49 protein-coding genes and 2 pseudogenes (1 of these 51 running past the window's edge) are annotated in these 57,113 nt (G+C 71.2%); 30 read left to right on the plus strand and 21 right to left on the minus strand.

The annotated features are described in order from the left end of the window. The coding region (locus ADL01_RS25340) for a HAMP domain-containing protein (protein WP_159049629.1) at positions 1–777 on the minus strand (777 nt) is incomplete at its 3' end. A gap of 373 nt (positions 778–1,150) precedes the next feature. On the opposite strand from ADL01_RS25340, the gene ADL01_RS25345 reads away from it, so the two are divergent. Continuing rightward, a complete protein-coding gene (locus ADL01_RS25345; RefSeq protein WP_053744323.1) occupies positions 1,151–3,109 on the plus strand; it encodes a glycoside hydrolase family 5 protein in 1,959 nt (652 codons plus the stop codon). Positions 3,110–3,248: 139 nt separating this feature from the next. On the opposite strand, the gene ADL01_RS25350 is transcribed toward ADL01_RS25345, so the two are convergent. Continuing rightward, positions 3,249–4,466 carry an acyl-CoA dehydrogenase family protein gene (locus tag ADL01_RS25350; RefSeq protein WP_053744324.1) on the minus strand — a complete coding sequence of 406 codons (1,218 nt, stop codon included), beginning with the start codon at positions 4,464–4,466 and terminating at the stop codon, positions 3,249–3,251. 153 nt (positions 4,467–4,619) lie between these two features. Here ADL01_RS25350 and ADL01_RS25355 point away from each other — a divergent pair, with 153 nt between their 5' ends. The 6 genes from ADL01_RS25355 (at position 4,620) to ADL01_RS25380 (ending at position 11,450) form a co-directional block, all read left to right on the plus strand. Next, entirely contained in the window at positions 4,620–5,408 is a 789-nt protein-coding gene (locus ADL01_RS25355; RefSeq protein WP_053744325.1) for an enoyl-CoA hydratase/isomerase family protein, read from the plus strand. A gap of 71 nt (positions 5,409–5,479) precedes the next feature. Further along, positions 5,480–6,112, plus strand: a complete 633-nt coding sequence (locus ADL01_RS25360) for a hypothetical protein (RefSeq protein WP_234354785.1) — start codon at positions 5,480–5,482, stop codon at positions 6,110–6,112. Next, a complete protein-coding gene (locus ADL01_RS25365) occupies positions 6,109–8,706 on the plus strand; it encodes a putative PEP-binding protein (RefSeq protein ID WP_053744327.1) in 2,598 nt (865 codons plus the stop codon). The genes ADL01_RS25360 and ADL01_RS25365 overlap by 4 nt, the downstream gene beginning before the upstream one ends. Beyond that, positions 8,703–9,821 carry an acyl-CoA dehydrogenase family protein gene (locus ADL01_RS25370; protein ID WP_053744328.1) on the plus strand — a complete coding sequence of 373 codons (1,119 nt, stop codon included), beginning with the start codon at positions 8,703–8,705 and terminating at the stop codon, positions 9,819–9,821. Before ADL01_RS25365 ends, ADL01_RS25370 begins: the two co-directional genes overlap by 4 nt. Positions 9,822–9,846: 25 nt before the next feature. Further along, on the plus strand, positions 9,847–10,299 hold the full coding sequence (locus tag ADL01_RS25375; RefSeq protein WP_053744329.1) for a Zn-ribbon domain-containing OB-fold protein: 453 nt from the start codon (positions 9,847–9,849) through the stop codon (positions 10,297–10,299). Continuing rightward, a complete protein-coding gene (locus tag ADL01_RS25380) occupies positions 10,296–11,450 on the plus strand; it encodes a thiolase family protein (protein ID WP_053744330.1) in 1,155 nt (384 codons plus the stop codon). Before ADL01_RS25375 ends, ADL01_RS25380 begins: the two co-directional genes overlap by 4 nt. Before the next feature lie 330 nt (positions 11,451–11,780). Here ADL01_RS25380 and ADL01_RS25385 read toward each other — a convergent pair whose 3' ends face one another. Beyond that, positions 11,781–12,467 carry a TetR/AcrR family transcriptional regulator gene (locus ADL01_RS25385; RefSeq protein WP_053744331.1) on the minus strand — a complete coding sequence of 229 codons (687 nt, stop codon included), beginning with the start codon at positions 12,465–12,467 and terminating at the stop codon, positions 11,781–11,783. Positions 12,468–12,607: 140 nt separating this feature from the next. On the opposite strand from ADL01_RS25385, the gene ADL01_RS25390 reads away from it, so the two are divergent. Further along, positions 12,608–13,228, plus strand: a complete 621-nt coding sequence (locus ADL01_RS25390; RefSeq protein WP_053744332.1) for a TetR/AcrR family transcriptional regulator — start codon at positions 12,608–12,610, stop codon at positions 13,226–13,228. A 26-nt stretch (positions 13,229–13,254) separates the two neighbouring features. Here the strand turns inward: ADL01_RS25390 and ADL01_RS25395 are convergent, their stop codons facing one another. The 5 genes from ADL01_RS25395 to ADL01_RS46595 all read right to left on the minus strand — a co-directional run bounded on the left by ADL01_RS25395 (position 13,255) and on the right by ADL01_RS46595 (position 17,586). Then, a complete protein-coding gene (locus tag ADL01_RS25395; RefSeq protein WP_063783585.1) occupies positions 13,255–14,934 on the minus strand; it encodes a 2-oxo acid dehydrogenase subunit E2 in 1,680 nt (559 codons plus the stop codon). Continuing rightward, positions 14,931–15,956: an alpha-ketoacid dehydrogenase subunit beta gene (locus ADL01_RS25400; RefSeq protein ID WP_053744333.1), complete on the minus strand. Its 1,026-nt coding sequence runs from the start codon at positions 15,954–15,956 to the stop codon at positions 14,931–14,933. The genes ADL01_RS25395 and ADL01_RS25400 overlap by 4 nt, the downstream gene beginning before the upstream one ends. A gap of 14 nt (positions 15,957–15,970) precedes the next feature. Beyond that, entirely contained in the window at positions 15,971–17,035 is a 1,065-nt protein-coding gene (locus ADL01_RS25405) for a thiamine pyrophosphate-dependent dehydrogenase E1 component subunit alpha (protein ID WP_234354786.1), read from the minus strand. Positions 17,036–17,131: 96 nt separating this feature from the next. Then, positions 17,132–17,338, minus strand: coding sequence for a hypothetical protein (locus ADL01_RS46590; RefSeq protein ID WP_234354787.1), 207 nt, complete (start codon positions 17,336–17,338; stop codon positions 17,132–17,134). A 56-nt stretch (positions 17,339–17,394) separates the two neighbouring features. Next, a complete protein-coding gene (locus ADL01_RS46595) occupies positions 17,395–17,586 on the minus strand; it encodes a hypothetical protein (RefSeq protein ID WP_234354788.1) in 192 nt (63 codons plus the stop codon). 154 nt (positions 17,587–17,740) lie between these two features. Here ADL01_RS46595 and ADL01_RS25415 point away from each other — a divergent pair, with 154 nt between their 5' ends. The 4 genes from ADL01_RS25415 (at position 17,741) to ADL01_RS25430 (ending at position 22,062) form a co-directional block, all read left to right on the plus strand. Further along, positions 17,741–19,057 carry an aromatic ring-hydroxylating oxygenase subunit alpha gene (locus ADL01_RS25415; RefSeq protein ID WP_053744334.1) on the plus strand — a complete coding sequence of 439 codons (1,317 nt, stop codon included), beginning with the start codon at positions 17,741–17,743 and terminating at the stop codon, positions 19,055–19,057. Between the two features lie 29 nt (positions 19,058–19,086). Continuing rightward, positions 19,087–19,878, plus strand: coding sequence for an SDR family NAD(P)-dependent oxidoreductase (locus ADL01_RS25420; protein ID WP_053744335.1), 792 nt, complete (start codon positions 19,087–19,089; stop codon positions 19,876–19,878). A 52-nt stretch (positions 19,879–19,930) separates the two neighbouring features. Beyond that, entirely contained in the window at positions 19,931–21,667 is a 1,737-nt protein-coding gene (locus tag ADL01_RS25425; protein ID WP_053744336.1) for a PEP-utilizing enzyme, read from the plus strand. Between the two features lie 80 nt (positions 21,668–21,747). After that, the gene (locus ADL01_RS25430) at positions 21,748–22,062 is read left to right on the plus strand and encodes a putative quinol monooxygenase (protein ID WP_053744431.1); all 315 of its coding nucleotides are present in this window, start codon (positions 21,748–21,750) and stop codon (positions 22,060–22,062) included. 63 nt (positions 22,063–22,125) lie between these two features. Here ADL01_RS25430 and ADL01_RS25435 read toward each other — a convergent pair whose 3' ends face one another. Genes ADL01_RS25435 through ADL01_RS25450 form a run of 4 tightly spaced genes read right to left on the minus strand, consistent with a single transcriptional unit; the run spans position 22,126 to position 25,103 of the window. Continuing rightward, a complete protein-coding gene (locus ADL01_RS25435; protein ID WP_107090992.1) occupies positions 22,126–23,163 on the minus strand; it encodes an NADP-dependent oxidoreductase in 1,038 nt (345 codons plus the stop codon). Continuing rightward, complete coding sequence (locus ADL01_RS25440; protein ID WP_053744337.1) at positions 23,160–23,375, minus strand: hypothetical protein; 216 nt, start codon at positions 23,373–23,375, stop codon at positions 23,160–23,162. The genes ADL01_RS25435 and ADL01_RS25440 overlap by 4 nt, the downstream gene beginning before the upstream one ends. Positions 23,376–23,382: 7 nt before the next feature. Next, complete coding sequence (locus ADL01_RS25445; RefSeq protein ID WP_234354789.1) at positions 23,383–23,709, minus strand: 2Fe-2S iron-sulfur cluster-binding protein; 327 nt, start codon at positions 23,707–23,709, stop codon at positions 23,383–23,385. After that, the gene (locus tag ADL01_RS25450; RefSeq protein WP_053744339.1) at positions 23,694–25,103 is read right to left on the minus strand and encodes an aromatic ring-hydroxylating oxygenase subunit alpha; all 1,410 of its coding nucleotides are present in this window, start codon (positions 25,101–25,103) and stop codon (positions 23,694–23,696) included. The genes ADL01_RS25445 and ADL01_RS25450 overlap by 16 nt, the downstream gene beginning before the upstream one ends. 374 nt (positions 25,104–25,477) lie before the next feature. Between ADL01_RS25450 and ADL01_RS25455 the strand changes: the two genes are divergently transcribed. The 4 genes and pseudogenes from ADL01_RS25455 to ADL01_RS43980 all read left to right on the plus strand — a co-directional run. After that, positions 25,478–26,620: a substrate-binding domain-containing protein gene (locus ADL01_RS25455; RefSeq protein WP_053744340.1), complete on the plus strand. Its 1,143-nt coding sequence runs from the start codon at positions 25,478–25,480 to the stop codon at positions 26,618–26,620. Beyond that, the gene (locus ADL01_RS25460; protein WP_053744341.1) at positions 26,617–28,155 is read left to right on the plus strand and encodes a sugar ABC transporter ATP-binding protein; all 1,539 of its coding nucleotides are present in this window, start codon (positions 26,617–26,619) and stop codon (positions 28,153–28,155) included. The genes ADL01_RS25455 and ADL01_RS25460 overlap by 4 nt, the downstream gene beginning before the upstream one ends. 27 nt (positions 28,156–28,182) lie before the next feature. Then, on the plus strand, positions 28,183–29,298 hold the full coding sequence (locus ADL01_RS25465; RefSeq protein ID WP_053744342.1) for an ABC transporter permease: 1,116 nt from the start codon (positions 28,183–28,185) through the stop codon (positions 29,296–29,298). 2 nt (positions 29,299–29,300) lie between these two features. Next, positions 29,301–29,432: pseudogene (locus ADL01_RS43980) on the plus strand (NAD(P)-dependent alcohol dehydrogenase); the annotation flags it as partial. Between the two features lie 216 nt (positions 29,433–29,648). On the opposite strand, the gene ADL01_RS25470 reads toward ADL01_RS43980, so the two are convergent. Genes ADL01_RS25470 through ADL01_RS25480 form a run of 3 tightly spaced genes read right to left on the minus strand, consistent with a single transcriptional unit; the run spans position 29,649 to position 32,509 of the window. Beyond that, the gene (locus ADL01_RS25470; protein ID WP_053744343.1) at positions 29,649–30,476 is read right to left on the minus strand and encodes a ThuA domain-containing protein; all 828 of its coding nucleotides are present in this window, start codon (positions 30,474–30,476) and stop codon (positions 29,649–29,651) included. Positions 30,477–30,479: 3 nt separating this feature from the next. Then, a complete protein-coding gene (locus ADL01_RS25475; RefSeq protein ID WP_053744344.1) occupies positions 30,480–31,244 on the minus strand; it encodes an SDR family NAD(P)-dependent oxidoreductase in 765 nt (254 codons plus the stop codon). Positions 31,245–31,273: 29 nt separating this feature from the next. Continuing rightward, positions 31,274–32,509, minus strand: coding sequence for an acyl-CoA dehydrogenase family protein (locus ADL01_RS25480; RefSeq protein WP_053744345.1), 1,236 nt, complete (start codon positions 32,507–32,509; stop codon positions 31,274–31,276). A gap of 192 nt (positions 32,510–32,701) precedes the next feature. Between ADL01_RS25480 and ADL01_RS25485 the strand changes: the two genes are divergently transcribed. From ADL01_RS25485 to ADL01_RS46600, 6 genes and pseudogenes are all read left to right on the plus strand, one after another. Further along, a complete protein-coding gene (locus ADL01_RS25485; RefSeq protein ID WP_053744346.1) occupies positions 32,702–34,240 on the plus strand; it encodes an AMP-binding protein in 1,539 nt (512 codons plus the stop codon). Positions 34,241–34,315: 75 nt separating this feature from the next. Continuing rightward, complete coding sequence (locus ADL01_RS25490) at positions 34,316–34,921, plus strand: histidine phosphatase family protein (protein WP_053744347.1); 606 nt, start codon at positions 34,316–34,318, stop codon at positions 34,919–34,921. A gap of 104 nt (positions 34,922–35,025) precedes the next feature. Then, a complete protein-coding gene (locus tag ADL01_RS25495; protein ID WP_053744348.1) occupies positions 35,026–36,216 on the plus strand; it encodes an acetyl-CoA C-acyltransferase in 1,191 nt (396 codons plus the stop codon). Between the two features lie 19 nt (positions 36,217–36,235). Next, positions 36,236–37,240 (plus strand): PDR/VanB family oxidoreductase, encoded by a 1,005-nt coding sequence (locus tag ADL01_RS25500; protein ID WP_053744349.1) that lies wholly within the window; start codon positions 36,236–36,238, stop codon positions 37,238–37,240. A gap of 108 nt (positions 37,241–37,348) precedes the next feature. Next, positions 37,349–39,055 carry an acyltransferase gene (locus tag ADL01_RS25505; RefSeq protein ID WP_053744433.1) on the plus strand — a complete coding sequence of 569 codons (1,707 nt, stop codon included), beginning with the start codon at positions 37,349–37,351 and terminating at the stop codon, positions 39,053–39,055. A 187-nt stretch (positions 39,056–39,242) separates the two neighbouring features. Then, positions 39,243–39,377: pseudogene (locus tag ADL01_RS46600) on the plus strand (metal ABC transporter permease); the annotation flags it as partial. A gap of 102 nt (positions 39,378–39,479) precedes the next feature. Here ADL01_RS46600 and ADL01_RS25510 read toward each other — a convergent pair. Then, positions 39,480–40,094, minus strand: a complete 615-nt coding sequence (locus ADL01_RS25510) for a hypothetical protein (RefSeq protein ID WP_053744350.1) — start codon at positions 40,092–40,094, stop codon at positions 39,480–39,482. Between the two features lie 240 nt (positions 40,095–40,334). On the opposite strand from ADL01_RS25510, the gene ADL01_RS25515 reads away from it, so the two are divergent. Then, positions 40,335–43,526: a glycoside hydrolase gene (locus ADL01_RS25515; RefSeq protein WP_234354791.1), complete on the plus strand. Its 3,192-nt coding sequence runs from the start codon at positions 40,335–40,337 to the stop codon at positions 43,524–43,526. Here the strand turns inward: ADL01_RS25515 and ADL01_RS46605 are convergent. The 5 genes from ADL01_RS46605 to ADL01_RS25535 all read right to left on the minus strand — a co-directional run bounded on the left by ADL01_RS46605 (position 43,507) and on the right by ADL01_RS25535 (position 47,400). Further along, positions 43,507–43,842: a hypothetical protein gene (locus ADL01_RS46605; protein ID WP_053744351.1), complete on the minus strand. Its 336-nt coding sequence runs from the start codon at positions 43,840–43,842 to the stop codon at positions 43,507–43,509. The genes ADL01_RS25515 and ADL01_RS46605 overlap by 20 nt on opposite strands. Before the next feature lie 158 nt (positions 43,843–44,000). After that, positions 44,001–45,116: a PP2C family protein-serine/threonine phosphatase gene (locus ADL01_RS25525; protein WP_053744352.1), complete on the minus strand. Its 1,116-nt coding sequence runs from the start codon at positions 45,114–45,116 to the stop codon at positions 44,001–44,003. 172 nt (positions 45,117–45,288) lie between these two features. After that, the gene (locus tag ADL01_RS25530) at positions 45,289–46,047 is read right to left on the minus strand and encodes an IclR family transcriptional regulator (protein ID WP_053744353.1); all 759 of its coding nucleotides are present in this window, start codon (positions 46,045–46,047) and stop codon (positions 45,289–45,291) included. Beyond that, a complete protein-coding gene (locus ADL01_RS44885) occupies positions 46,020–46,250 on the minus strand; it encodes a hypothetical protein (protein ID WP_159049630.1) in 231 nt (76 codons plus the stop codon). Before ADL01_RS44885 ends, ADL01_RS25530 begins: the two co-directional genes overlap by 28 nt. Positions 46,251–46,410: 160 nt before the next feature. Next, positions 46,411–47,400: a LacI family DNA-binding transcriptional regulator gene (locus tag ADL01_RS25535; RefSeq protein ID WP_053744354.1), complete on the minus strand. Its 990-nt coding sequence runs from the start codon at positions 47,398–47,400 to the stop codon at positions 46,411–46,413. 300 nt (positions 47,401–47,700) lie between these two features. Here ADL01_RS25535 and ADL01_RS25540 point away from each other — a divergent pair, with 300 nt between their 5' ends. The 7 genes from ADL01_RS25540 to ADL01_RS25570 all read left to right on the plus strand — a co-directional run. After that, entirely contained in the window at positions 47,701–48,627 is a 927-nt protein-coding gene (locus tag ADL01_RS25540; RefSeq protein ID WP_053744355.1) for a carbohydrate ABC transporter permease, read from the plus strand. Between the two features lie 3 nt (positions 48,628–48,630). Then, complete coding sequence (locus ADL01_RS25545; RefSeq protein WP_053744356.1) at positions 48,631–49,578, plus strand: carbohydrate ABC transporter permease; 948 nt, start codon at positions 48,631–48,633, stop codon at positions 49,576–49,578. An 86-nt stretch (positions 49,579–49,664) separates the two neighbouring features. Beyond that, positions 49,665–51,005 (plus strand): ABC transporter substrate-binding protein, encoded by a 1,341-nt coding sequence (locus ADL01_RS25550; protein WP_053744357.1) that lies wholly within the window; start codon positions 49,665–49,667, stop codon positions 51,003–51,005. Positions 51,006–51,088: 83 nt separating this feature from the next. Next, positions 51,089–53,134 (plus strand): beta-galactosidase, encoded by a 2,046-nt coding sequence (locus ADL01_RS25555; protein ID WP_053744358.1) that lies wholly within the window; start codon positions 51,089–51,091, stop codon positions 53,132–53,134. A gap of 143 nt (positions 53,135–53,277) precedes the next feature. Then, positions 53,278–55,329: an RICIN domain-containing protein gene (locus ADL01_RS25560; protein ID WP_053744359.1), complete on the plus strand. Its 2,052-nt coding sequence runs from the start codon at positions 53,278–53,280 to the stop codon at positions 55,327–55,329. Between the two features lie 151 nt (positions 55,330–55,480). Beyond that, positions 55,481–55,840, plus strand: a complete 360-nt coding sequence (locus tag ADL01_RS25565; protein WP_053744435.1) for a DUF779 domain-containing protein — start codon at positions 55,481–55,483, stop codon at positions 55,838–55,840. A gap of 87 nt (positions 55,841–55,927) precedes the next feature. After that, positions 55,928–57,113 carry the 5' portion of a phosphodiester glycosidase family protein gene (locus tag ADL01_RS25570; RefSeq protein WP_078960754.1) on the plus strand. It continues 50 nt past the right edge of the window, so only the first 1,186 of its 1,236 coding nucleotides appear in the window; its start codon is at positions 55,928–55,930; its stop codon lies off the right edge, out of view.

A 57,113-nucleotide genomic window follows, 5' to 3' on the forward strand; every position in this document is an offset into this window, starting at 1 on the left:
GGTGCCGACCTCGCGGGCGACCCGGGTGACCTCGTCGGCGAAGCCGGACAACTGATCCACCATCGTGTTGATGGTGTTCTTCAGCTCCAGAATCTCCCCCCGGGCATCCACAGTGATCTTCTGGGAGAGGTCGCCCTGAGCCACCGCCGTGGTCACCTGAGCGACGTTGCGGACCTGGGAAGTGAGGTTGCCCGCCATGAAGTTGACCGAGTCGGTCAGATCGCGCCAGACACCGCCGACGCCGGGCACCTGGGCCTGTCCGCCGAGCCGCCCCTCACTCCCGACCTCGCGGGCCACCCGGGTGACCTCGGCGGCGAACGACGACAGCTGGTCGACCATCGTGTTGACGGTCTCCTTCAGCTGCAGGATCTCGCCCCGCGCGGGGACGTCGATCTTCTGCGACAGGTCGCCCTTGGCGACGGCGGTCGCCACCTGCGCGATGTCGCGCACCTGAGTGGTCAGGTTGCCCGCCATCGCGTTGACCGAATCGGTCAGGTCGGCCCAGGTGCCCGAGACCCCCGGCACCTCCGCCTGCCCGCCGAGCGTGCCCTCGGTACCCACCTCGCGCGCCACCCGGGTGACTTCGGAGGTGAACACGGACAACTGGTCCACCATGCCGTTGAAGACCGTCGCGATGTCGCCGAGCAGACCCTCACCGTCGGACGGCAGCCGGGTGCCGAAGTCGCCGTCCCGTACAGCGGTCAGTCCGGCCAGGAGTTGCCGCAGCTCCTGGTCGCCCGGGGCCCGGTCGACGGCCTCGGTCGTCCTGCTGTTCATGCGCACCCTCGTTCCGCTCCCCAAGAGCCCTCACCCCGAGGACTCGGAACCCGCGCCAGGCCCGTGAAAGGCCTTCACACCGACCGCGTTTCCGCAGTTCACGGATCGGCCGGATGAGAAAATCCGGTGAAGATTAACGCAGTTGCCGTCGGACAGCCAAAGCCTGACGCGAAGCTTTCGGCCGCCACGAAAAGACCCGCACCAGGGGGATTAGACGGGCTGACGCGGGGCACTCAACAAGGTTTCACTCCACCTCCAGGGGCGCCTCCCGGGCCGCGTCGCGGGCCGCCCTCGGCAGCCATGCAGGCCTGGACCAATGCCGAACGATCCCTCATGATGACGTATGCATGACAATGCGAATGCGCGTCTCAGGATGGTGACCGTGCGCGGAGTCCTCGTCAGGTCCAGGGCCGCACTGGCCGCCGTACTCCTCGTCGTGGCCCTGTCGCCCGTCGCGGAGGCGGCAGCCGGAGGACAGGCCACCCCCGAAGCCGCCGCCGAGGCCGGTGCCCCATCCGGGATCGCCGCGACCGAGGCGGACTGGAAGCCGCCGCTCAGCACGCGGGGACGGTGGATCGTCGACGCGGACGGCGACCGCTTCAAGCTGCGGTCCGGCAACTGGCACGGCGCCAGCGGCACCTGGAACGGCTCGGGAAGCCCGGACACGGACGCCGACCACCACGCCGGGGAGAACTCCGGCAGGATCCCGCTCGGCCTCGACCGAGCCCCCATGGCCGAGATCATCGCCGGTTTCCAGGAGCTCGGGATCAACAGCGTCCGGCTGCCCTTCTCCAACGAGATGATCCACGACAGTCGCCCCGTCACGGACGAGTCCGTCGCCGCCAACCCGTCCCTGCGTGGCCAAAAACCGCTCCAGGTGTACGACGCCGTGGTGCGGGAACTCACCGCCGTCGGGCTCGCGGTGATCCTGAACAACCACACCGGCACCACCCGCTGGTGCTGCGCGGTCGACGGCAACGAACGCTGGAACACGAGCCGGTCCACCGCGGCCTGGGAGAACGACTGGCTCTTCATGGCCCGCCGCTACCGGGACAACCAGCGCGTCGTCGGCGCCGACCTCTACAACGAGGTGCGCCGCAACGTCCTCGACGACCCCAACTGGGGTCTGGGCGACGACCACGACTGGTTCGCCGCCTCGCAGCACTTGGGTGACCGCATCCTGACGGAGGCCGACCCCGATCTCCTGATCATCGTCGAGGGCATCAACTGGACCGGCGTCCCCGTCGACGGTCTCACCCATGAACGCCCCACCCTGGAGCCCGTACGCCGTCTGTCGCACACCCTCGTCGACTCCGGCAAGCTCGTGTACTCCGCCCACTTCTACGACTACACAGGCCCGCACCACAGCGGTGCCACCGGAACCGGTGAGACCTCCGACGCCCGCTACCGTGATTTCAGCCCCGCCGAACTGATCGACGTACTGAACCGGCAGGCCTTCTTCGTCACCGCCGAGCAGGACCGGCACTTCACCGCTCCCCTGTGGATCAGCGAGTTCGGGATCGGAGGCCGCGACGAGACGGGCGTGAAGCAGCGCGCCTGGTTCGAGAACTTCGTCAGCCAACTGATCCGTACCGACGCCGACTTCGCGTACTGGCCGCTCGTGGGATGGCACGAGAACCGCAGAGGCAACGGCTGGGCCCTGCTCCACTGGGACTCGTCGGGTCACCGCATGGGCCTCTACGACGGCGACGACTGGCGGGCCGCCGCCTGGACCCGGCTCATCGGGGCGCCCGGCCGCACCGGTCGGATCGCGCCCGTGACCGACTGGTCGATGCTCAGCCCGGACCACGGCGACTTCGTCGCCTCGCGGCGCATGCGCGCGCTCCCCGACTGGGACTCCGGTGCCCGCAAGGCCGCGTGTCCCGACGGGCAGCGCCTGGTCGGCCTCAGCCACACGGGCAACCGGGGCCTGTGCTCCGACGTGACCACCGGCCCGCTGCGGGACCCGGCCGGCGGGCACGAGGTGGTGACGGACGAGCGCCACGTCGGGCCGGGCGGCGACTGGGCGTCCGGATACACCAAACTCCAGTGTCCCGACGGTTACTTCCTCACCGGTTACAGCGTCCGTGGCGCCGCCGTCTCGGCCGCCCTGTGCGCGGCCGCTCCGGCGGGCAGGCTCGGCACGGGCGGCCGTACGGTCTGGTTCGACCGGGGTGACAACAGGGGCGCGGCCCCCAGCGGCGGCGACTTCGCGGACGGCCGCCACAAGGGCCAGTGCGCGGACGACGAGTACGCGGCCGGGATCGCGTACACCGGCCGAGTGGGCTCGGCACGGACTCCGGACGCGCTGTACTGCCGGAAACCGAGCTGACGGACAGGCATCCCCAGGGCTTTCCCGTCGTGGTGGGCGCGCCCGGCCGTTCTCGGTGCGGCTCGCCTCAAGGTGTGTGTCCTGTCGGTCAGTTGTCGGTGCGCGCCGGGGCGGAGCGGTTCCCGCTTCGACCGCGTCATCAGCTGTCGACGGCGCCCGTCCGGGGCTGTCGGTAGGGCCGTACCGCGCGGCGCGCGATGGCGAAACGGTGGGTCTCCGACGGGCCGTCGTAGATCCGGAAGGGCCGGACCTCCCGGTACAGGCGGGCCAGCGGGGCGTCGGCGGTCGAGATACCGAGGGCTCCGCAGATCTGCACGGCCCGGTCGACCACCCGGTTCACCGCCTCCGCCACGAAGGTCTTGGACACGGAGGTGAGCTGTGAGGCGGCGGCGGAGCCGGTGTCCAACTCCCAGGCGGTACGCAGGATCAGGGCGCGGCTCGCCTCGATGTCGATCTCGGAGTCGGCCAGCATCTGCTGGACCATGCCGAGGTCACCCAGCGCCGAGCCGAACGCCATCCGGCTCCCCGCCCGCTCAAGCGCCACGTCCTGGGCTCGGCGCGCCGCGCCCAGCCAGCGCATGCAGTGGGTCATCCGGGCGGGACCGAGCCGGATCTGGGCGCCCTCGAAACCGTGGTCCACCACGCCGAGCAGCTGCTCCTCCCCCACCACGCACTCCTCGAAGACGATCTCGCTGTGCCCGGCGAAGAGCGACTCGTCGAGGGTCTCGATGTTGCGGACGATGCGCATACCGGGATTGCCGGCGTCGACCAGGAACATGGTGGCGCCGCCCGGGTCGCCGGGGCTGCCGGAGGTGCGGGCCATGACGATGGCGAAGCCGGCTCCGTCGGCGCCGGTGATGAACCACTTGTGGCCGTCGATACGCCAGCCTCCGGGCACCCGTGTCGCGGTGGTGCGCAGGGAGCGGGGGTCGGCGCCCGCTCCCGGTGCCGGTTCGGTCATGGCGAAGCAGGAACGGGTGTCGCCCGCGGCCAGCGGACGCAGGTACTTCTGTTGCTGTTCCTCGGTGGCCAACTTCTCCAGCAGGTGCATGTTGCCCTCGTCCGGGGCCGCGCAGTTCAGCGCCAGCGGTCCGAGCAGCGAGTAGCCCGCCGCTTCGAACACCACCGCCTGTCCGCGCAGGTCCAGCCCGTGTCCGCCCCACCGCGTCGGTACGTGCGGAGCGAACACGCCCGCCTCACGGGCGGCTTTCTGCAGGGTCCGGCGAAGGTCCTCGGGTGCGTCGTGCACGGACCCGCCGCACTCACGCTCGGCCGGTATGACCACCTCGCGCACGAACTCGGCCGTCGACGCGGCGAGTTGGGCGACAGTCGGATCGACATCGAACTGGATGGGCACGGGGCCTCCCGCCGACGGGCGTACGGGCATCGGCTCCCGTCGCGTTCTAGAAACTGTATAGCGTCTTTAGTATCTTGCCGGGAAGCACCTGGAACGGAAAGCGCCCGGCGCGGGGAGTCACCCGACGGCGGGAAGACGACGGGAAAAGCACCCATGAGCCTCCCCCTGAGCACCGACCCGGTCCGGATCGTCCGCCACCCCGACGGAGTCGTCGAGCTGAGGCTGGACGACCCTGGGCGGGGCAACGCCCTGGACCTGACCACGGCCGAGGCACTGCGGGACAGAGCCTTCGAGGTGGCCGCGGACCCGGGCGGAGCGGTGCTGCTGCGGGCACCGGGTGGCAGCTTCTGCGTGGGCGGTGACCTGCGCTCATTCACCGGCCGTGGCGCGCAGACCGGCGCCTATGTGCACGCCGTGGCGAGCGCCGCGCACACCGCGATACAGGCCCTGTACGAGCTGCCGGTCCCGCTGGTGACCGCGGTGAGCGGCGCCGCCGCCGGCGGCGGGATCGGGCTCGCACTCGTGGGTGACATCGTTCTGGCGGCGCGCTCGGCGCGCTTCCGGCTGGCGTACACGGCGATCGGGCTCACGCCGGACTGCGGGGCCTCGTGGTTCCTGCCGCGCCTGGTGGGCCCCCGTCGGGCGGCCGATCTGATCCTGACCAACCGGGTCCTGACCGGGGACGATGCCGAACGATGGGGCTTGGTCTCCCGGTGTGTGGACGACGGGGAACTGGATGAAACGGCACACCGTACGGCGACCGGCCTGGCCGCCGGCGCCACTGACGCGCTGCGCGCCGCGAAGGGTCTGCTGCGCGCGGGCGCCGGTGACGATCTGCGCCGCCACCTCGCTGAGGAGGCCCGCTCGATCGCCGCCCTGGCGGACGGCCGGGAGGCCCAGGACCGCATGGCGTCGTTCCTCGCTCCGAAAAGTGTTTCTTGAGTCCCTCTTCACTAACATGCCCCTCCGGGCGTAACCTCCGGGCAACACAGGACCGAGCAAAAGGTGTGGCGATGCAATCTGCTGCCGTGGACCTTCCGGACACGTTCGACGAGCCCCTCACCGAAGCCGTCGTCGATCTCGTGCTGCGGGGTATGTGGCGCGGCCGGCCGGAGTCCGAGCACCGTCCACTGGTCGACGCCGGACTGGCGATGGTCAAGGGGCCCGTGGTGCTGCCGACCGAGCGGGCCAAGGCCGCCGCCGCGCAACTTCTGCGGGTTCCCGCAGGTGGTGAGCAGGAAGAGCGGATCACCGGGGCATACGAGGCGTTCCTGCCGGTCAACCGGAAGATCCGCGATGTGTGCACGGCATGGCAGTGCCGCCCCGACGGCACCGCCAACGACCACTCCGACGACGTCTACGACGCCGGAGTGCGCGAGTCGCTGGAAGACGTGCACGAGGCCATCCAGCCCGTCCTGCGCAGACTGGACCTGGTACTCGCGGGCAGCGGACGGTATCTGACGGCCCTGGAGGAAGCCCTCGACCGTTTCGACGACGGCGCGCCGGCCTGGCTGGCCTCGCCGCTGTGCGACTCATACCACACCGTCTGGATGCGGCTGCACCAGGAGCTGCTGCTCGTCCTGGGCATCAGCCGGGCCGAGGACGAGGCCCGCGAAGAGGAACTGGTCACCAGGAGCCGGGGTTGAGCGTCACCGACCGCGAGGCGGGCCCTCGCGCACACTCAGAGGCGGCCTCCGAGGCGGCCTTTGCGGCCCCCAGCCGGATCCTCGTGCCCTACGGGCAGGGACGGATCCGGGGCCTCGACGCCGAGGAGCTGGGCGCGCACGGCGCGGCGATGGACCGGCTGGTGGCCCTCGGACTGCCGGTCGTGCCGGGGCTCACCGTGCCCGCCGGCGCCGCCGCGTCGCTGTGCGGGACCGACACCGCCGAGGCCGCCGTACAACTGGTCGAACAACTCTCGGGGCGGCACATCGGCGACCCGGCCCGGCCGCTGCTGCTGCGGCTGTCGGCGAGCGCGCCCACCGAGATCGCCGGACTGCCGCCCGACCTGGCCTGCCTCGGCGTCACCCCCGCCGGTGCCGGCGACCTGTGCGCCGTCATCGGGCGCGCGGACGCGCTGTACGACGTGTGGGGCACCACCGTCCGCATGATCGCCGAGTACGCCCTCGACGTACCCGGGGCAGTGCTCGACGACGCCCTCCTGGACACGCCCGGACCGCGGGAACGGGTGGCGGCGCTGCTGTCCCTGGTGGCGGAGCACGGCTCCCGGCCCTTCCCCGACGACCCGGCGCAGCAGCTCGCGCTGGCCGCCCGCGCCCTCCTCGCCCGGTGGGACTCGCCGCGTGCGAGAAGGTCCCGCCGGTCCCAGCGGCTGCCCGCCGAACTGGCCGTCGCCCTGCATGTACAGGCCCTGCGCATCGGCCCGGCGGACCACTCGGGCCACGGCACGGCCGTCAGCCGCGATCCCGAGACCGGGCGCCTCGCTCCGCAGGGCGCCTTCTTCCGAGGGGTGCGCCGCAGCGCCCCGCCGCCGCACACCGGGGAACCCCTGGACCGGCTCGCGGGCGGCACCGCACTCCTTGAGCACTCCCTGCTCACCCTGGAGCGCCATCTACGCGCCCCGGTGTCGGTCGACTTCGAGGTGCGCGACGACGAGATCTCCCTGCTCGCCGCCTCGGCGCAGCTCCGGCCGCCACTGCGGGCCTCGGTGTGCCTGGCCGCGGACCTGGCCCGGGACGGGGCGATCGGCCACCACGAGGCCGTACGCCGGATCACGCCCGCGCAGGTACAGGAACTCCTGCACCCCCAACTGCGGTTGACCGGCGGTGAGGAGCTCCTGGTGAAGGGGCTGCCGGCGTCGCCGGGAGCCGCGACCGGCGCGGTCGTCCTGACCAGTGAACGTGCTCTCGAACTGGCCGCGGACGGTACACGGGTCGTGCTCGTGGCCGCCGAGACGACCCCGGCGGACGTCCCGGGGATGCTGGCGTCCGTGGCCGTACTGACCGGCAGCGGTGGCATCGCCTCGCATGCCGCCGTGGTGGCCCGGGGCGCCGGCAAGCCCGCGGTGTGCGGCGCCGAGGGACTGCGCGTGGACGTGGCCGCCGGGACGGTCCGCTTCGGGGAGCGGGTCGTCCGCGAGGGCGACCCCGTCTCGCTGGACGGCCGGACCGGCGCCGTGTACGCGGGGACGCTCAGCGTCAGTGTCGCCGGACCGCCGCCCGAGCTGTCCACCCTGCTGGAGTGGGCGGACGGCACCCGCCGGCTGGGCGTACGCGTCAACGCCGACACGGCCGCCGAGGTGGAAACGGCCCTCGCCCTGGGCGCGGAGGGTGTCGGTCTGTGCCGTACGGAACACCAGTTCCTCGGCGATCGGCTGCCGCTGATCCGCCGGATGCTGCTGGCCGCCGACCCGGCCGCCCGCGACGAGGCGCTGTCGGCGCTGGAGCGCGCCCAGCACGAGGACTTCCGCGCCCTGCTGACCGCCGTGGGCGACCGCCCGGTGACCGTGCGCCTGCTGGACGCGCCGCTGCACGAGTTCCTGCCCGCGCCCGGTCACGCCCTGGACGCGGCCGAGGAGCAGCGGGCCGCCGCGCTGCGCGAGGCGAACCCGATGCTCGGGCTGCGCGGGGTACGGCTGGCGCTGCTGCACGAGCGGCTCTACCCGGCGCAGGCCGAGGCGCTGTTCACCGCCTGGGCCGAGGTCGCCGCCACCGGCGTCCGGCCGGCGCTGGAAGTGATGATCCCGCTGGTCAGCCTGCCCGAGGAACTGGCCGCCGCGGCCGCGTACGTACGCGGTGCCGCGGACGCGGTCGCTGCCCGCACCGGGGTGGAGGTCCCCTACCGGCTCGGCACGATGATCGAGACGCCGCGGGCCGCGCTGCTGGCCGGCGAACTCGCCGAGCACGCCGAGTTCTTCTCCTTCGGCACCAACGACCTCACTCAGCTCACCTACGGGTTCTCCCGGGACGACGTCGAGCGGCAGGTACTCGCCAACTACCAGGAGCGCGGATTCCTGACCGCCAGCCCGTTCGCGCGGCTCGATCCGCACGGGGTGGGCGCGCTGATCGCCCTGGCGGTCGAGCGGGCGCGCCAGGCGCGGCCCGGTATCAAGCTGGGCGTGTGCGGTGAGCACGGCGGGGACCCCGAGTCGATCGCGTTCTGCGACGACCTCGGCCTCGACTACGTCTCCTGTTCCGCGCACCGCGTGCCGGTGGCCCGGATGGCGGCAGCGCACAGTGCCCTGCGGGAGCGGTACGACGACAGCGGGAGCGCACGATGACAAGCACCGTCACCGACGGCACGGCTCCGTCGGACACCGAACTGGACGACCTGCGCGAGACCGTCCGGTCGGTGTGCGCCGACGCCGGCGGCACCGCCGCGGTACGCCGGCTGTCCGAGGAGGCGCCCGGCATCGACGCCGGTCTGTGGGACGCCCTCGGCCGGCAGGTCGGTCTCGCGGGCCTGGGCCTGCCCGAGGCGGCGGGTGGAATCGGCGGTCTCGCCGAGATCGCCGTGGTCTGCGAGGAGTTGGGCAGGACGCTGGCACCGGTACCGCTGCTGTCCTCCACCGTGCTGGCCGGGCAGGTGCTGGCCGCCTGCGGTACGGCCGACAAGGCGCTGGCCAGGCTGGCCGAGGGCACCGTGCACGCCCTCGCGGTGACCGCGCCCGACGGGACGTGGCGGTCCGACGCCGTGCCGGTGACCGTCTCCTGGCAGGGCGGTGTCCCGTCGCTGGACGGCACCGCGCCGTTCGTCCTCGACGGCGCCGACGCCGAGGCGCTGGTGGTCGCCGCGGCCGGGACCGACGGCGTCGACCTCTTCCTGGCCGACCCGCGCGAGCCCGGCGTCACGGTGCGCCGGGTGCCCACCCTGGACCTCAGCCGGGGCCAGGCGGTGGTCACCTTCTCCGGCGCCCGGGTCCGGGCACTGACCGCCGGCGGCGAGGGGGCGGACATCGTCTCCCGCGCCCTGGACGTGGCCCTGGTGGCGCTGGCCGCCGAGCAACTCGGCGGCGCACAAGCCGCGTTGGACATGACGGTGGCCCATGTGCGCGACCGTACCCAGTTCGGCAGGGCGATCGGCGGCTTCCAGGCCGTCAAGCACGCCTGCGCCGACATGCTCCTCCAGGTAGAGGCCGCGCGGTCGGCCGTAGTACGTGCCGTCCGGACCGACGGCTCGCCTCCGGCGCTGGCCGAGGCGGCGGCGGTGGCACAGGCGTGGTGCGGCGAGGCGTTCGTCTCCGTCGCCGCCGAGTGCGTGCAGTTCCACGGCGGGATGGGCTTCACCTGGGAGCACGACGCACACCTCTACTTCCGGCGCGCCCAGTCCGACGCGGTGCTGCTGGGCGGCGCCGCACACCATCGGGAACGGCTGGCCGGCCTGTTGGGCTGGTGACACAGAAGGAAGGGAGGGACGGAACATGTCCACGAGGCTGGTCGACGAGTCCCTGTTCGAGATCCAGGAGTACGGCACCGCCAGAAGGCCCGACGACGGGGAGCCGCCGCGTCTCGAGGGCGCCCGCTGCTCCGGTTGCGCAACCGTCGTCTTCCCCCGGCAGGACTCGTGCCCTCGCTGTTCGGAGGGGACGATGTCCGCACAGGTACTGCCGGTGCGCGGGCGCGTGTGGTCGTGGACGCGCCAGGCGTTCCCGCCGAAACCGCCGTACCGGACGCCCGCGGACGGCCACCTGCCCTATCACGTGGGCTATGTGGATCTCGGTGAGGTGCTGGTCGAGGCGCTGCTGACGGTTCCCCGTACGGAGATCCGGATCGGTCTGCCGGTGCGGCTGACCACGGCGCCCGCCTACCGGGAAGACAACGGGACCGACGTGGTGACCTTCGCGTTCCGTGCGGAGCGGGAGGGGGAGCGATGAGCCGGCGCGACGACGTGTACGTGGTCGGCTGCGGCATGCGTCCCTTCGGCCGCGACGAGAGCGTCACCGGAATGGACATGGCCGAGGGCGCGATACGCGAGGCGCTGGCCGACGCCGGCTTGGCCTGGCAGGACATCGGTTTCGCGGCCGGCGGCTCCGACGTGTCCGGCAAGCCCGACACGCTGGTGGGCCGGCTGGGCCTGACCGGCGTTCCCTTCGTCAATGTGCAGAACGGCTGCGCGACCGGTGCCTCCACCGTCCTCGCGGTGGCGAACGCGCTGCGCGCGGGCGAGGCGTCCGTGGGACTGGCGGTGGGGTTCGACAAACACGAGCGGGGCGCGTTCCATGTGTCCGCGGCCCGCTACGGCCTGGGCGACTGGTACGCCGAGACCGGCATGATGCTCACGACGCAGTTCTTCGCGCTGAAGACCCAGCGGTACCTGTACGAGCACGGGATCTCGGAACGGGCACTGGCGATGGTCGCCGCGCGGGCCTTCCGCAACGGCTCGCACCACCCCCTGGCCTGGCGGCGCAAGCCGCTGACGGAGCAGGAGATCCTCGACTCCGCCGAGGTCAGTCCCCCGCTCACCCAGTACATGTTCTGTTCGCCCGGACAGGGCGCGGCGGCCTTGGTGCTGGCGCTCGGCGACCGTGCGTTCGACCTGTGCGAACGACCCGTCAAACTGGCGTCGTTGGCCTTCCGGACCCGCCGGTTCGGCTCGTTCGAGGTGTTCTCCCCCTGGCTGCCGCCCGGTCCGCACCACAGCCCGAGCATCGACGCCGCGGAGGCGGCCTTCCGCACGGCGGGGGTGCGACCCGCCGACGTCCAGGTCGCCCAGTTGCAGGACACCGACAGCGGCTCGGAGCTGATCCACCTGGCGGAGACCGGCCTGTGCGGCCACGGCGAGCAGGAGGAGCTGCTGGCCGCCGGCGCCACCGATCCCACGGGCCGGATACCGGTCAACACCGACGGCGGCTGCCTCGCCGGCGGGGAACCGGTCGGCGCCTCCGGGCTGCGCCAGTTCCACGAGGTCGTACGGCAGTTGCAGGGCCGGGCGCCGGGTGCGCAGGTTCCGGACGCTCCCCGGGTGGGCTTCACCCATGTGTACGGGGCGCCCGGGATCAGCGCGTGCTCGGTCCTGACGGTATGAGGGGCGGAGGCGAGCCGTGCGGCACGGTGACAGAACCGCGCTGGTGACGGGCGGGGCGAGCGGAATCGGCCTGGAGATCGGCCGGCAGCTCGCGGAGCGGGGTCTTCAGCCTGGTCGGGGCGCGCACGCACGGGGGCTGACCGGCGGGATCGACGTCCTGGTACGCGCCAGGCGCCGGCTCGACCCGCAGGGGCATGGGCGGCCCGGCCGCCCCGCGCGGGCCGGAGGAGGGTGCCGACACCCCGTTCTGGCCGGCGGCTCCGCCCGAGGCGACGGGAACCGGCGGGCGGACTGTTCGCCGACCGCGGGCCACTGCCCTGGTGAACCGCCTCAGGTCCGTGACGTGGCCGGCTTCTTCGGCTGCGTGGGCTGCGTCGTCGGCTCCTGCTCGGTGGCGACGATGCGCAGTGCCAGTTCCCTGACCGCCTCCAGCACGGACCGGGAGGGCAGTTGGGACAGCGGTCCGCCCTCCGCCCGCAGCGCGGTGACGAGCATCGTCGTACTGATCAGTGTGCGGACCGCGAGCGCCTGTGCCGCGTGCCTCGCCTTCGCCGCCCGGGGGCTGCGGGTGGTGCCCTCGGGCAGATAGTCGTAGCCGCGCTGGATGTGGCGCTGCTCGAACTCGTCCCGCAGCACCTTGACGCTGCCGTTGGCGGAGGCCACCTGGACCTGGTAGAGCCGGGCCTCGTCCGGGTTCTGTTCCACCCACTCCCACACGGCGTCGATGACGCGGACCAGGCCCTCCGCGTCACCCGGCTCGGACTCCGGCCTGGCCGCCTCCACGACCGCGTTGAGCTGGTCGAAGACCCGGCGCATGGCGAGTTCGAGCAGTTCCTCCTTGCCGTCGAAGTGGTAGTAGACGGCGGTGGGCACCACCTGGGCCTCGTCGGCGATGTCCTGGATGCTGGTCTCCGCGAAGCCGCTGCGGCCGAACACCCGCACGGCGGCGGTGATGATGTGCAGCCGCCGCGAGGGTCGGTGGGCGGGCTGCTTGCCGTTCTTCGTGGTGGCCATCATGCTCCCTGCCGGCTGGCGTGAACCCCGTGTCCGTGGGCCCTGCGTACTGATCAGTGTATCCAGTAACTCCGACCGTCCATCCGCGTAATTCCTGCTGCGTATGGCCTCCGGGGCACCGGGATCCCGGCATACTTGACAGTATGACGACATCCGGATCCGGAACCCGCGCCGCTCATCGCCCTTCGCGCAAGCAGTGGGTGATCGAGGCCGCCACGGAGCTGTTCGCCACGCAGCCGCCGGACGAGGTGACGGTGGCCGACATCGCCGCGCGTGCCGAGATGACGTCGGCGGCGGTCTACTACCACTTCTCCTCCAAGGACCAGGTCCTGGCGGAGGCCATGCGGGCGTTCGCCGCCGCGCTGCGCGAGCAGTTGCAGGCGATCACGGAGGCCCACGAGCCGGGCTCGGACATCGGAGCGTCCGTCACCGCGCTGCTGGCCTGGATGGGCGAGCACCGGTCGGCCGCCACCGTGTTCTTCGTGTCGTCGGCCGGGATGAGCCAGGACGCGGAGGCGCTGCGCCAGCAGAGCCGTACGGAGCTGCTGGAGGAGCTGGTGCGGTTGATCCGTAAAGCCCGGGGGGCGGCATCCGACGCCGAGGCGGCGGTGGTGGGCCTGGGGCTGCTGGCCCTGCTGGAGACCGCGGCGATCTCGCAGGTGCGGGGCGACGACGTCTACCGGTCGCTGGGGCACCGCTCCTTCGTCCGCGAGATCGGCGATCTCGCGGAGCGGATCGCGGCCCCGGCCACACAGGCCTCGTAGACCTCATAGACCTCATCGGTCGCGGTTCACACCAGCAGGCGGAGGGGTTTGCTCAGCAACTCACCGACCGTGCGCAGGTATTCGGCGGCGGGTGCACCGTCGACGGCACGGTGGTCGAAGGTGAGGCTCAGGGTGAGCACCCGTGTCCGCAGCGGTCGGTCGTCCACCCACTCGACGCCGTCCCTGAGCCTGCCCACCCCGAGGATCGCGACATTGCCGGGGTTGACCACCGGGGTGAAGAAGTCGACGCCGTATCCGCCGAGCGAGGTGACGGTGAAGGTGGCCCCTTCCAGTTGGGTGGGGGAGATCCGGCCCTCGCGCGCGGCCTGGGCCAGCGCCTTCGACCTGCGGGCGATCTCGGGCAGCGGCAGGGCAACCGCGTCCTCGATCACGGGGACCATGAGGCCGCCCGGAACGGCCACCGCGAATCCCAGGTGGACGTCCTCGAGCAGATGGACGCCGTCCTCGCGCACCGTCGCGTTGAGCAGTGGGTGCTCGCGCAGGGCCAGGGCGGCGGCCTTCAGCAGGAAGTCGTTGAAGCTCGGCACCGGCAGGTCGCTGTCGGCCCATTCCTCCTTGAGACGGTCCCGCAGCGAGACGACGGCGTCCAGCCGCACCTCGTAGCCGTGCGTCAGCTGGGCCATCTCCTGGAGGCTGGCGTGCATCCTGCGGGCGATGGTGCCGCGCATCCCGGTGAGCGGGATGACGTCGCCGGGCTGAGGAGCAGCCGCGGGACGACGGACAGGCGCCGGGGTGACGGCGTCGAGGTCGGAGCGGCGGATGCGGCCGCCGGGCCCGGTGCCGTTGATGCCGGAGAGGTCGATACCCCGTTCCTTCGCCAGCTTGCGGACCAGCGGCGAGGTGCCGGTACCTGTGCCGCCCGGCGGGACCGGCACTACGAGGTCGCCGGAGGCCACGTCGGGCAGGGCAGCGAGGAACTCCTCCACGTCCTCGGAGACGATCCGGCCACCTGGCCCCGTCCCGCGTACGGCGGTGAGGTCGACGTCGCCGGCCACGGCGACGCGCCGGGCGTTCGGGGAGGACAGCAGGCGGCCACCGTGGCCGTTGACGGAGGGCGCCGAGGAGGCAGCGCCGGTGCCGGGGCCCGCACCGACGCGGGTGAGGGCCGACGGGGCGCCCGTACCCGCAGCGCCGCCGAGGCCAGGCACGGCACCCGCACCCGCACCCGCACCCGCACCCGCACCCGCACCCGCACCGCCAACGTCGGCGGGCAGCGCGCCCAGACCCGCGAGGCCACCGTCCGGGCCGGGCACAGCGGCCCCGCCGCCACCACCGCCCAGGCCAGGTACGCCGGTCGCACCCGCGCCACCGGCGGGCCGCGCGCCCAGCTTCGGGTTCGGGTCCGCAGGATCGGCGTCCAGGGCGGATCCGGCGGCCGTTTCCGTGCCGGCCCCCGTTCCGGTCGGTGCCGGGGCGCCCGCAGCCCCCGGAAGGTGCTCGCCTTCGGCCAGCAGCCAGCCGATGAGTGCCCCGGCCGGCACGGTGGCTCCCGCCGGGACCACCGGGTGGAACAGTCCCCCGGCCTCCGCCTCGACGTCCACGTCGACCTTGTCGGTGGCCAGCCGCAGGAGTGCGTCGCCCTCGGCGACGGCCGCCCCGGTGGGCACCAGCCATTCGTCGATCGTGCCTTCCTGCATGGTCAGGCCGATCTTCGGCAGCAGAATCTCGACCGCCACGTCGGTCACGACCTTTCGAGGAGACGCCGGCAGCCCTGGGCGATACGGGCGCGATCGGGCACGTACGCCTTCTCCAGGACGGGAGAGAAGGGCACCGGGGAGAAGGGGGCGCCGATGCGCAGGACGGGCGCGTCGAGGTAGTCGAAGACGACGTCCTGGATCTGGGCGGCGATCTCCGCTCCCAGCCCGCCGAAGGTGACCGCCTCGTGCACCACGAGCACCCGGTTGGTGCGGCGGACGGAGGCGAACATCGTCTCGGTGTCCAGGGGTTGCACGGTGCGGGGGTCGATCACCTCGATCTCCACGCCCTCGGCGGCGAGTTCCTCCGCCGCCGCGAGGGCCTCCCCCACCATGCGGCCGAGGGCGATCACGGTGACATCGGAGCCGTGCCGGGCCGTGTGCGCCTGCCCGAGCGGGATGCCGTAGATCTCCTCGGGCACCTCGCTGGTGCTGCCGAGCAGGACCTTGTTGAGCATGACGACGACCGGGTTGTTGTCCCGGATGGCGGAGACGGTCAGGCCCTTGGCGGTGTACGCGTCGCTCGGCATCACCACCTTGAGGCCGGGCACATGGGCCAGCCAGGCCTCCAGGCTCTGGCTGTGCTGGGCCGCGGCGCCGAGGCCCGCGCCGGAGGCGGTGGTGATGGTGAGCGGCACGGACAACCCGCCGCCGAACATGTACTTCATCTTGGCCGCCTGGTTGACGATCTGGTCGAGGCAGACACCGATGAAGTCCATGAACATCAGGTCGACGACGGGTCGCAGACCCCGCGCGGCGGCTCCCACGCCGAGGCCGACCAGGGCGGCTTCGGAGATCGGGGTGTCGATCATGCGTCGGGGGCCGAACTCTTCGAGCAGGTTGTCGAACATGCGGAACACTCCGCCGTATCCGGCGACGTCCTCGCCGGCGACGAAGACGTTCTCGTCCTCGCGCATGGCCTGCGCGAGACCCTCGTTGAAGGCCTTGACGTAGCTGAGTCTGCGCGCGGCGGGCACGGCGGCGACAGCGGGTGCTTCGGTGGACGTGGTCATGGCAGTCATGGCGGTCATCCCGAATAGACGTTGAGCAGCAGGTCGGCGGGGTCGGGCAGCGGGCTCGCCTCCGCGTACGCGATGGCCTCGGCGATCTCGTCGCGCGTGCGCTGCCATACGTCGTCCAGCTCCGCACGGGTCGCGGTGCCATCGGCGACCGCCCGGGCCTCGATCAGGTCGATGGGGTCGCGGGTCTTCCACTCGGCGACCTCCTCGTCCGAACGGTAGGGATGCCGCAGGCCCTTGACGCCCTGGTGGTCGAAGAAGCGGTAGGTCTTGGCCTCGATCATCATCGGCCCCTCGCCGCGCCGGGCCCGTTCGACGGCTTCGGTGGCGGCGCGGTGGACGGCGACCGCGTCCATGCCGTCGACGATGACGCTGGGCATGCCGTAGGCGGCGGCCCGGTCGGCCACGTCGGTGATCAGCATGTGCGCGGACTGCGGGGTGAACTCGGCGTAGCCGTTGTTCTCGCAGACGAAGACCACGGGCAGGCCGAGGATCGCGGCCATGTTGGCGCCCTCGTGCCAGGCGCCGATGTTGGTGGCGCCGTCACCGAAGAAGGTCACGGCGACGCTGTCCTCACCCTTGTAGCGGGCGGCGAAGGCCGCGCCCACCGCGATCGGGACGCCGGCCCCGACGATGCCGTTGGCGCCGAGCATGCCGCGGGTGAGGTCGTTGATGTGCATGCTGCCGCCGCGCCCGAGGCAGGCGCCGGTGACCCGGCCGTACAGCTCGGAGTACATCTCACGGAAGCCGACTCCCTTGGCCACGGCGTGCCCGTGGCCGCGGTGCGTGGAGGTGATCTGGTCGTCGTCGCGCAGGGCCGTCATCACTCCGGCGGCCACGGCTTCCTGGCCGACATAGAGATGCAGGAAGCCGGGCAGTTTGCCCGCCTCCATGAGTTTGCCCGCCTCGGTCTCGAACAGCCGGATGCGCACCATGCGCTCGTGCAGGTCCTTGAGGACCCGCGGGCCGATCTGTGGGCTGACCTGCTGGGTGACCTGCTGGGTCACCTGTGGGGCGACATGTGCGGTGACCTGCGGGGTTTTCTTCGACGCCGTCGACGCTCGTTGAGCCATCGTCCGCCCCTTCGTCCGAGGGAGGTTGCCAAGCAATCGGACTTACTTGTGCCGGTCTACAGTAACCAGCACGGGGCACCTTACTGAACAGCGTCTCTAATTACTATGCCCCGGACCCGGGTCGCCGCCGCGCGCGTCCACCAGCTCCACGACGCCGCCCTCCGGATCCGACCAGAAGCCGATCCGCCGACCGCGCGCGAGGACGACGACAGGGTCCGACAGGGGCCGGGCACCCGCGGCCGACAGCGCCTCCACCACCGGGCCCAAGTCGTCCAGATGGAAGGGGAGATACGACAGCCCCATACGCCCGGCCGGCAAGGGCGTCCCGCATGCCGACACCGCACCCGACCGGGGAAGGATCAACTGACACACCCCCCGGAAGGCACCCGCAGCCAGACGACCGCGAGCTCGCCGCCGAGCACGGCAGGCCCGCCGATCGACTCGGGCACGCACGAGCGGCGCTCGACACGGCAGCCGATGACGTCACGGCAGAAGCGCTCCATCAGCGCCAGATCCCGCACCACCACACCCACCTCGAACGGCCGCGTCACGACCATCACACCCACCCCCACGTGACACCGAGCGGCGACTTCGACACTTTCTATTGACAGAGCACACTAAGTCCTGTTGTCGTTTCGGACACAACCCAGCTGTCGCGTTCAGAACCGGTCACCGGCTCGCGGCTGGGAGGATTGTGAGGACATCGTGGTCCAGACCAGTTCGCCGGAGATTCGGGAACCAGGCGCCGAGCGCAGGTCGCCGGTCTCGGCGCCCTCCGCCCCGTCCGCCCCCTCGACCCCCGAATACTCGTCGTGGATCAGCCAGGACCGATCCACTGACGCGGCATCGCGAACGATGCGGCGGGAGGCGGCGGAACTCGTCGAGCGGGTGACGGCGCACTACCGCGACAACACCACGCACCAGGCGGACGGCCAGTGGACGGAACCCGTGGCCAACTACCTCGACGCCGACCGCTGGCAGCGCGAGACGGACGCCGTCCACCGGAGCGTCCCGCTGCCGCTCGCCATGTCCTGCGAGCTGCCGGGGCCGAACACCTACAAGGCGATCGACGTGCTCGGCATCCCCGTGCTGATCACCCGTGACCGACAGGGCACCGTGCACGCGATGATCAACGCCTGCCGGCACCGGGGGGCCAAGCTCCTCGAACCCGGCTGCGGGGTGTCCAAGCGGCTCACCTGCCCGTACCACTCCTGGTCGTACGACCTGGCCGGCGAGCTGCGGGGCGTGTATGCCGAGAAGACCTTCGGTGAGGTTCCGCGCGAAGGCCGCAGTCTCGTCGGACTTCCCGCCGGGGAGCGGGCGGGCATCGTCTTCGTCTCCCTGGACCCGGCGGCCGAGCCCGACCTGGACGGCTGGCTGGGCGATCTGCTGCCACTGCTGGAGGGCATGCGGCTGGCCGACTGCCACCACTACTCCACCAGCTCGCTGACCAGTCCCAACTGGAAGGTCACCCTCGACGGATATCTGGAGACGTACCACTTCGCCTCGCTGCACCCGAAGACGGTGTTCGAGACGAACCTCTCCAACATGATGGCCCACGACACCTGGGGCCCTCATCAGCGCATCGCACCGGCCCTGCGCCCGATCGCGCAGGCGGTCGAGCTGCCGCCGGACCAGCGCGACCCCGGGGAGTGTGTCGGCCCCATCTACTGGCTCTTCCCGGGCCTCGCCATCGCCGGCGGCTGGCGCCAGAAGATCGCCGTGTCCCTGGTACTCCCCCGGACGGCGACCGAGTCGGTGACCCAGCAGATCATCCTGCTGCGGGAACCGGCGGTCACCGACGAGGAACGCCAGGTCGCCGACCGGTTCGGCGAGTGGTTCCACGAGGTGGTCCGCGACGAGGACTACGCGACCACCTACGGAGTCCAGCAGGGTCTGAAGGCCCTGGCCGGGACCGACTTCGTCTTCGGACGCAACGAGCCCGGACTCCAGCACCTCCACCGCACCATTCACCAGCACCTGGACGCAGCCGCCACAGCAGCCCCCAGAGCCGCACGGTGAACAACCAACAAGACTCGCGGGAGAACACCATGGTGGCTAAGGGCAGCCTCGACGGACGTGTCGCGGTGATCACGGGCAGTACGCGCAGCATCGGCCGCGCCATCGCCGAGGCATTCCTCGCCGACGGGGCCACGGTCGTCGTCAGCGGCCGTTCCGAAGTCAAGGGCAAGCAGGCCCTGGAGGAGATGGGCGCCGGGGACCGGGCCGTCTTCCACCCCTGCGACGCCAACAGCCAGGCGGACATCGAGGGCCTCGCCGACTTCGCCGCCGAGCGCTTCGGCAGGCTCGACATCTGGGTGAACAACGTGGGCGGCAGCTCCGGCTTCGCCCCCATCCACCAGCTCAGCGACGAGGCGTGGCACGACGCCCTCAACCTGAACATCAACGGCTACTTCTACGGCACCCGCCGGGCGCTGCCGAAGATGCTGGCGGGCGGCTGGGGCCGCATCATCAACATCTCGTCGGTGGAGGGCAAGCAGGCCAACAAGCCCGCGATCAGCCACTACATCACCAACAAGCACGCCATCCACGGCCTGACGAAGGCGACCGCCTTCGAGTACGGCACCCAGGGAATCACCTGCAACGCCATCTGCCCCGGCGCCGTCGACACCGACCTCATGCGGGCCGCGGGTCCCGCGGCGGCGGCGGCCGAGGGCATCTCGTACGAGGAGTGGCTGGGCCGGTTCGCCGAGCACGCCGCCACCAAGACGATCACCACCGTGGAGCAGGTCGCGGCGGTCGCCTCGCTGCTCGCGAGCGACGCCGGGGCGGGTATCACCGGCACGCTGATCAGCGTCGACGGCGGTACGGCGCAGTGGTAGGCCGGGGACGGTCAGGGGCGGGCACCGGTACGGACGGCGGGAGATGTCGGGTATGAAGAGCTGGATCACGGACTGGCAGCGCAGTGAGCGGCTGCCGCACTACACCCGGGCCAACGCGGGCGAAACCCTGCCGGAGCCCGCCAGCCCGCTGGGCTGGACTCTGGTCTGGGGGCGGGGCCTGCGGGGCTGGCGGCGCGGCTTCGTCGGATTCGGGATCTACCGCGACGAGGAGGTGGCCGGGCCCCGACCGCCGTTCGTCGGCATGTTCGGCGGCTACTTCTACCTGAATCTGTCCCACATGCGGCTGTTCGGTATCCGGATGGGCCAGACGTCGGACCAGATCGACGCGGCCTTCGTCGGTCAGCGCTCCGACACGCCCGTGCACGCGGCGCACCCGGACGACCAGGACCAGGAGCTCACCGCAAAGGCGGGCGCGACGCTGGGGCGGATGCTCGGCCAGGCCGGTTTCCCGGAGGCCGACGCCGACCGGGAACGGCTGCGCGCCCTGCGCCACTCCCGCCCCGACCTGACGGGGCTGTCCGACACCGAACTGGTGGCACACGCACGGTCGTTGCTGGACGAGGTGGAGACCACCTTCCAGCGGCACGTCGAGTCGTCGCTGCCCGCGTCCGTCGGACCGGCGATCCTCGGCCCGCTCTGTACGAGTGTGGACCGCCCCGGCGCCATGCTCGACCTGATCGGCGGTCTCGGCGACGTCGACTCCGCCTCCCCCTCGACCGGGCTGTGGACGCTGTCCCGCCAGGTGGCGGCCTCGGCGGAGCTGACCGCCCTGTTCGACCGGGGTACGGCCGCGGTGGAGCAGGCGCTCGACGCCGCGACCGGGGACGTGAAGGCGTTCCGGGACTCCTTCGAGGAGTTCCTGGCAGAGTCCGGCGACCGCGGTCCCAACGAGTGGGACATCCACGCGCTGTCCTGGGAGGCGGCGCCCGTCCAGGCGCTGGCCCTCGTCGACCGGATCCGGCGCAGCCCCGACGACGACTCCCCGGCCGCCCGCCGAACGCGGCTGACCGAGGGGCGTGAACGGACGGCCCGGGAGATCCGGGCCGCGCTGCCCGAGGAGACGCGGCCCATGTTCGACGCCGGCATGCATGCCTCCCAGGTGTGGATCCCGGCCCGCGAGCGCACCAAGGCGAACTGCGTCACCGTCGTCAACGAGATCCGGATGGCCGTACGGGAACTCGGTCGCCGGGGCGTCGAGGCAGGGCTGTTCGCCCGGCCCGAGGACGTGATGATGCTGCTGGAGACCGAACTGGACGACTATGTCGCCGCCCCGGAGTCCTTCGGCCCCGTCATCGCGCGGCGGCTGGAGGAGTACGCGGGCCTGCACGAGCTGGAGCCGCCGTTCTTCGTCGCCGACGACGCGGGGACCGAGATCGACACCTGGTCGCGCCGCGCCGAGGAGCGGACCCCGGCGGCCGTCGAGGGTGATGTGCTCGGGGGTGTGGGCGGCAGCCAGGGCACGTACACCGGCAGGGTGCGGGTGGTCACCGACCCGGCCTCGTGCGAGGCGCTGGAGCCCGGGGAGGTGCTGGTCGCCCCGATCACGGACGCGGCCTGGACCCCGCTGTTCCTGGTCGCCGGTGCGGCCGTCGTGGACGTGGGCGCGCTCAACAGCCACGCCGTGGTGGTCTGTCGTGAGCTGGGCATCCCGGCCGTGATCTCCGTCGAGAGCGGGACGCGACGGCTGCGGGACGGCATGGTGATCACGGTCGACGGCGAGCGGGGAACGGTCACCGTGGACAGCGTCCCGGCGTCGCTCGGCAGTTGAGGACCGCCGTGGGCCCGTCGCTGACTCCCCATCAGCGGCGGGCCCGCGGTCACGACCGCGAAAGGAATCGCGTGACGGGCATGGCTGAGGAAATCATCGTCGCCGGCTGGATGGACTACGAGCCCGGCGACCGCGACACGATGCTGGGGCATCTCGTCGAAGTGGGTCACCGGACCCGCGAGGAGGAGCCGGGTTGTCTCGACTACGCCATGACGGCGGACCCCGGCGACGAGCGGCGCATCCGGGTGTACGAGCGGTGGGTCTCGCAACAGGCCCTCGACGAGCACTTCGGCACCCCGCACATCAAGGAGTTCAGGGCCGCGTCGGCCGGACTGACCCGGGTGGGCGTCTCCTTGGAGGTCCACACGGTCGCCGGGTCCCGGCCCATGCGCTGACATCTGACACGGAAACGGCGCCGCCCCTCTCAAGGAGGGTCGGCGCCGTTTCCGTGTCAGATGTCAGTCACCCAACCGCACCAGCATCTTGCCGACGTTGCCCCCGCCGAGCAGGGACAGCAGTGCCCCCGCGGCGTTGTCCAGGCCTTCCACGACCGTTTCGCGTGCGGTGATCCGGCCCTCGGCGAGCCAGCCCGCGACCCGCTGCTCGAACTCCGGCCGCAGGTCGTCGTGGTCGCGGACGATGAACCCGCGCAGCGTCAGCCGCTTGAGGACCGCCTGGATCAACTGGTTGATGTCTGCGGACCGTCCGTCGCCGCCGAACTGCGACATCATGCCGCACAGGGCGACCCGGCCGCCGGTGCGCAACGCGTGCAGGGCGGCGCCCAGTTGCTCACCGCCGACGTTGTCGAAATACACGTCGACGCCGTCGGGTGCCAGCCGGGCCAGCGCCTCGCGCACCGGCTCGGCGCGGTAGTCGGCGGCGTCGTCGTAGCCGAACTCCTTCACCAGCAGGGCGCACTTGTCCGGCCCTCCGGCGGTCCCGACGACGCGGCCCGCGCCGAGCCGTCGCGCGAACTGGCCGGCGGCGGTGCCGACGGCGCCGGCCGCCGCCGACACGAGGACGGTGTCGCCGGGGCGCAGTTGCGCGATCCGGGTCAGGCCCACGTACGCGGTGAACCCGGTCTGGCCGAGCAGGCCCAGCCACGTGGGCAGTGGGGCGAGTTCGGGGTCGATGCGGCCCGCGCCGTCGGTGTCGGCGGCGTCCACCACGGCCCGCTCCCGCCAGCCGAGTTGATGACGTACGTACGTGCCCGGCGGCACCGCCTCGCAGCGGCTCTCCTCCACGACGCCGAGAGCGCGGCCGTCCAGCGGCGAGCCCGGGGTGAAGTTGTGCGTGTAGTGCTTCTCGGTGCTCTCCAGGCGCCCGCGCATGGACGGGTCGACGCTCATGTACAGGTTGCGCACGAGGAGTTGCCCCTCTTCCAGGGGCGGCAGCGGGCGTTTTTCGACGGCGAAGTCACCGGGGAGCGGCTCGCCGTCGGGCCGGCGCACCAGACAGACCACCGGGGTCGTACGAGGCGGCGTCACGGGGTTCACTGCTCCGGCTGTGGGGGCGTACGCCGCTGGGCGAGGCGGCCGACCCAGCCGGCCATCTGGAGGTCGGCGTGGCGCAGGTCGCCCGACTGCCACCGGGCCTGGAAGTCGAAGACGCCCCGCGCCCCGGTCCTGGGATCGGTCACCTCGACCAGTCCGTCCTCGGTGAGCCGGTACACATGCCCGGTCAGTGGGTGGGTCACTTGCTTGGACATGGGGGTCTCACTCCTGCACTCGGCGGCGCACGCCGCGCTTGGTCACGGTCACCGGGCCGTCGACCCGGAGCCGGCAGGCGAGCCGGGTCAGGCCGTCGACGGGCCTGCGCAGGGACTCGATGCCCTCGCGTTCCAGCGGGCCCACCGGGGAACAGTTCTCGGCGCCCTCCTCCACCTGGACGAAGCAGGTACGGCAGGTGCCCTTGCCGCCGCAGAGGGTGGGCCAGCGGTAGCCGAGCCGCTGGGCGGCGGTGAACAGGTCCTCGCCGTCGAGGACTTCGAGCTCGACGCCGGAGGGTCTGACCGCCACCCGGTGGGTCACTTCTCCATCCACTGGTCGAGCGTCCGGTTGAAGTGGCGGATGCGGCTCTCCTGGTAGTTGGCCAGCGTGATGCCGGGTTTGCGCATCGCCTTCAGGCCCTGCTGGACGTATGGCAGGTTCTCGCAGTCCTGGTCGAAGACGGGCCCGAGGACGCCCAGTTCGGGGATGTCGGCGAAGAGCATGTCCTCGGGCACCCAGCGGATCTTCGCCGGGGGCGGGAACTCGCCGGGCTGCTTCGGGGAGGACATGAAGATGATCTCAGCGGTGCAGGAGTCGGGGTCGAGGCCGTGGGGCCGGAACCGGTAGATGATGTTGGACTTGGCGCCGCCCCAGGGGTTGAAGTTGGGAAACAGCAGGTAGTTGATGGCATCCAGCAGTTCGGTGTCCGGGGTCTTGGAGAAGTCCTGCGTCGAGGTGGCCGCCAGTTGCGCGCGCATCCGCTCGGCGAGGACCTGACGGGCGGTGCCGCCGGGTGGGATCGCCGGCATTTCGTCGCCCTCCTGGATCACCAGGTCACGGCCCTGGGCGGCGGCGTAGAACGCGCGGGAGTCGTAGAAGGTCTCCAGGACGTCCTCCTCCGTGACGGAGTCCGCCACGTGCGGGCTGGGGGCACCCTGGATGTTGATCATCCGGTTCCAGTTCGGCTGGTCCGCCATGACGTCGTACTGCGAGTTGGCGTCGGCGAGCCACGGCAGCATCTGCGGGTGGGTGGCGATCACATGGAAGGACTCGATGAACGCGTCCTGCGCGACCTTCCAGTTGCAGGGCAGCACCTTGCCGATGTGCAGGGACTTGTAGCGGTTCTCCAGCGGCCAGATGTAGTAGTCGTCGAAGGTGCCGCGGTAGCTGTCGAAGGACTCGGCGTACGGGTCCATGTTGATGAAGACGAAGCCGCGCCAGCTGGCCACCCTGGCCTCGGGGAGGGCGAACTTCTCCGGGGTGACGTGCGGGAAGTCCCAGGCGCAGGGCGGGGTCCGCATCGTGCCGTCGAGGTTCCAGGCGAAGCCGTGGAACGAGCAGCGGAACTCTCCGACGTTGCCGCCGCTCGTGCGCAGTTTGCGGCCCCGGTGCAGGCAGACGTTGACGTAGGCGCGGATCTCGTCGGGGGCTGTACGGACGACGATCAGGGAGTCGTCGCCGATCTCGTAGACCTCGTGGTCGCCGACCTCGGGGATCTCGCTCTCCAGGCAGGCGAACTGCCAGACGCGTCGCCAGACCTGCCGCATCTCGCGCTCGGCCCACTCCCGGGAGGTGAAGCGGGCGTGGTCGATGTCCTCGCTGCCGAGGTGGTCGTTCCGCTCGTACCGCAGGGCGGGGGGAACGGGGCGGCTGTCCCGGTCGAGGTAGTCCTGGACGCTGGGCCCGGGGCACCGCGCAGTGGCTGGCTCCGACGTTTCGTCCATCATTTCTCCTCCGGCAGAAACTTTAGAGTGAGTGTAGTTACCAGTGACGGCCTGGAGCAACACTCGCGTCGGCGATACAGCACCGCACCTTCCGAGTTCACCTCGTGATTCCAATACAATCGAGGAATTTCTTGCGGCGAACCTCTCCCCAAGCCCGCCGGGGCATGCCACACTCCGACCCACTTGAGGCTGTAGTGCCTCATAAGTTTCTAGGCCTGGGTCGATCTTCACCCGTCCCGGCCCGGCACCGCGGCGTTCCCGCCCCGGTGCACCACAGAATCGGTCCGCCCGACCGAGCCGAGCGCCGCGGACGCGGAATCAACGCGAAACGACGCGGGTGCCGGCAGCTCAGGCGACACACTCGGGAGTACTCAACGATGAGTTCCAGACCCCGTCGCGCGGTCCGCCGCGCCCTCACCGCGACCGTCCCCGTCACCGCCCTGCTCACCCTGGCGGCGTGCGGCAACGGCACCACTCCCGCCGCCGACTCGACGCAGGCGGCGGCGCCCGGCTCCCCCGGCCTGTCGGCGGCCCGCGCGGCCCTGGCGAAGTACTCCGAGCGCCCGGCCACGATCTCCGTGACCCAGCCCGTCGGCAAGCCGATCCCCAAGGGCAAGAAGATCGACTTCATCCTCTGCGGCGTCCAGTCCTGCAAGGATCTCGCCGACTTCTTCACCGAGGCCGCCGGGCAACTCGGCTGGCAGGTGAAGCAGATCGCCACCCAGGGCACCCCGGAGTCCGTCCAGGCCGCCTACGAGCAGGTTCTGCGCGACAAGCCGGACGCCGTCATCGCCTCCGGCTTCCCCCGTGCCGTCTACGCCAAGCAGCTCGCGCAGCTGAAGGCGGCCGGCATCCCCGTCCTCCAGTCGAACGCCGACGACGTGGTGGGCGACGGCATCTCCCTGCTGAAGAACGGGCCGAAGGACGTGGCCGTCCAGGGCGAGATGCTCGCCTCATGGGTGGTGTCCAACAGCGACGCCAAGGCGGACACCGTCTACTTCGATCTGCCGGCCTACACGATCCTGAAGCCCGTCAAGGACGCGTTCGCCGCCAAGTACAAGGAGTGGTGCGACAGTTGTGCGCTGGACAACGTCGACGTGCCGATCACCTCGGTGGGCAAGGACATGCCGGACCGCGTGGTGTCGTACCTCCGGTCGCACCCGAAGGTGACCCATGTCGTGTTCTCCCTCGGCCTGCTCAACGTGGGCGTGCCCGCCGCGCTGAAGACCGCCGGCCTCAGCGGCAAGCACATCGTCGTCAACGTCGGTGACGCGCAGAACTATCAGTACATCCAAAGTGGTCTCACCGACGGCGCGATGGCGCTGAACTCCCACGAGGCGGCCTGGCTCCAGGCCGACGCGCTGGCCCGTCAGTTCACCGGCGGGTCCATGGACGTGGACCAGCAGGCCGTACTGCCCAACATGCTCGTCACCAAGGACAACCTGCCCTCGGCCGACGGCGACTTCCCGATCGTCGAGGGGTACCAGGCGCAGTTCAAGGCGCTGTGGGGGCTGAGTTGACCGGCACGTCGGTGCCGGCCGGGCCAGTACTGCGGGTGGCCGCCCTGTCGAAGAGATTCGGCGGCACCCTGGCCCTCGACGATGTCGACCTCGAGGTGTCACCCGGCGAGATCCACGCCCTGATCGGGCCCAACGGCTCCGGCAAGTCCACCCTCATCAAGATTCTCGCCGGGTACCACCACGCGGAACCCGGCGCGGTGGCCGAACTCGACGGCGAGCCCTTCGACCTCGGCCAGGTCACCGCCTCCCGCCATGACCGGCTGCGCTTCGTCCACCAGGAGCTGGGGCTGGTGGGCGAGTTGAGCGCCATCGACAACCTGGCCCTCAGCCACGGCTTCGCCCGCACCGCCCTGGGCAACATCCGCTGGGCGGAGATGGAGAAGCGGACGAGCGCCCTCGTCGAACGGTTCGGCCTCGGCATCGACGTACGCCGACCCCTGTCGACGGCGACCCCCGTCCAGCGCACGGTGGTGGCCATCGCCGCCGCCCTGCAGGGCTGGGAGGGCCGCCGCGGGGTCCTGGTGCTCGACGAGCCCACCGCCGTCCTCCCGCCCGGCGAGGTGGCCCGCCTCTTCGACATCGTGCGGGAGGTCCGCGACGCCGGCGCCGGAGTGCTGTACGTGTCGCACCGGATGGACGAGATCTTCGCGCTCGCCGACCGGGTCACCGTGATCCGCGGCGGACGCCGGATCGCCACCCGCCCCGTCGCCGAACTCACTCCGCGTTCGCTGGCGGAGCTGATGGCGGGCGAGGAGATGGAGACCGACCACCGTCCGGCGCCTCCTTTCGACCCCGCCGGCCCTGCCGATCCCGTGCTGGAGGTACGCGACCTGTGGGCCGGGCAGCTGCGGGGCGTCGGCTTCGACCTGGCCAAGGGCGAACGCCTGGGGATCACCGGCCTGGCGGGCTCCGGCCACGAGATCGTGCCGTACGCGGTGTGCGGCGCCCATCCGGGGCGGGTCAGCGGCAGGCTGCGGCTGCCGGAACGGTCGGAGCGCTGGACGCAGGCGCGGGACGCCCACGGCCTGGGCCTTCCCCTGGTCCCGGCGGACCGGGCGGGCGAGGGAGTGATCGGCGACTTCTCGGTCGGCGAGAACCTCACCCTGCCGCTCCTGGGCCGGCTGCGCGCCCGCTTCGGGCGGCTGCGCCGCCGCGGCGAGGCCGCCCTCGCGGAGGACTGGATCCGGCGGGTCGGCGTGCGTACGGCAGGGCGCGGGGCCAGGATCACCACGCTCAGCGGCGGCAACCAGCAGAAGGTCGTCATGGCCCGCTGTCTCGCCCAGCGCCCACCCGTACTGACGCTGTGCGAACCCACGGCCGGCGTGGACATCGCCACCCGCCTGCAGCTGTACGACCTGATAGAGCGTCAGGCGGACGAGGGCATGGGCGTCATCGTGTCCTCCTCCGACACACAGGACCTGCTCGCACTGTGCACCCGAGTCCTGGTGCTGCGGGACGGCAGGATCGCACGGGAGATCAGCGGCCGGGACATCACCGAGTCCGCCCTCGTGCACGCCATGGAAGGAACCGAGTGACATGAGCCCTGGAAGGAACCGGCTGACATGACGTTCACCCCGACCCGGGCGGCGGAACTCCCGCCGTCCGCACAGGAGAGTTCCGCGGTGTCCCTGCCGGGAACAGCGGTCCGCCGGGCCATAACCGCCCTGTCGTTCCGCAACATCGGCGCCGTGTACGTGTGGCTGGTCATCGTCGTGCTCTTCTCCGTGTGGGCGCCGGACACGTTCCCGACCACCATCACGGTCAAGCAGGTGCTGAACGGCAACGCCGTCGCGGGGCTGGTGGCACTGAGCGTCGTACCGCCGCTGGCCGCCCGCGTCTTCGACCTGTCGGTCGCGTACACCATGTCCCTCACCAGCGTGCTGACCGCGCATTTCCTGGTCGCCTCCGGACTGGGCCCCGCCACCGCCGTCACCCTGGCGATGGCCGCCGCGCTGCTGATCGGAGTCGTCAACGGCATCGTCGTGGTGGTGCTGCGCGTCGACTCGTTCATCGCCACCCTGGCCACCGGCGCGCTGATCCAGTCCTTGATCACCATGGTCACCAACGACAGCTCGATCACCGGTGTGCAGCTGCTCGCCGAGCCGTTCGCGAGCATCGCCCAGCTCGACGCGGGCGGTATCACCCTGCCGGTGCTGTACCTGCTGCTCGCCGCCCTCGCCATCTGGTTCCTGCTCGAACACACCGCCACCGGGCGCCGGCTGTACGCGACGGGTTTCAACGCCGACGCGGCCCGGCTGCAAGGGGTGCGCACCGACCGGCTGCGCTTCCTGACCCTGCTGGCCTCCGCGCTGCTCTCCGGTTTCGCGGGCGTCGTCTTCGCCTCCTCGGTCGGCTCCGGATCGCCGACCGCGGGCACCCCGTATCTGCTGTCGGCCTACGCCGCCGCGTTCGTCGGGGCGACCCAGCTGCGGGCCGGCCGCTTCAACGCCTGGGGCACGGTCCTCGCGGTCCTCCTGCTCGGCACGGGCATCACGGGGCTCGGTCTCGCCACCAGCGCGCAGTGGGCCACGAGCCTGTTCACCGGCTCGGTCCTCATCGTGGCGCTGGTCCTCACGGGTGGCCGGATCGCCCTGCCCGCCGTACTGCGCCGCCGGCCGGGGCCCCAGCCGGACACCAACAGCACCAGCACCAGCACCAGCACCAGCAAGGCGAGTTGAGGATGAAGGCCGTTCAGTACCACCGGGTGGGGCACGCCCCCGAGGTCGTGGAGGTACGGGTGCTCGAACCCGGCCCCGGTGAGGTGCTGTTGAAGGTGACGGCGGCCGGGATCTGCCACTCCGGTCCGGCGGTGACGGGCTGACCCTACGAGCGGCTGCACGCGGGGGACATCAAGGGCCGCGCGGTGGTGCTGCCGCAGGGCTGAGCGTCTCCCGCCCCCGCCGCCCTTACCCGTCCCCTCCCTGGGGGCGCTGCCCTCGAACCCCCTTTGCCGCGCTGAACGCGCTCGTCCTCAAACGCCGGACAGGCTGACATACCAGCCCGTCCGGCGTTTGAGGACAAGGCCCGTTCAGGGCCGTGGCGGGGGGCTGGCGGCGCAGCCCCCAGGGAGGGCGGCGGGGGCGGAATCCACCGCCCACTCCACGCACCGGCGCAGCACCGTCAGGAACTCCGGCGTCCGCCACGGCCCCTCGTCCACGCTCCCGGTGTCGGCCACGCCGAGGTCCTGCATGTCGTAGCGGCCCCGGCAGTGCCCCAGGGTGAAGTAGCAGACCTCCCCGAGACCGTGCCGCTTCAGATACAGCACCGGCCGGGGTCCGTCGTCGAGAGCCACGGTGTCGCCCTCGGCGAAACCCCTGCACGGCCCCGTGTACTCGGCGTGCAGCAGCACCTCCAGCTCACCGTGCAGCTCGCACACGTACAGCTCGTCGGTGACGGTGAACGGTTCGATCCCGGCGACCATCGGATGGTCCGGCCGGGTCACCCTTACCTCGTACGGCTCGATCGGCGGGTGGGCCAGGAACTGGCTGCCGAGCACCTGGGCCAGTTCTCCGAGGAGCCGTGGAGTCGAGAACACCCGCGGCCCCTCACCCGTCGGCGGCTCGGTCACCTCGATCACCGAGTTGGTGCCGTGCAGGGCGAGCCAGCGCCCGCCCCGCTCGACGAACCGGGCCAGCGCGGCCCGCTGCGCCGGGCGGGGCCGGACGTCACAGGTGTAGGTGATCAGCAGGTCGGCTCTGTCGAGGGCGGCGACGCAGTCGTAGTCCTGGTACACCGTGGTACGCACCCGCCGATGCTCGCCGAGCAGCTTCAGCAGCCGTAGCCGCGCGTGGTCGAAGTCGTGCCAGCGCCCGCCGCAGACGAGCACGGCGTCCAGGCGGCCGGCCGGGCCCGCCACGGCTCAGTACTGGACGCGGGTCAGCAGCCCGCCGTCCACCACGAGGTTGACCCCGACACAGAAGGAGCCGGTCCGCCCGAGCAGGAACGCCACCGCCGCCGCCACGTCCTCGGCGGTGCCGTAGCGGCCGATCGGCAGCTTGGCGAGCACCTCCTCGTACACCTCGGGGCGGCTGGTGCGGATGGTCTCCCAGGCGCCGCCCGGGAAGTCGATCGGGCCGGGCGAGACGGTGTTGACGCGGATGCCCTTGGGCGCGAGGGAGTGCGCGAGGGCCGAGGCGTGCTGGACGACGGCCGCCTTGAGCGCGGAGTACGAGTTCGCACCGGCCGGGCGCGCGGTGTCGGAGGCGTTGATGGTGCCGATGGCGACGACGGCGGCCCGGTCGGAGGCCTCCAGGTGGGGGAGGGCCGCCTCCACGAGTCCGGCGAACGGGATCAGGTCGCCGCGCAGGCTGGCCTCCCACGAGTCGGGGCCCTTCACGTTGCCGGCCGACACGTTGGACACCAGTAGGTCGAGGCCGCCCAGTTCACCGGCCGCCCGTTCCACGAAGCCCGCGAGTGCGGCCGGGTCGGTGACGTCGACCGCCTCCGCGAAGACCGTGGCCCCCTCGCCGCGCAGTTCGGCCGCCGCCTTGGCGAGTCCTTCCTCGCCCCGGGCGCAGAGGGCCAGTGCGCAGCCCTCGGCCGCCAGTGTCGCGGCGATCGCCCGGCCGATGCCCCGGCTCGCGCCGGTCACCAGCGCCTTCGCGCCTGCGAGTCCCAGATCCATCGATGTCACTCCTTTGTGAGATGAGTCTTCTAGTTGCCGGGTAGCTGCGAGAAGGGCGCCCGGTCCACCCGGGGTTCCGGCGGCAGCTTCAGCACCCGCTCGCCGATCAGGTTGCGCTGGATCTGGTCGGTGCCTCCGGCCAGCCGGTAACCGGGGGCGCCCAGCAGATGCCGCGTCCACGCGAAAGTGCCCGGTTCGCCGGTGTCGGCGCTGATCCGCGCCCCCATCAGCTCGGTGGCGGTCTGTCCCGTGCGGGTGAGCAGGTCCGACGCCATGAGCTTGGTCAGCGACGCCTCGGGGCCCGGTCGGCCGCCGGCGGCGCTCGTCCTGGCGACGCGGTCGACGGTGGCCGCGCGCAGGGCGGCCCGTACGTACAGGTCGGCGAGACGCTGGCGGACCAACGGGTCCGACGTCCGGCCGAGGGAGCGGGCGAGTGCCAGTACGTCCGTGAAGGTGCCGCCCTTGCGGCGGTTTCCGCTTCCGGAGGCCGTGCGTTCGAAGGCGAGGGTGGTGGTGGCGACCTCCCAGCCCTGGCCGGGGCGCCCGATCCGAAGCCGGTCCGGGACGCGTACGCCGCTGAGGAAGACCTCGTTGAAGGAGGCGCCGCCGCTCATCTGCCGGATGGGGCGGATCTCGACTCCGGGGGCGTCCATCGGGACCAGGAAGGCGGTGATTCCGGCCTGCTTGACGACGTCCGGGTCGCTGCGGGCGAGCAGCAGGCCGTAGTCGGCGAACTGGGCGCCCGAGGTCCACACCTTCTGACCGTCTATCACCCACTCCTCCCCCTCCTGCCTCGCGCGAGTGCGCAGGGCCGCGAGGTCGGATCCGGCACCGGGCTCGCTGAACAGCTGGCAGGCGAGCAGATCCGTGCGCAGGAACGCGCGGGCGTGCTCGTGGAGTTGCCGGTCCGTCCCGAACAGGGAGACGGCCATCGCGACCAGGCGCACGGTGACGCTGATCAGCTCGGTGGACGGCGGCACCTCGAAGGCGGACTCCTCCTGGGCGAAGACGGCCGTATGAGCGGCCGTCAGGCCCGCGCCGCCCTTCTCCACGGGGAGGGTCAGCGCCTGGTAGCCCGCGTCGAAGCGGGCCCGGTGGTAGGCACGGCAGCGCTCCAGCAGCAGGCGTTCCTCGTCCTCGGGGAGGTTGTGGAACACGGCGAGGTCGGCCTCCACTGCGGCCTGCGGTCCTCGCGCCGGTTCGAGCACGGTGGCCAGCCACTGTCTGACCTGTGTGCGCCATGCGTCCGGATCGGGCTGGGACACGGCTCCTCCTCGGTCACTTACCAGACGGCAGATTCAGTAACAGGGAGGTGAGCGAGCCGCCCATCCCGCCTGAACATGCGGGAATACCTCCGTATGGAACCAGAGTGTTCCGTACTTTCTTGATAAACGCTACAGTCTCCGCATCTCCTCTCCCTCGAATCGGGAGAGGCCCGAGGAGCCGCCGGAGGAGCCATGTCGCTGCTGCCACTCGACCGTCGCGCCCAGGAGACACCCGACGAACCCGCCCTGGCGGACGACCTGGGTGTGCTGTCCTGGTCCGGCCTCGCCGACCGGGTGGCGCGGGCCGCGGTCCGGCTGCTGGAGTTCGCGCCCGGCCCGGACGACCGGGTCGCCGTCCTCGGCGACAACGCGATTCCTACGCTGGTGGCCCATCTGGCGGGCCTGCGCGCCGGCGTGGGGACCGTGGCCGCGTCCCGGAACCTCACCTCGGGCGAGCTCGTCGACCAGATCATCGACGCGGGAGTGACCGGGATCATCACCGGGCCGGTCGGCGCGGGCGCGGCCCTCGACGCGGCCCGGGAACTGGGGCTGCCGATCGTGACGCACGGGACCCCGGAGACCGGACACGCCTTCGACTGGGACCTGTGGCTGGCCTCCACGCCCGTCGGACGCACCCTCCCGACGGGCCGGCCCGCCCGACCTCCGCTCGTCTACACCTCGGGAACCACCGGGCGGGCGCGCGGCACCGAGGTGCGCTGGGTGAGCGGCCCGGTCGCCGACAGCGGTGCCTACCTCGCCGCGATGTCCGCCCGGCCCGGATTCCCGCCGGGACCGCACCTGGTGTGCGGCCCCCTGCAACACAACGCGCCCCTGACCTCACTGCGCCATCTGGCGGCCGGTCAGCCGGTGGTCGTGCTCGGCCGGTACGACGCGGAGACGTTCCTCAGCCGCGTACAGAGCTGGCAGGTCTCCTCGACGGTCATGGTGCCCACCCACTTCCAACGGCTGCTCGCCCTCCCGGACGAGGTCCGCGCCCGCTACGACGTCTCCAGCCTGCGCCAGGTGTCCCACACCGGCTCCGCGTGTCCCCCGGACGTGAAGCGAGCCATGATCGACTGGTTCGGTCCGGTGCTGACGGAGTCGTACGGCGCCAGCGAAGCGGGCACCGTGGCCCGCATCAGCAGCGACGAATGGCTCGCGCACCCGGGTTCCGTCGGGCGGGTCCGGCCACCGTTCGAGGTCCTGGTCACCGACGACGACGGCACCCGACTGCCCTCAGGGGAACGGGGGTTGCTGGCGTTCCGGGCGCCCGACGACCAGGGCGTCCGCTACCACGCTGACCCGGACAAGACCAAGGCCGCCTATCTCTCCCCCGGCGTCTTCACGCTCGGCGACATCGGTTACGTCGACGCGGACGGCTACATCTTCATCACCGACCGGGCCGCGGACGTCGTGGTCTCCGGCGGCGTCAATCTGTACCCCGCCGAGAGCGAGGCGATCCTGCGGCAGCACCCGGCGGTCGTCGAGCTCGCGGTGATCGGGGTGCCCGACCCGGACTTCGGCGAGGCGCTGCGGGCTCTCGTCGTGGTGACGGGCGACGAGCCGCCGGCCGACGAGCTGGACCGGTTCTGCCGTGAGCACCTCGCCGCATACAAGTGCCCCAAGTCGTACGAGGTCGTTCCCGAACTCCTGCGCAACGCGATGGGCAAGCTCGACAAGCGCGCGATGCGCCGCCCCTACTGGAGCTCGGAACGGACCATCGCCGGCTGAGGCCCCCTCGCTCCTTCCGTACTTCCGTACTTCCCTCCCTCCCCCTCCCGCTCTCCCGTGCACGAAGGACCGTCCATGACCGAACTCCTCCTCATCCGGCACGGCCTCCCCTTGGCGGGCGTGTTCGACCCGGGGCTGTCGCCGACAGGCACCGCCCAGGCCGTACGCCTCGCCGCCTGGCTCGTGCACGAGGACATCGACGCCCTCTACTCCAGCCCGTACCGACGTGCCCGCGAGACGGTGGCGCCCCTGGAGCGACTGACCGGCATGACCGCGACGGTCCTCGACGACCTGCGCGAATGGGACACGGACGTGTCGCAGCCCTACACCCCGCCGGAACAGATCGGCACGGGCGATCCCCGGGCGGCGGCGCTCGCCGAGGGACGCTACGAGGACTTCGTGCCTGATCTCGACCGGGATGCCTTCCGGTCGCGTGCCAGGCGGGCCATGGACACCGTCTTCGACGCCCATCCGGGCGGGCGGGTGGCGGTCGTGTGCCACGGCGGTATTACCAACACCTACCTGGCGACGGTGCTCGGCCTGCCCACGATGTTCTGGTTCCACCCCGACTACACCTCCGTCAGCCGGGTGCGGCGCATGCCCGGCGGCCGGATCGTTCCGCACTCGGTCAACGAGACGGCCCACATGATCGCCGAACGGGCCGTCGACGCGGTCGCCTGACCGTCCCGGTCGCCTGCGAGTCCCGGTCATCCGACCGTCGCCGGCACTCAACCGTCCCGTCGTAGTCCAGTCGCCAGTCGCCACACCCCCAGGAGGTCACGGTCATGCCCGGATCCGTCATCGTCGCCGGTACCAGGACGCCCATCGGCAAGCTGACGGGCGCCTTGAGCACCCTGTCCGCCGTCGACCTCGGTGCCCATGCCATCGGCGCGGCACTGGCCGCCGCAGGCCTGGACCCGGCTGCCGTGCAGGCCGTCGTCATGGGGCATGTCGTGCAGGCCGGGGCCGGCCCCAACTCGGCCCGGCAGGCCGCGATCCGGGCCGGCATTCCGTTCTCCGTCCCCGCGAGCACCGTCAACAAGCTCTGCCTGTCCGGTCTGCACGCCATCGCTCTGGCCGACCTCATGATCACCTCCGGCCGGCACGAGGTGGTCGTCGCCGGCGGCATGGAGTCCATGTCGGGCGCCCCGCACCTGCTGCGCGGATCGCGCTCGGGCTGGAAGTACGGTTCGGCCACCGTGGAGGACGCCCTCGACCGGGACGCCCTCGTCTGCGCCTTCGACGGTGTCTCCATGGGCGCGGCCACCGAGCGCTACCAGCAGCCGTTCGACCTGACCCGGCAGGAACAGGACGAGTACAGCGCGCTCTCCCACCAACGGGCCGCCCGCGCCCAGGAGTCGGGTGCGTCGGCCGAGGAGATCACCCCTGTCACCGTCGTCGGGCGCCGGGGTGAGACGGTGGTCGCCGCCGACGAGGGCGTACGGCCGGGGAGCACCGCCGAGAGCCTGGGGCGTCTGAAGCCGGCCTTCTCCGGCGCCGGCACGATCACCGCCGGCAACTCCTCGCAGCTTTCCGACGGCGCCGCCGCCGTCGTCGTGATGAGTGCGGAGCGCGCCCGGCGGGAAGGACTGACGCCGCTCGCCGAGATCGGCGCGTACGGCACCGTCGCGGGCCCCGACCCCTCGCTGCTCGTCCAGCCGGCCGGCGCGGTGCGCGACGCCCTGTCCCGGGACGGCCGGCTGAAGGCCGCCGATCTGGACCTGTTCGAGATCAACGAGGCGTTCGCCGGAGTGTCCCTGGCCTCCGTGCGGGAGCTGGACCTTCCCCTGGACAAGGTGAACGTCAACGGCGGAGCCATCGCGCTCGGGCATCCGGTCGGCATGACCGGAGCCAGGCTGGTGCTGACTCTCGCGGCCGAGCTGCGACGGCGCGGGGGCGGCACCGGAGCGGCGGCCCTGTGCGGGGGCGGCGGCCAGGGCGACGCGCTGTTGCTGCACGTACCGACACAGGCCTGAACCACGGAGCTGAAGCACCATGAACGACCAGTTGCCCCCGGCCCCGACAACCCTCACGGTGGCCTCCCGTGTTCTCGCTGCGGACGGCGTCGTCTCCCTCACCCTGCGCCGCCCCGACGGCGGTGCATTGCCCGCCTGGACGCCGGGCGCCCACATCGACGTACACCTGAACCCCGGGAACAGTGACGACGACGGCAAGGGCAGCGGCTACGACGGCGGGCTGATCCGTCAGTACTCCCTGTGTGGGGATCCGGCCGACCGCGGGGTCTGGCAGATCGCCGTGCTGCGTGAGCCGCAGGGCCGAGGCGGCTCGGCGTACGTCCACGACCGGCTGCGCGAAGGCTCCGCCGTGCGGGTGCGCGGACCTCGGAACAACTTCGCGCTGCGGCCCGCCGCCCGCCATCTGTTCATCGCGGGCGGCGTCGGTATCACGCCCATCCTTCCCATGGTCGAGGCCGCCGAGGCCGCGGGCGCCGACTGGCGCCTGCTCTACGGCGGCCGCACCCGGACGTCCATGGCGTTCCTGGACCGCCTCGCCCCGTACGGGGACCGGGTACGCGTCCGTCCTCAGGACGAGTACGGCCTGCTGGACCTCACCGCGCACCTCGGCGTGCCGGAAGAGGGCACCCTGGTGCACGCCTGCGGCCCCGAGGCCCTGCTGCGGGCGGTGCAGGAGCGGTGCGTGGGCTGGCCCCCGGGCACACTGGGCGTGGAACGGTTCGCCCCGGTCCCGACGGCCTCGGCCGGCGCCCCGGGCGAGGCGTTCGAGGTGGAGCTCTCCCGTTCCGGGCTCACCCTGACCGTGCCGGCGGGCCGCTCGGTGCTCGAAACGGTGGAGGCGGCCGGGATCCCGGTCGACTTCTCCTGCCGGGAAGGCACCTGCGGCACCTGCGAGACCGACGTACTCGACGGCAGGCCCGACCACCGCGACTCGCTGCTGACCGAGGACGAGCGGGCCGCCGGCGACACCATGCTCATCTGCGTCTCCCGCTCGTGCGGGCCGCGCCTGGTCCTCGACCTGTGACGGTGACCGTTCCGGCGGAGTTCCGTCCGGGCCCGTGAAACGGCACCTGCCCGAAAGCCCCGCCGCCGCTCCGGCCCGAAGGTCGCTGCGATCTTGTCCCCGAAGATCATGCCGATTAGCGTTATCTCCGTGGAGCAGCATCAGCACTCGGACGAGGTACGGCACTTCGACCACTGCCCCTGGCTGTTCGCCGAGGGTGCGACCGAGGAACAACGCGCCGCCCAGCGAGATCGGCAGCGGAGGGCAGGCGGGGACAGCGAGATCGGCGAGAGGTGCTACGTCGCCGAGTCCGCCGCCGTGTTCCCGGACCGGCTGCGGCTCGGCGACGACTCCTACATCGCCGCGCACGCCTATGTCACCGGGGAGTTGACCACCGGGACGGACTGCACGCTGAACCCGTTCGTCACGGTCCGGGGCGCGGTCACCCTGGGGAGCGGCGTGCGGATCGGCGCGCACACCTCGCTGCTCGGCTTCAACCACTCCATGGCACCCGACCGTCCCGTCTTCCAGCAGGCCCACACCAGCCTGGGGATCACGATCGGCGACGACGTGTGGATCGGCTCGCACGTGGTCGTGGTGGACGGTGTCACCGTCGGCGACCACTGCGTGATCGGCGCCGGTGCGGTGGTGACCAAGGATCTCCCGGCCTGGACGGTGGCCGCCGGGAACCCGGCCCGCCCCCTGCGCGACCGCCGGGACACGAAGCCCGCCGGCGCGGCCCGCGGCGCGGACACCCTCGCGAGGTTCGCCGACACCGCTCGCGCCCAGGCCCCGGACATCCTCGCCGGGTGCTGGGACGGCGACCGGTACGTCGACCGCCCGGGGGCGACGGCGACGGTACGGGCGCACTGCGACGCCGTGGAGATCGCCGACCTGCTGCTGGGCTCAGCGCCCGAGCAGCTGAGCGCCGAGGAACACGTCAAGCGGCTGTCCGCCGCCCAGGACCCGGACACGGGGCTGGCTCCCGAGCTCGGCGGCCCGCTGCCGACGCCCGACGCCGACGGCTTCGTGGGCGAAGGACCCGCGCTGTACCACGTCCTCTCCCTCGGCTACGCCCTCGATCTGCTGGGCGCCCGCTTCCCTCGTCCGGTGCGCGGCGTACGGGAGATGACCGCCTCCCAGCTGGTCGCGCGTCTCGAGGGGCTGCCTTGGCGGGAGGGGGCCTGGGGTGCCGGAGCATGGGTCGACGCCTGGGCGACGGCGGCGCACTGGAACCTGCGCCACCATGCGGACGACGGTGTGGCGCCCGGCGCTCTGGAGGCGCTGTTCGGCTGGCTGCTGACCCGGGCGGACCCGTGGACGGGCATGTGGGGCTGCCCCTCGCCTCAGGCCGGACGCCTCCAGGTGGTCAACGGCTACTACCGCCTGACCCGCGGGACCTTCGCCCAGTTCGGGGTGCCGGTTCCGCACCCCGAGCGGGTCGTGGACGCCGTCCTGGACCACGCCCGGGACACCCGCCACTTCGGGCCGGGACGGAACAACGCGTGCAACGTGCTGGACGTCGCCCATCCGCTGTGGCTCTGCGTCCGGCAGCTCGGCGCCCACGCCAAGGACGGCGGCTACCGTTCCGCCGAGATCCGCGCCTGGGCCGAGCATCAGCTCGCCGCCGCCCTCCCCCGCTGGCACGGCGGCAAGGGTTTCGGCTTCGGCCCCGGCGCCGGCGGCCCGGGCGCGGAACCGAGCCTCCAGGGCACCGAGATGTGGCTCGCCATCATCTGGTACCTCGCCGACCTCCTGGGCCGCGCCGACACACTCGGCTACCACCCACGCGGCGTCCACCGCCCCGAGCCCGCCCGGACCCCGGGGCAGGCCTGACAGGACGGGCGTGCCGCGCCCGGCCAGGCGACGCACGACCACGAGCGACGCGTCAAGTATTGGTAATGGTTTCCATATCGATCGGATTCAGACACGCTTCTGACATTCATTTCCATCTGCTGTGGCGGGCACACCCTTTCCGACCCCCTCTCGTGGAGGATCCATGCCCCCGTCCCCGTCCCGGCGCCTCGCCCTGGGCAGTTCCCTCCCCATCAGCCCGTACGTCACGACGGTCTCGTTCACGGTCTACGCCCTGTGCCGCGCGGCCGGCACCTACCGCACCCGGCGGTGGGGACACAGGAGAACGGCCCCGCAGCCCGCCCGACACCGGCCCCTTTCCCGGCCCGCCGGGCTGCGGCCCGAACCCTCCAGCCCTGGTGACGTCTTCACCACCAGGCACCAACTCCCGGTTTCACGTGCCGAGTTACAGTCCGTCGCTCACCATGGCGGCGACGAGCCGGACATGGCGGTCGGCCGCCGTGCCGGAGAACTCGTTGTCGTAGTTCAGACCGTAGGGCCAGAAGTGGCCGCCGCCCGTGGAGAGTTTGGCGCTCGCACCGTCGAACTGCCTCACCAGCGCCGTGGCCCGAGCGCCTCTCCAGGTGCCGCTGCCACCGAGGGAGGACCAGCCCGAGCTGGTGCCCACCCCTATGGTGTGGGCGATCTCGTGCAGGGCGGTCCGCTCGTTCATGTAACCGCGGTTGCCGCCGAAGCGAATTGTCCCGTTGAGGCTGCCGTCGGCGGTGGGCACTCCGGGCTCATAGCGGACGGTGAGGCTCTTCCCGAGGTCGCTGAGATTGTTGTACCGGGACACGGCGGCGTTCATGGCGGCGGTGATCAGGTTGTAGGCATTCTGCTGGTCCGTCGTGGGATTGCCCGCGCGCACGAGGGTCCAGGTGATGGTGGCCGCCGGGGCCCGCTCCCCCGACACCGGGGCGGTCTGCGGGGCGGCCTCCGCGATGCCGGGGCCTGCCAGCATCGCGGCTGCCAGGGTGGCGACGACCGCCTTGCCACGCCAAGGGACTCGCTGTGAACTCATGGGGGCTCCTGTGGGGGGATGAACCGTCGCGTAGGGACGACGGCACCCTGAAAGCGCTTTCCCAGGTTGGCCCGGAGGCTAGCCATATGTTTCGGACACGTCAACGGACCGAACCAAGTCCCGTCGCTCCAACGGAACTTGCGCACCATCTTGACGTGTTCATTTTTGTCATCAAGCATGCCGTCAGCTCGATTCCTTGTGTTCGATTCTGTTCGCCTCCTCGTTGTGGAAGGGAGTGCCGTGTCCTCTCGGCATCGCCATCGCATCGCCCGGGTCCTGGCTCCGACGGTCCCCCTGGCGCTCGGCGCGGGTCTCCTGATCCCACAGTCCGCGGCGAGCGCGGAAGCGGCGGCCCCGAGCGCCGTCACCGTGCGGATCGACCCGTCGTACCAGCAGCAGGAGTTCCAGGGCTGGGGGACGAGTCTCGTCTGGTTCGCCAACGCGACGGGCGGCTATCCGGATCCCGTCCGACGACGGCTGGTGGACATGCTGTTCGGCAAGGACGGGCTCGATCTCAACATCGCGCGCTACAACATCGGCGGCGGCAACGCCCCGGACGTGCGCACCAACTACATGAAGGCCGGCGCGACCATGCCGGGCTTCTGGAAGGCCCCGGCGGGCACCACCCAGAAGGACAGGGACTGGTGGAACCCGAACGACCCGGCCGACTGGAACTGGGACGCCGACGCGAACCAGCGCTGGTGGGTGGACCAGATCAAGGACAAGGTGACCACCTGGGAGGCGTTCAGCAACTCGCCGCCCTGGTTCCAGACGGTCAGCGGCTATGTCTCCGGGGGCTTCGACGCGAACACGGACCAGATCCGCGCGGACCGGGTCGACGCGTTCGCCGCGTATCTGGTGCGGGTGACCGAGGAGCTGGAGAAGCGGCACGGCATCACATTCGACACCATCGATCCGCTGAACGAGCCCAACACCAACTACTGGGGCACCCAGTTGGGCGCCGACGGCCAGCCCACGGGCGGCCGCCAGGAAGGCGCGCACGCCGGGCCCGGGCTTCAGCAGAAGGTCGTGCTCGCCCTCGACAAGGCGCTCGCCGGTGCGAAGACCGACGCGGCGGTCTCCGCGATGGACGAGACCAACCCGGGCATCTTCACCCAGAACTGGAACACCTACGGCGCCGAGGCCCGCGCCGCCGTCGACCAGCTCAACGTGCACACCTACGGCACCGGTATGCGCACCAGCGCCCGTGACATCGCCAAGGGCGCCGACCGGAAGCTGTGGATGAGCGAGGTCGAGGGCACCTGGGGCACCGGGACCGACTTCACGAGCATGGAACCCGGGCTCGGCATCGCCGGCCGGATGGTCGACGACATGCGTGAACTGGAGCCCTCCGCCTGGGTGTTCTGGCAGCCCATCGAGGACGCGATCCCGCAGGCCGCGGCCGGCAAGAACTGGGGCAGCATCCACGTCCCGTTCAACTGCACGGCGGCGGACACCCTGGAGACGTGCCCGATCAAGACCAACTCGAAGTTCCACACCATCCGGAACTTCACCCACTACATCCGGCCCGGCGACCACTTCGTGAAGACCGACGATCCGTCCACGGTCGCCGCCGTGAAGGCGTCCGGCTCCGCCGCGACTGCCGTGCACGTCAACAGCGGTACGACCGCGCGTTCCGTGACCCTCGATCTCTCGCGCTTCGGCACGATCACGGGCAAGGCCTCCGTCACGCCCGTGGTCACGAGCGCCGACGGCGCGCTCGTCCAGGGCGCGCCGGTCCGCGTGACCGACCGGCGTGCGACGCTCACCGTCCCCGCGAAGTCGGTCACGACCTTCCTGGTCTCGGGTGTCAGCGGCGTGGCGAAGGACGCCGCCCTCATCCAGCCCGGGCACGTCTACCGGCTCCAGGGCACCCAGAGCGGCAAGTCGCTCACCCCGTCGGACGACGGCACCGGCGTCGTCATCCGCACGACCAATGCGGCGAACCCCCGACAGCTGTGGTCCGTACGGCAGTTGACGCCCGGCACGGGGAACCGTGAACGCTTCGTCCTCACCAGCGCCGCCACCGGCAAGCGGCTCGCCGTGCGCGACAACGCGGCCGTCCTGGAAAACCCGGACCAGGCGCCCGGCAGCGCCGCCCAGTGGATCCTGTCGACCACCGGCGACGGCTCCTGGACGTTCGTCAACGCCGCCACCGGCCGGCTGCTCGACGTCACCGGGCAGTCCTCGGCGGACGGCACGAAGGTGTCGACGTACACCCCGACCTCGGCGGCGAACCAGCGCTGGGCCGTGACCGACGAGACGGCGCTGCGCACCGAGCCCGCCAAGGCGTTCACCGTCCCGGGTCTGCGGCCCGAGCTGCCGAACACGGTGACGCCGGTGCTGCGGGACGGTGCCCGGGGCGCCCTGCCCGTCGTGTGGAACCTGCCGTCGGACCGGTCCTGGCGCAAGGCCGGGACGGTGCGGGTCAGGGGTGCGGCGACCGACGCTCTGGGACGCGTGGTCCCCGCTAAGGCGGTCGTCACCGTCGACACGATCGCCTCGACCCTGCCCGGCCGTGCCAAGACGTACGTGGACGGGCAGCCGGAGTTGCCCGCAACAGTCGTCGGCGTCGGCAGGCACGGCGGCCGGACCGATCTTCCGGTCACCTGGGACCCGGTGACCGACAGGACCTTCGACGCGGCCGGGACCGTCACCCTGCGCGGCGTCGCCGGGATCGTCGGCGGCGGTACGGCCGACGCGACCGCACGCGTCCAGGTCACGGCACCGGTGGCGACCGACATCGCGCCCGACCCGGACGTCTCCGTCGCCGCCACGTTCACCGAGAGCGGCTACTCGGCGGAGGGGCTGCGCAACGGCGACCTGTCCGAGAAGGCATGGTCCAACTGGAAGCCGGGGAACACCAAGAACGCCTCCGACACCATCACGTTCACCCTGCCGAAGGCCCGCGACCTGAGCAGGGTCGTCGCGCACTTCTACCGGGACGGGTCCAGCGCGTCCTTCCCGGAGAGCCTGAAGGTGCAGGTGCGGGCCGCCGACAGCGACCTGTGGTCCGACGCGAGCGACCCCGTCCCGGTCGGCACCGAGGGCACGCCGGTGATCGACGTACCGCTGACCACGGGGCCGGTGGCCGAGGTGCGGGTGGTCATGACGGCGCGCCAGGGCGGTTACCTGACCATGAGCGAGATCGAGGTGTACGCCAAGTCTCCCGGCGTCTCCGCGGACTCCGCCGCAACGTCGGTGGAGGTGGCCGGCGTGCCGGTCGCGTCCTTCGACCCGGGGACGACCGACTACCAGGCGGTGACCGGCGATCCGGCACGGGCCGCGGTCACGGCGACGGCCCGCGACCCCTATGCGAACGTCGCGGTCGAAACGATCCGGGAACACGGCCGCACGCGGGCCGTCGTCACGGTGACCGGCGAGGACGGAACGCGGACGACGACGTACCGGATCACACTCGTACGCCGCTGAGGGCGCGCTCGGAGCCGAGGAGCATCGCGGCGCCGTTCGTCGCGCCGGGTCCGGGTGGGGTGGCCGCCCGGAGCCGCCGCCCGCACTGGGCCCGCGCTCGTGGTGTGACTCCACGGACGGACTCGGCGCAGTACACCAGCGGGCCGCACTGGACGACGGCCGTGCCGCACAGGGCGTCGATGCACGGGTCCGGTGCGATCCAGCGTGACGCCACGGGGAGTTCGAGCCGTATCCCATCGCCGGGCCGGAACGCCAGGGTGACCTGCGCCGTGCCCGGGGTACGACAGAGGACGTGCCGTCCGGGCCGACCAGGCACACCGTGGCGCCCTCCGTCCAGCGGCGCGCCCGGGTCGCGTCACCCGAGCCGGTGTGCCGGCGGTCCGACACCCACGGCAGGTGCGGGCCGGGCACAGAAGTTCACGGCCCGGAACGCCGCCGGCACACCGGACTTCGGTACGCCGGTGGCGCTCGGCGTCACACCGACCGCGCCTTCTGGCGAGTGACCGCCGCTTCGGGAGCCGTGGGCGCGGTGCTCGTCGGTCCGCCCGCCGACGGTTCGGGAACGACCACTTCCCGGACCGTCGGTTTGCGGATGAGGAGCAGCGCCGCGTCGTCGTGGAGCCGGCCGCCCACATGGGCCAGCAGTTCGTCGTGCAGCGCGTCGAGGGTGCGGGAGGGCTCGTCGGAGGCGTGGCGGGCCAGTCCTTCGTGGAGCGGGTAGAAGGCGCGGCCCGGGTCGCGGGCCTCGGTGACGCCGTCGGTGTACAGCAGGAGCTGGTCGCCGTTGCTGAAGGGCAGCACCTGGAGGTCGGGGGTGTGCCCGGTCAGGGCGCGCAGCCCGAGGGGCGGGGCCGGGTGCGTGGGCTCCACGGTCACGAGGGCGCCGGAGGCGCGCACCAGCAGCGGGGGCGCGTGTCCGCAGTTCACCACCTCCAGCTGCCCGGTCCTCGGGTATCCGGCGACGACGGCGGTGACAAAGTCGTCCGCGCCGAGGTTACGGGCGAGACTCCGCTCGATCCTGTCGACGACGGCGAGGAGGTCGGGCTCGTCGTAGGCGGCCTCCCGGAAGACGCCGAGCACCAGCGCCGCGGTCCCCACGGCCGGCAGCCCCTTGCCGCGCACGTCGCCGACGATCAGTCTCACCCCGTAGGGCGTCGGTATCAGCGCGTACAGATCGCCGCCGATCCTGGCCTCGGCCGCCGCCGCGCTGTAGCGGACGGCCACCTGGAAGGGGCCGACCGTCGCCGGTACGGGGCTGAGCAGGGCGTGCTGGGCGGTTTCCGCGACCGAGCGGACGGCGTCGAGCACCCGTTCCCGCCGCCCGCGCAGCGCGCTGGCCAGCCCGCTCGCCAGGGTGACGGCGGCCAGGGCGGAGAGTACGGCGGCCAGTTCCCTGGCTGGTACGCCGTCCCGGGCGCCGAGCGCCGCGCCGAGGGTCCCGGCGAGGAGGCCGACGCCCAGGACACCGCGCGGCCCGTTGGTGGTGGCGGCCAGCGCGGGTCCGGCGGCGAGCAGCGGCAGCCAGCTCGTCCCGGCGCCGCCGACGAGGTCGACCAGGACGACGGCGGAGACGATCAGTACGGGCAGCATGGACACGCGGTTCCTGAACGCTCGTACGCGCCGATGGTCTCCGCCATGGTGTCGGGCCTGACTCATGTTCCGTCCGCAGTCCTCACCTGTGTACGGGGCGCGCCCCGAAATGCCTGTTTCGTCCAGACATTCAGGAAACGCGATCACCAGGGCGACAACAAGAAGAGGATTTTCAGATAGTGAGCGAGAGACTCCTGGTCACGCGGTCCGCGGTCGGAAGCAGCCGCGCCCGGATCTCCGGCAGCCGGGCGAGCCGGTCCGCCGGCAGGGAGACGCCGAGCGAGCCGATCGTGTCGCCCCGGTAGACGGGGACGGCGACACAGACCGTGCCGAGGGAGTACTCCTCCAGGTCCGTGACGGCGGGGGCCACCGGTGAGGAATCGATACGCCGGAGCAGTTCCACCCGGCTGGTGATCGTTCTCGGGGTGAGGTCGCTGAGGTGGTGGCGGGAAAGGTAGTCGTCGCGGGAGTTCCCGTCCAGTTCCCGCAGGACGGACTTCCCGAGGGCCGTGGCGTGTCCCGCGTCCTCGAACCCCACCCAGAGGTCGACGCGGGGCGCCCGGGGACCGTCGACGATCTCGGCGACCCGGATCTCGCCCTCCTCGTAGAAGGTGAGGTAGGCGGCGGTCGCCAGCTCGTCCCGCAGCGCGGCGAGCGTGGGACGGATACGGCTGAGCAGCGCCTGCCCGCCCGCCCCGACCTGCAACGACCCCAGCTTGTCTCCCAGGATGAACCCGCCGTCGTCCAGTTTCCGCAGGTAGCCGTCGTGGACCAGGGTCCGCAGCAGATGGTAGGCGGTGGCCAGGGGCAGCCCGGTCTCGCGGGCCAGCTGCTTCGCAGGCGCCCCGTTCACATGCGCGCTCACCGCCTCCAGCAGGCGGAAGGCCCGCTGGACGGAGGTGATCAGCGTAGGGCCGTCGTGCGCAGCCATAGGACCAGCGTGCGCCCGGCGCGGGGTGTGGGCAAGGCGTGCGGGGCGTCGCGGGCAACCGAGTCCGTCAAGTGCGGTCGTCCCTGCTGGGGAGCGGCCTCCTGGACGCCGGCGCCCGGCCGGGACGGATCCCCGGGCATGGTGCGCGTGCGCCCGCCTCCGCGCGCCGCCGGTGCCGGGGTGAGGGCGGCCCGGATGGGCACGGGCGCCTCCGCCCACGTGCGCCCATGAGGAGACGCCACCGGCTCGCGGCCCGAGGCCCTGGTGGCGAAGAACCCGCACGGCGCCGCAGCCGCCTGTGCTCAGCAGGCCGCCGCCGTTACCGCGTACCACCACTTCGAAGCCGGCGCCCGCGCCGCCCCCTCACCGAGACGGCGGCGGCGCCGTACTGTCCCGCAGGACCAGTCGCGTCGGCACGAGCGTCGTCCCGTGTTCCGTCGCGTCCTGGCGCATCTGCCGCAGGACGCCCTCCACGCACAGCCGCCCCACCTCGGCGAAGTCCTGGTGCACGGTGGTCAGCGGCGGCAGGAACGAACTCGCCTCCGGGATGTCGTCGAAGCCGATCACGCTGACGTCCTCGGGCACCTTGCGCCCGCTCTCGTGCAGCGCCCGCAGCAGCCCCAGCGCCATCTGGTCGTTGGCCACGAACACCGCTGTGCAGTCCGGCAGTGCGGCGATCCGCAGCCCGGCGTGGTAGCCGGACTCCGCCGACCAGTCGCCGCGCACCAGGGGCGGCGCGGTCCGTCCGGACGCGAGGAGCTCGGCGCGCCAGGCGTCGGTGCGGCGCTGCGCCGCGTACGAGTCCTCGGGGCCGGCCAGATGCCAGACCGTGTCATGCCCGAGGTCCAGGAGATGCCGTACGGCGGTCCGGGTGCCGCCCGCCTGGTCGGTGTCGACCACGGTGTAGCGGTCGCCCGCGTCGGAGTCGGCCACGACCACCTGGACGTGCGGCGGCATGGAGAGGGTCGACGCGTCGAGGAGGTGCACCTCGAGGATGACGATGACGGCGTCGACGGCGAGCTCACCGAGCCGTGAGAAGGCTCCGCGCACCTCGTCCTGCGTCGGCACGGCGACGGGCAGCAGGGTGACCGAGTACCCCTCCTGCGCCGCGGAGGTGGCGATCGCCTCCAGGGTGCGGACGTTTCCCGTGGTGGACAGGCCGAAGGTGATGACGCCGATGGTGCGGAACTCTCCGCGTTTGAGGGCACGGGCGGCGCTGTTGGGCCGGTAGCCCAGCTCCTTCATCGCCGCGAGGACCTGCCGGCGCGTCTCCTCGTTGACGCCGGGGAAGCCGTTCGACACCCGGGAGACGGTCTGCGAGGACACTCCGGCCACCCGGGCGACGTCCGCCATGGAGACGCTCTGTGTACGACGGGCAACCCGATTCCTGGTGCGTGTGCGCGCCCGCGTCGGCTCCGCCGAGGTGCCGTCAGCTGCGTTCACCCGTCCACCCTCCCAGTCCGGTCCAAAGTTACCCCGACGACCCTTGACCAGCGTCGGGCGAGCGGTGTAGACATGCCGCCATCAGATGTTTACGTAAACATAACAGCCGCCGACCCTCTCGCGGGGGTTCTGCGTGCAGGGATGTTTACGTAAACATCGGGGCGGCGGCGGACCAGCGTCGGTTCCGAGACGGACGAGCGAGGCACGACAATGACAACCCTAGAACCGCCGGTGGCCGTGAAACGCGCCCCGGCCCGCCCCGCGGCGAAGAGGGACCGCCGCTCATGGACGGGATGGGGGTTCGTAGGCCCGTTCGTGGCGGTGTTCGCCCTCGTCTTCCTGGCACCCATCGGGTACTCGATCTACCTCAGCCTCTTCAGGGACCAGCTGATCGGCGGGACCAGCTTCGTCGGCCTGGACAACTACACGCAGGCCCTCCAGGACGACCAGTTCTGGGACTCGCTGGCCCGGGTCTCGCTCTTCCTGGCCGTCCAGGTACCGATCATGCTCGGTATCGCCCTGCTGATCGCCCTGGCCCTGGACAGCGGACGCCTCTTCGGCAAGGACTTCTTCCGCATCGCGATCTTCCTGCCGTACGCGGTGCCCGCCGTGGTCGCCACTCTCATGTGGGGCTTCATGTACGGCACGAAGTACGGGCTGGTCGGTGACATCAACAGCGCGTTCGACGTGACCCTGCCCGACCCGCTCTCCAGCGATCTGGTCCTGGCGTCGATCGGCAACATCGTCACGTGGGAGTTCATCGGCTACAACATGCTGATCTTCTACTCCGCGCTGCGGGTGATCCCGCTCTCGCTCTACGAGGCGGCGGAGATCGACGGCGCCGGGCAGTTCCGGGTGATCACCGCCATCAAGCTCCCCGCGATCCGCGGCGCGCTCGTCATCGCGACGATCTTCTCGATCATCGGCAGCTTCCAGCTCTTCAACGAGCCGGCCATCCTGCGGCCCCTGGCGCGCAACGCCATCACGACCGACTTCACCCCGAACTTCTACACGTACTCGCTGTCCTTCAACGGCCAGCAGCACAACTACTCCGCGGCGGTCGCCATCATCATGGGGCTGATCACGATGGTCATCGCCTATGTCGTGCAGCTCCGCGGCATGCGCAAGGGAGCGTGAACCATGAGCAGCTCCGTCACCACCACCTCCCCGTCCGCGTCCGCGCCGGCCGACGGCGCCCCCAAGAGGGCGCCCCGGCTGCGCACCGGTCATAAGCACACCCCCGGCCGCCCCAAGCGCAGCATCCTGCTGACCGTGCTCACCGGTCTGATCCTGGTCTACACGGTCGTGCCCCTGATCTGGCTGGTCATCAGCGCCACCAAGAGCATGGACGGGCTGGCCAATTCGAACGGCATGTGGTTCGCCAAGGACTTCGCCCTCTGGCAGAACATCCACGACACGTTCACCTACCACGACGGCATCTTCGTCCGCTGGCTGCTGAACACCCTGCTGTACGTCGTGCTCGGCGCCGGCGGCGCCACCCTGCTGGCCATTCTCGGCGGCTACGCGCTGGCGAAGTTCACCTTCCCCGGCAAGCGCGCCGTGTTCGCCGTGGTCATCGGCGCTGTCGCGGTCCCGGGTACGGCCCTTGCGGTGCCCACCTTCCTGATGTTCAGCAAGATGGGGCTGACCGACACCCCGTGGGCGGTGATCATCCCCTCGCTCGTGTCGCCGTTCGGGCTGTACCTGATGTGGGTCTTCGCGTCGGAGGCGATCCCCACCGAACTGATGGAAGCGGCCCGCATCGACGGAGCGGGCGAGGTGCGCACCTTCTTCCAGGTCGCCCTGCCCCTGCTCGCCCCCGGCACCGTGACCGTCCTGCTGTTCACCACGGTCGCGACCTGGAACAACTACTTCCTGCCGCTGATCATGCTCAAGGACCCGAACTGGTACCCGTTGACCCTGGGTCTGGACGCCTGGAACTCGCAGGCCCAGACGATCGGCGGCGACGTCGTCTTCAACCTGGTGATCACCGGCTCCCTGCTCACCATCATCCCGCTGATCGCGGCGTTCCTCCTGCTCCAGAAGTACTGGCAGTCCGGCCTCTCGGCCGGAAGTGTCAAGGAGTGATCCACCCCCAGACCCCACAAGACCCCCTCGGCTTCACCGTATTCAACCCTCACCTGTCCCACCCACGAAGAAGTGGAAGCACCTCGATGCGCAGAACCACCGGCCGCCTTGTGCGCGGCGTCACCCTGCTCTCCGTCCTCGCCCTCGGCGCGACCGCCTGCGGCAGCTCCGACGACAGCGGCTCGGAGCAGAAGGCAGTCTCCGCCGGCGACATCCAGGCGGCCCTCAAGAAGGGCGGCACGGTCAACGTCTGGGCCTGGGAGCCCACGCTGAAGTCGGTCGCCGCCAACTTCGAGAAGAAGTACCCCAAGGTCAAGATCAACCTGGTGGCCGACCGGTCCGGTGACAAGCACTACACCGCCTTGTCGAACGCCATCGCGGCCAAGAAGGGTGTCCCGGACGTCGCGCAGGTCGAGTACTTCGCGCTGAGCCAGTACTCCCTCACCAAGGGCCTGACGGACCTGGCCCCGTACGGAGCCGACAAGCTCAAGGCCAAGTACACGCCCGGCCCGTGGAACGCCGTGAACGACGGCGCCAAGGTCTACGGCCTGCCGATGGACTCGGGCCCGATGGCGATGTTCTACAACAAGAAGGTCTTCGACAAGTACAAGATCGCCGTCCCCACCACGTGGGACGAGTACGTCGAGGCGGCCCGCAAGCTGCACAAGGCCGACCCGAAGGTCTACATCGCCAACGACGCCGGTGACGCGGGCTTCACCACCAGCCTGCTGTGGCAGGCCGGTTCGCGCCCGTACAAGGTCGACGGCACCAAGGTGTCGGTCAACTTCGACGACGCGGGTGCCAAGAAGTACACGGACACCTGGCAGAAGCTCATCGACGAGAAGCTCGTCTCGCCGATCAACGGCTGGACCGACGACTGGTACAAGGGTCTGGGCGACGGCACCATCGCCACCCTGACCACCGGTGCCTGGATGCCCGCCAACTTCGTCACCGGTGTCCCGAAGGCGGCCGGCCAGTGGCGCGCGGCCCCCATGCCGGCCTGGACCAAGGGCGACAAGGCGAGCGCGGAGAACGGCGGCAGCTCGCTGACCCTGCCCGAGCTGGGCAAGAACAAGGAGCTCGCCTACGCGTTCGTCGAGTACGCGAACGCCGGTGACGGTGTGCAGACCCGCGTCGACGAGGGCGCCTTCCCGGCGACCACCGCTCAGCTCCAGGACCCGGCGTTCCTGAGCAAGAAGTTCGACTACTTCGACGGCCAGGAGGCGAACAAGATCTTCGCCGAGTCCGCCGCCAACGTCGCCAGCGACTGGTCGTACCTGCCCTTCCAGCAGTACGCCAACTCGATCTTCAACGACACCGTCGGCAAGGCCTACGTCTCCGGCGTGAAGCTTCCCGCGGCGCTGAAGACCTGGCAGGACGCGTCCGTCAAGTACGGCACGGAGCAGGGCTTCACCGTCGAGAAGTAGCAGTTGGGCAGTAACAGCCGAGGAGCGGCCGGGCAGCGTCAAAGCCGGCCGCTCCTCGTACCCCCGTACCTGGAAGGACCACCATGACCTCCGCCTCCCCGTCCCGTCTGCCGTACGGGCCGGACGGTGACTCCGCGCCCCGTCTCGCCTACGGCGCCGACTACAACCCCGAGCAGTGGCCTCGGGAGGTGTGGGAGGAGGACGTACGGCTGATGCGCGAGGCCGGCGTCAACATCGTCTCCCTGGGGATCTTCTCCTGGGCCCGTATCCAGCCGGACGCGGACACCTGGGACTTCGGATGGCTCGACGAGGTCATGGACCTGCTCCACGAGGGCGGGATAGGCGTCGACCTGGCCACCGCGACCGCGTCCCCGCCGCCGTGGCTCACGACCGCGCACCCGGAGATCCTCCCGGTGACCTCCACCGGCGAGACGGTCTGGCCGGGCGCGCGCCAGCACTGGCGCCCCACCTCGCCGGTCTTCCGCAGCCATGCGCTCGGTCTGGTCCGGAAGATGGCGGAACGATACGCCAACCACCCGGCGCTCGTGGCCTGGCACATCTCGAACGAGCTGGGCTGCCACAACATCTACGACTTCTCGGACGACGCCGCCCACGCCTTCCGTGAGTGGCTGCGCGCCCGCTACACCACCCTGGACGCCCTCAACCACGCCTGGGGCACGGCGTTCTGGTCGCAGCGCTACAGCGACTGGGCGCAGATCCTGCCGCCCCGGCTGGCCGGCTCGCACCCGAACCCCACCCAGCAGCTGGACTTCAAGCGGTTCTCCTCGGACGCGCTGAAGGACTACCTGGTCGCCGAGCGGGACATCCTGCGGGAGTACACGCCCGAGGTCCCCATCACCACCAACTTCATGGTGATGGGCGGCACGAAGGGCATGAACTACCCCGACTGGGCCGGGGAGATCGACTTCGTCTCCAACGACCACTACGTCCACCCGGGCCCGCAGGACCGCGACGAGCTGTCCTTCTCCGCCAACCTGACCAGCGGTATCGCGGACGGCCGTCCGTGGTTCCTGATGGAGCACTCCACCAGCGCGGTCAACTGGCAGCACGTCAACGTGGCCAAGCGGCCCGGTGAGCTGGCCCGCGACTCGCTGCTGCACGTCGCGCACGGCGCCGACGCCGTGTGCTTCTTCCAGTGGCGTCAGTCGGCGGCCGGCGCCGAGAAGTACCACTCCGCGATGGTGCCGCACGCCGGCGCCGACAGCGAGGTCTTCCGTGCGGTGGCCGCCCTCGGCCAGACCCTGAAGGACCTGGCGCCGATCGCGGGCTCCGAGCGCGAACCGGCCCGTGTCGGGATCGTGTTCGACTGGGACTCCTGGTGGGCCAGCGAGCAGGACTCGCACCCCACCGCCCTCCTCGACTACCGCCAGGAGGGGCTGAACTGGTACTCGGCGCTCCTTTCCCTCGGCATCCGCGCCGACGTCGTCACCACGCGCACCGACTTCAGCCGCTACGACGTGCTGATCACCCCGGTCCTGCACATGGTCCCGGCGACGCTCGCCAAGGAGCTGACGCGGTACGCGGAGACCGGCGGCCATCTGGTCACCACGTACTTCTCCGGTGTCGTCGACGAGAACGACCACATCTGGCTCGGCGGCTACCCGGGCGCCCTGCGCGACGTACTCGGCATCCGCGTCGAGGAGTTCGGCCCGCTGCTCGAAGGTGAGACGGTCGAGGTCGACGGCGGCGGTACGGGCACGGTGTGGACCGACCGCGTCGACGTGACCGACCCCGAAGTCGAGGTCCTCGCCCACTACCGCTCGGGCGCGTACACGGGCCGCCCGGCCGTCACCCGCCGTACGACGGGTGAGGGTTCGGCGTCGTACGTCTCCACGCGGCTGGGCGCCGACGGCCTCGCGGCGCTGCTGCCGGAGCTGCTCGCGCCGGCCGGCGTCGACAGCGAGCTGCCCGAACCCGCCCGTGGACGCGTCGAGTTGACCGTACGGCAGGGCGGCGGAAGCCGCTTCCTGTTCCTGGTGAACCGCAGCGAGGAGGAGGTGCCGCTGCCGGGCCTCGACGGCGAGCGGCTGTACGGCGGTACCGACACCGACGGCGTTCTCGTCCTCGCGCCGAGGGAAGTCGCCGTAGTGCGCCGACCCGCCCTCTGAGCGACACCCCGCGCCACATCCGTACCACCCTGAACTCCCCTGATTGAAGGGGCACACCGTCGTGCCCCGTGTCCGTGCGCAGCCGCGTGCGGTGCGGGCACGGCGGTCCACCGCAGCGACCACATCTGAGTTGGGAGCACACGTTGGCACGTCGTACCCGCACACGACACCTTCTGGGAGTCGTCGGCATCACCGCTCTGGCCACTTCGGCCGCCCTGGTCAGCGCGCCTTCGCCGGACGCCCAGGCGGCCGTCGAGGCAGCGGCCTCGTCCGTCACGGTCACCCCCGATCCCTCCTACAGCCAGGAGAAGTTCGAGGGCTGGGGCACCAGTCTGGTCTGGTTCGCGAACGCGACCGGCGACTACCCCCCGGCGGTCCGCGAGAAGCTCGCGAAGCTGCTGTTCGGCGACGACGGGCTGGCGCTGAACATCGCCCGTTACAACATCGGCGGCGGCAACGCCCCCGACGTGAAGGACTATCTGCGGGCCGGCGGGGCCGTCGAAGGCTGGTGGAAGGCGCCCGTGGGCACCACCCGCACGGACACCGACTGGTGGAGCGCCGACGACCCGGCCGACTGGAACCCGAAGGCGGACAAGACCCAGCGCTGGTGGGTGGACCGCATCAAGAAGGACATCACCCACTGGGAGACGTTCAGCAACTCGCCGCCCTGGTTCATGACGGAGAGCGGCTATGTCTCCGGCGGTTTCGACGCCAACACCGACCAGCTGAAGGCCGATTCGGTCGACGACTTCGCCGCCTACATGGCGGGGGCGACGAAGCGGCTGGAGAAGGCCGAAGGCATCAAGGTCGACACCGTCGACCCGTTCAACGAGCCCAACACCAACTACTGGGGCACCAAGCTGGGCGCGGACGGCCTGCCCACGGGCGGCCGTCAGGAAGGCGCCCACATCGGCCCCGCGCTCCAGCAGAAGGTGCTCGCCGCGCTGGCTCCGGCCCTGAAGAAGGCCAAGGTCAGGTCCGGGATATCGGCGATGGACGAGACCAACCCGTCCATCTTCGCGAACAACTGGAACTCCTACTCGCAGGATTCCAAGGACCTCGTCGACCAGATGAACGTCCACACCTACGGCACCGGCCAGCGCACCACCGTGCGCGACCTCGCCAAGGCGGCCGACAAGCCGCTGTGGATGAGCGAGGTCGAGGGCGACTGGGGCGACGGGCAGAGCTTCACGGACATGCGTCCGGGTCTCGGTCTCGCCCAGCAGATCGTCGACGACCTGCGTGAACTGGAGCCCAAGGCCTGGGTCTTCTGGCAGCCGGTCGAGGACTACGACAACATGAAGCCCGGCGGCGAGTCCGCCAAGGGCGGCAACTGGGGCAGTGTCCAGCTGTCGTTCAGCTGCAAGAAGACGGACACGCTGGCGTCGTGCCCGATCTACACGAACACCAAGTTCGACACCGCCCGCAACTTCACGCACTTCATCAAGCCCGGCGACAAGCTGATCAAGGTGGACGACACCTCCAGCGCCGCCGCCGTGACGAAGGACGGCAAGGGCGTCTCGCTCGTCCACGTCAACAGCACCACCGCGGCCCGTGACGTCACCATCGACCTCTCCAAGTTCCGCACCGCCAAGGGCAACGCGACCGTCACGCCGACCGTGACCAGCGCCGACGGCAAGCTCAAGCAGCAGGCCCCGGTCAAGGTCGTCGGCGGCAAGGCGACGTACACCGTCCCCGCCCAGTCGGTGACGTCCTTCGCCGTCAAGGGTGTCTCGGGTGTCGCGAAGAACGCCGGCCTGTTCAGCAAGGGCCACTCCTACACGCTGACCGGTGTGCAGAGCGGCAAGGCCGTGACGGTCGCCGCCAATGGCACGAGCCTGGTCCTCGGCTCGGCCAACGGCACGGTCGCGCAGAACTGGCAGCTCGACGCCCGGCACGGCAAGAAGGGCGCCCGCCAGCGGTTCGTGTTCGCCAACCCCGCCGAGGGCAAGCGACTGGCCGTCCGCGACAACGTCCCCGTGGTGGAGCCCGACACGGGCAAGCGCGATCCGGCCACCGAGTGGATCATGTCGACCACCGGTGACGGGACATGGACCCTGATCAACGCGGCCACCGGCCGCCTTCTGGAGGTCGGCGGCCAGGCGACCAATGAGGGCGCCGCCGTCACCACCTGGATGGCCAACTCCGGCTCGAACCAGCGCTGGAGGGTCACGGACGTGACCGCCCGGAAGTGACCCGGTAGGACGTCCGTCCCCCGAAGGCCGCCTCACCGTGCACCCCCGACACTCGGGTCACGGAGGGGCGGCCTTCGCCGTGCCCGGCCGTGCGCCGCGGCAGCCCGCAACCCTCTCGCAACGTCCCGCGCGGTCCACTCGGGCGGTGAAGATGCCCGAAGAGATCCCGCGCGTCGAACTGACCCCGGCCGCCGCCGAACTGCTGCGGCGGCTGCGCGCGGCGCACGGCCCGCTGATGTTCCACCAGTCGGGCGGCTGCTGCGACGGCAGCGCGCCCATGTGCTTCCCGGCGGGCGAGTTCCGGACCGGCGACTCCGACGTCCTGCTCGCCGAACTGGTGGTCGAGGGGGTCACCGAACCGGTGACGTTCTGGATGTCCCGCAGCCAGTTCGAGGTGTGGTCCCACACGCGCCTGACGGTGGACGTCGTACCGGGCCGGGGCAGCGGTTTCTCCCTGGAGGCACCCGAGGGAGTGCGCTTCCTGATCCGTTCCCATGTAGTCAACACCTAGGCTCCCGCGCGCCCCCGGCGCGGCTCATCGTCATCTGGTGTGCTCCCCCAGCGCCCTGCAACAGTTGACGGGACATCAGGGGGCGGAATGCGTCAGCGGCGACGGTTCAGAACAGTGAGATCCGCGGTTTCGGCAGTCGCGGTGATCGGAACGCTGGCCGGTGCGGCCCTGACAGGGGCGGCACCGGCCAGCGGCGCGCCGAGAGCCGCTCAGATCGCACCGGGCGTGCTCTACGCCCAGTTCGACATCACGGCGGCCAAGGGGGTGACCCATGCCCACCTGCTGAGCGTGGACCTCGCCAACGCGCGGGTCCGGGTCAACCTCCTCCACCCGGGGGCGGTGGCGGCACGGGCCGCCGTCTCCACGATGACCGACGCCCAGGGCGCTGTCGCGGGCGTCAACGGCGACTTCTTCAACATCAACGAGACCCAGCATCCCGGGGTCCCCGCCACGGGCGCGTCCGTGGGCCCGACGATCGCGAGCGGCATGGTACTCAAGGCGGCGGTGCCGGGCGGCCAGCGTTTCGGGCCCTCGATGCCACCCGGCGTCACCACCGGTGCAGTCCTCGGTGTGGGTGTCGACAGAAGGGCCCGGCTGGACGACCTCACCCTGTCGGGCAGTGTCAGAACACCGGCGGGACGCTTCGCGCTCGGCGGTCTCAACCAGTACGCGCTGCCGACGGGGTCCATCGGCGCCTACACCCAGGTCTGGGGCAGCGTCTCCCGGGCGCGGACGGTGTGCGGCACGGACACCGACCGGGCCGCCCCGTGCAGCGCGGACACCTACGAGGTGACCGTGCGGCGCGGCAAGGTCGTACGGATGGCGGACTCCCCCGGCCTCGGCGCCATCGCCGCGGACACCACGGTTCTGGTGGGCCGGGAGGCGGGCGCGCAGCAGTTGCGGAAGCTGTACGTCGGCGCGAAGGTCAAGGTCAAGAGCCGTCTCGTGGCGGCCAGGAGCCGCGTCCCGTACCGCTTCGCCCTCGGCGGCTACCCGGTGCTGCAGGACGGGCGGCCACTGACCGGCCTCGACACCAACACCTCCGCCGTGCGCACCGCCGTGGGCATCGCGAACAGCGGGCGCAAACTGCTGCTGCTCGCGGTGGACGGTGCGCCCGGCTACCGCAGCGGCCTGACGATCGCCGAAGTCGCCGCCACCATGCGGAAGTTGGGCTCGGTGGACGCCTTCAGCCTGGACGGCGGCGGCTCCACGACCTTCGTGGCGAGAGCACCGGGAGCGAGCAGGGTCACCGTACGCAACCATCCGACCGGCG

Origin of the sequence: Streptomyces sp. NRRL WC-3618 (assembly GCF_001280005.1) — a bacterium.
Taxonomy (GTDB): domain Bacteria; phylum Actinomycetota; class Actinomycetes; order Streptomycetales; family Streptomycetaceae; genus Streptomyces.

What these genes read in the sequence shown, in the direction of transcription:
- ADL01_RS25345 (WP_053744323.1), top strand. Translation starts at nt 1,151, where the DNA reads ATGGTGACCGTGCGCGGAGTCCTCGTCAGGTCCAGGGCCGCACTGGCC.
- ADL01_RS25530 (WP_053744353.1), bottom strand. Translation starts at nt 46,047, where the DNA reads ATGGCTGCGCACGACGGCCCTACGCTGATCACCTCCGTCCAGCGGGCC.
- ADL01_RS46590 (WP_234354787.1), bottom strand. Translation starts at nt 17,338, where the DNA reads ATGGGGCTGTCGTATCTCCCCTTCCATCTGGACGACTTGGGCCCGGTG.
- ADL01_RS25430 (WP_053744431.1), top strand. Translation starts at nt 21,748, where the DNA reads ATGGCTGAGGAAATCATCGTCGCCGGCTGGATGGACTACGAGCCCGGC.
- ADL01_RS25555 (WP_053744358.1), top strand. Translation starts at nt 51,089, where the DNA reads ATGACCTCCGCCTCCCCGTCCCGTCTGCCGTACGGGCCGGACGGTGAC.
- ADL01_RS25385 (WP_053744331.1), bottom strand. Translation starts at nt 12,467, where the DNA reads ATGATGGCCACCACGAAGAACGGCAAGCAGCCCGCCCACCGACCCTCG.
- ADL01_RS25540 (WP_053744355.1), top strand. Translation starts at nt 47,701, where the DNA reads ATGACAACCCTAGAACCGCCGGTGGCCGTGAAACGCGCCCCGGCCCGC.
- ADL01_RS25400 (WP_053744333.1), bottom strand. Translation starts at nt 15,956, where the DNA reads ATGACCACGTCCACCGAAGCACCCGCTGTCGCCGCCGTGCCCGCCGCG.
- ADL01_RS25535 (WP_053744354.1), bottom strand. Translation starts at nt 47,400, where the DNA reads ATGGCGGACGTCGCCCGGGTGGCCGGAGTGTCCTCGCAGACCGTCTCC.
- ADL01_RS25545 (WP_053744356.1), top strand. Translation starts at nt 48,631, where the DNA reads ATGAGCAGCTCCGTCACCACCACCTCCCCGTCCGCGTCCGCGCCGGCC.
- ADL01_RS25550 (WP_053744357.1), top strand. Translation starts at nt 49,665, where the DNA reads ATGCGCAGAACCACCGGCCGCCTTGTGCGCGGCGTCACCCTGCTCTCC.
- ADL01_RS25450 (WP_053744339.1), bottom strand. Translation starts at nt 25,103, where the DNA reads ATGATGGACGAAACGTCGGAGCCAGCCACTGCGCGGTGCCCCGGGCCC.
- ADL01_RS25420 (WP_053744335.1), top strand. Translation starts at nt 19,087, where the DNA reads ATGGTGGCTAAGGGCAGCCTCGACGGACGTGTCGCGGTGATCACGGGC.
- ADL01_RS25565 (WP_053744435.1), top strand. Translation starts at nt 55,481, where the DNA reads ATGCCCGAAGAGATCCCGCGCGTCGAACTGACCCCGGCCGCCGCCGAA.
- ADL01_RS25455 (WP_053744340.1), top strand. Translation starts at nt 25,478, where the DNA reads ATGAGTTCCAGACCCCGTCGCGCGGTCCGCCGCGCCCTCACCGCGACC.
- ADL01_RS25525 (WP_053744352.1), bottom strand. Translation starts at nt 45,116, where the DNA reads ATGCTGCCCGTACTGATCGTCTCCGCCGTCGTCCTGGTCGACCTCGTC.
- ADL01_RS25505 (WP_053744433.1), top strand. Translation starts at nt 37,349, where the DNA reads ATGCCGATTAGCGTTATCTCCGTGGAGCAGCATCAGCACTCGGACGAG.
- ADL01_RS25390 (WP_053744332.1), top strand. Translation starts at nt 12,608, where the DNA reads ATGACGACATCCGGATCCGGAACCCGCGCCGCTCATCGCCCTTCGCGC.
- ADL01_RS25370 (WP_053744328.1), top strand. Translation starts at nt 8,703, where the DNA reads ATGACAAGCACCGTCACCGACGGCACGGCTCCGTCGGACACCGAACTG.
- ADL01_RS25380 (WP_053744330.1), top strand. Translation starts at nt 10,296, where the DNA reads ATGAGCCGGCGCGACGACGTGTACGTGGTCGGCTGCGGCATGCGTCCC.
- ADL01_RS25465 (WP_053744342.1), top strand. Translation starts at nt 28,183, where the DNA reads ATGACGTTCACCCCGACCCGGGCGGCGGAACTCCCGCCGTCCGCACAG.
- ADL01_RS25490 (WP_053744347.1), top strand. Translation starts at nt 34,316, where the DNA reads ATGACCGAACTCCTCCTCATCCGGCACGGCCTCCCCTTGGCGGGCGTG.
- ADL01_RS25425 (WP_053744336.1), top strand. Translation starts at nt 19,931, where the DNA reads ATGAAGAGCTGGATCACGGACTGGCAGCGCAGTGAGCGGCTGCCGCAC.
- ADL01_RS25355 (WP_053744325.1), top strand. Translation starts at nt 4,620, where the DNA reads ATGAGCCTCCCCCTGAGCACCGACCCGGTCCGGATCGTCCGCCACCCC.
- ADL01_RS25475 (WP_053744344.1), bottom strand. Translation starts at nt 31,244, where the DNA reads ATGGATCTGGGACTCGCAGGCGCGAAGGCGCTGGTGACCGGCGCGAGC.
- ADL01_RS25510 (WP_053744350.1), bottom strand. Translation starts at nt 40,094, where the DNA reads ATGAGTTCACAGCGAGTCCCTTGGCGTGGCAAGGCGGTCGTCGCCACC.
- ADL01_RS25440 (WP_053744337.1), bottom strand. Translation starts at nt 23,375, where the DNA reads ATGTCCAAGCAAGTGACCCACCCACTGACCGGGCATGTGTACCGGCTC.
- ADL01_RS25500 (WP_053744349.1), top strand. Translation starts at nt 36,236, where the DNA reads ATGAACGACCAGTTGCCCCCGGCCCCGACAACCCTCACGGTGGCCTCC.
- ADL01_RS25375 (WP_053744329.1), top strand. Translation starts at nt 9,847, where the DNA reads ATGTCCACGAGGCTGGTCGACGAGTCCCTGTTCGAGATCCAGGAGTAC.
- ADL01_RS25360 (WP_234354785.1), top strand. Translation starts at nt 5,480, where the DNA reads ATGCAATCTGCTGCCGTGGACCTTCCGGACACGTTCGACGAGCCCCTC.
- ADL01_RS25485 (WP_053744346.1), top strand. Translation starts at nt 32,702, where the DNA reads ATGTCGCTGCTGCCACTCGACCGTCGCGCCCAGGAGACACCCGACGAA.
- ADL01_RS25495 (WP_053744348.1), top strand. Translation starts at nt 35,026, where the DNA reads ATGCCCGGATCCGTCATCGTCGCCGGTACCAGGACGCCCATCGGCAAG.
- ADL01_RS25405 (WP_234354786.1), bottom strand. Translation starts at nt 17,035, where the DNA reads ATGGCTCAACGAGCGTCGACGGCGTCGAAGAAAACCCCGCAGGTCACC.